The organism is Streptomyces sp. PH10-H1, from assembly GCF_030063355.1.
GTDB lineage: Bacteria > Actinomycetota > Actinomycetes > Streptomycetales > Streptomycetaceae > Actinacidiphila.
This window is the reverse complement of the sequence record NZ_JASISZ010000009.1, coordinates 1-57,337: the sequence shown is the minus strand read 5'-3', so window position 1 is coordinate 57,337 and position 57,337 is coordinate 1. Positions and strand designations below refer to the sequence as shown.

The 57,337-nt window shown below is 70.7% G+C and carries 51 protein-coding genes, 3 pseudogenes and 1 riboswitch (1 of these 55 cut by a window edge); of the genes and pseudogenes, 38 read left to right on the top strand and 16 right to left on the bottom strand.

The window, feature by feature from the left end; translation table 11 throughout:
• Positions 1-694, top strand: partial view of an RNA polymerase sigma factor gene (locus QMK24_RS08530; protein WP_283464691.1) — the final stretch only. Its footprint begins 860 nt before the window's first position; the window shows 694 of its 1,554 coding nt (coding positions 861-1,554); its start codon lies off the left edge, out of view; its stop codon occupies positions 692-694.
• 84 nt (positions 695-778) lie between these two features.
• The gene (locus tag QMK24_RS08525; RefSeq protein ID WP_283464690.1) at positions 779-1,612 is read left to right on the top strand and encodes a S1 family peptidase; all 834 of its coding nucleotides are present in this window, start codon (positions 779-781) and stop codon (positions 1,610-1,612) included.
• Between the two features lie 84 nt (positions 1,613-1,696).
• Here the strand turns inward: QMK24_RS08525 and QMK24_RS08520 are convergent, their stop codons facing one another.
• Positions 1,697-1,927 (bottom strand): DUF7455 domain-containing protein, encoded by a 231-nt coding sequence (locus tag QMK24_RS08520; protein ID WP_283464689.1) that lies wholly within the window; start codon positions 1,925-1,927, stop codon positions 1,697-1,699.
• Positions 1,928-2,333: 406 nt separating this feature from the next.
• Between QMK24_RS08520 and QMK24_RS08515 the strand changes: the two genes are divergently transcribed.
• From QMK24_RS08515 to QMK24_RS08505, 3 genes are all read left to right on the top strand, one after another.
• Complete coding sequence (locus tag QMK24_RS08515) at positions 2,334-4,457, top strand: DNA gyrase/topoisomerase IV subunit B (RefSeq protein ID WP_283464687.1); 2,124 nt, start codon at positions 2,334-2,336, stop codon at positions 4,455-4,457.
• A gap of 192 nt (positions 4,458-4,649) precedes the next feature.
• Positions 4,650-5,120, top strand: a complete 471-nt coding sequence (locus tag QMK24_RS08510; RefSeq protein ID WP_283464686.1) for a DUF485 domain-containing protein — start codon at positions 4,650-4,652, stop codon at positions 5,118-5,120.
• Positions 5,120-6,745: a monocarboxylic acid transporter gene (locus tag QMK24_RS08505; protein WP_283464685.1), complete on the top strand. Its 1,626-nt coding sequence runs from the start codon at positions 5,120-5,122 to the stop codon at positions 6,743-6,745. The genes QMK24_RS08510 and QMK24_RS08505 overlap by 1 nt, the downstream gene beginning before the upstream one ends.
• A gap of 7 nt (positions 6,746-6,752) precedes the next feature.
• Here the strand turns inward: QMK24_RS08505 and QMK24_RS08500 are convergent.
• The 3 genes and pseudogenes from QMK24_RS08500 to QMK24_RS08490 all read right to left on the bottom strand — a co-directional run.
• Positions 6,753-7,004: pseudogene (locus tag QMK24_RS08500) on the bottom strand (helix-turn-helix domain-containing protein); the annotation flags it as partial.
• A 38-nt stretch (positions 7,005-7,042) separates the two neighbouring features.
• Positions 7,043-7,957 carry a ferredoxin family protein gene (locus tag QMK24_RS08495; protein ID WP_283464684.1) on the bottom strand — a complete coding sequence of 305 codons (915 nt, stop codon included), beginning with the start codon at positions 7,955-7,957 and terminating at the stop codon, positions 7,043-7,045.
• A 216-nt stretch (positions 7,958-8,173) separates the two neighbouring features.
• Complete coding sequence (locus QMK24_RS08490) at positions 8,174-10,624, bottom strand: DNA gyrase/topoisomerase IV subunit A (RefSeq protein ID WP_283464682.1); 2,451 nt, start codon at positions 10,622-10,624, stop codon at positions 8,174-8,176.
• Between the two features lie 195 nt (positions 10,625-10,819).
• Between QMK24_RS08490 and QMK24_RS08485 the strand changes: the two genes are divergently transcribed.
• From QMK24_RS08485 to QMK24_RS08470, 4 genes are all read left to right on the top strand, one after another.
• Complete coding sequence (locus QMK24_RS08485; protein WP_283464681.1) at positions 10,820-12,178, top strand: M16 family metallopeptidase; 1,359 nt, start codon at positions 10,820-10,822, stop codon at positions 12,176-12,178.
• A complete protein-coding gene (locus QMK24_RS08480; protein WP_283464680.1) occupies positions 12,175-13,566 on the top strand; it encodes a M16 family metallopeptidase in 1,392 nt (463 codons plus the stop codon). Before QMK24_RS08485 ends, QMK24_RS08480 begins: the two co-directional genes overlap by 4 nt.
• 244 nt (positions 13,567-13,810) lie before the next feature.
• Positions 13,811-13,967, top strand: a riboswitch (cyclic di-AMP (ydaO/yuaA leader).
• 15 nt (positions 13,968-13,982) lie between these two features.
• Entirely contained in the window at positions 13,983-14,798 is an 816-nt protein-coding gene (locus QMK24_RS08475) for a M23 family metallopeptidase (RefSeq protein WP_283464679.1), read from the top strand.
• A gap of 171 nt (positions 14,799-14,969) precedes the next feature.
• Entirely contained in the window at positions 14,970-15,644 is a 675-nt protein-coding gene (locus QMK24_RS08470) for a GntR family transcriptional regulator (RefSeq protein ID WP_283464678.1), read from the top strand.
• Between the two features lie 122 nt (positions 15,645-15,766).
• Here QMK24_RS08470 and QMK24_RS08465 read toward each other — a convergent pair whose 3' ends face one another.
• On the bottom strand, positions 15,767-16,048 hold the full coding sequence (locus QMK24_RS08465; protein WP_283464677.1) for an HPr family phosphocarrier protein: 282 nt from the start codon (positions 16,046-16,048) through the stop codon (positions 15,767-15,769).
• Between the two features lie 142 nt (positions 16,049-16,190).
• Between QMK24_RS08465 and QMK24_RS08460 the strand changes: the two genes are divergently transcribed.
• From QMK24_RS08460 to QMK24_RS08445, 4 genes and pseudogenes are all read left to right on the top strand, one after another.
• Positions 16,191-18,974: a bifunctional acetate--CoA ligase family protein/GNAT family N-acetyltransferase gene (locus QMK24_RS08460; protein WP_283464676.1), complete on the top strand. Its 2,784-nt coding sequence runs from the start codon at positions 16,191-16,193 to the stop codon at positions 18,972-18,974.
• A 27-nt stretch (positions 18,975-19,001) separates the two neighbouring features.
• Complete coding sequence (locus QMK24_RS08455) at positions 19,002-19,586, top strand: DUF5998 family protein (RefSeq protein ID WP_283464675.1); 585 nt, start codon at positions 19,002-19,004, stop codon at positions 19,584-19,586.
• A complete protein-coding gene (locus QMK24_RS08450; RefSeq protein ID WP_283464674.1) occupies positions 19,586-20,782 on the top strand; it encodes an alkaline phosphatase family protein in 1,197 nt (398 codons plus the stop codon). The genes QMK24_RS08455 and QMK24_RS08450 overlap by 1 nt, the downstream gene beginning before the upstream one ends.
• Positions 20,783-20,841: 59 nt before the next feature.
• Positions 20,842-21,489: pseudogene (locus tag QMK24_RS08445) on the top strand (thymidine kinase); the annotation flags it as partial.
• Between the two features lie 82 nt (positions 21,490-21,571).
• Here the strand turns inward: QMK24_RS08445 and QMK24_RS08440 are convergent.
• Complete coding sequence (locus QMK24_RS08440; RefSeq protein WP_283464673.1) at positions 21,572-22,345, bottom strand: VOC family protein; 774 nt, start codon at positions 22,343-22,345, stop codon at positions 21,572-21,574.
• Between the two features lie 213 nt (positions 22,346-22,558).
• Here QMK24_RS08440 and QMK24_RS08435 point away from each other — a divergent pair, with 213 nt between their 5' ends.
• Positions 22,559-23,386, top strand: a complete 828-nt coding sequence (locus QMK24_RS08435) for a sulfurtransferase (protein ID WP_283464672.1) — start codon at positions 22,559-22,561, stop codon at positions 23,384-23,386.
• An 81-nt stretch (positions 23,387-23,467) separates the two neighbouring features.
• Here the strand turns inward: QMK24_RS08435 and sepH are convergent, their stop codons facing one another.
• Positions 23,468-24,535 (bottom strand): septation protein SepH, encoded by a 1,068-nt coding sequence (sepH, locus tag QMK24_RS08430; protein ID WP_283464671.1) that lies wholly within the window; start codon positions 24,533-24,535, stop codon positions 23,468-23,470.
• Positions 24,536-24,960: 425 nt separating this feature from the next.
• Here sepH and QMK24_RS08425 point away from each other — a divergent pair, with 425 nt between their 5' ends.
• Positions 24,961-25,824 carry a hypothetical protein gene (locus QMK24_RS08425; RefSeq protein WP_283464670.1) on the top strand — a complete coding sequence of 288 codons (864 nt, stop codon included), beginning with the start codon at positions 24,961-24,963 and terminating at the stop codon, positions 25,822-25,824.
• Positions 25,825-25,864: 40 nt separating this feature from the next.
• Here QMK24_RS08425 and QMK24_RS08420 read toward each other — a convergent pair whose 3' ends face one another.
• Both QMK24_RS08420 and QMK24_RS08415 read right to left on the bottom strand, forming a co-directional pair.
• Entirely contained in the window at positions 25,865-27,193 is a 1,329-nt protein-coding gene (locus tag QMK24_RS08420) for a D-arabinono-1,4-lactone oxidase (protein WP_283464669.1), read from the bottom strand.
• Positions 27,144-28,394, bottom strand: coding sequence for an MFS transporter (locus QMK24_RS08415; RefSeq protein ID WP_283464668.1), 1,251 nt, complete (start codon positions 28,392-28,394; stop codon positions 27,144-27,146). Before QMK24_RS08415 ends, QMK24_RS08420 begins: the two co-directional genes overlap by 50 nt.
• A 116-nt stretch (positions 28,395-28,510) precedes the next feature.
• Between QMK24_RS08415 and QMK24_RS08410 the strand changes: the two genes are divergently transcribed.
• Positions 28,511-29,626: a ferrochelatase gene (locus tag QMK24_RS08410; protein WP_283464666.1), complete on the top strand. Its 1,116-nt coding sequence runs from the start codon at positions 28,511-28,513 to the stop codon at positions 29,624-29,626.
• 8 nt (positions 29,627-29,634) lie between these two features.
• Positions 29,635-30,423 carry an inositol monophosphatase family protein gene (locus QMK24_RS08405; protein ID WP_502962541.1) on the top strand — a complete coding sequence of 263 codons (789 nt, stop codon included), beginning with the start codon at positions 29,635-29,637 and terminating at the stop codon, positions 30,421-30,423.
• A gap of 143 nt (positions 30,424-30,566) precedes the next feature.
• Here QMK24_RS08405 and QMK24_RS08400 read toward each other — a convergent pair whose 3' ends face one another.
• Entirely contained in the window at positions 30,567-30,740 is a 174-nt protein-coding gene (locus tag QMK24_RS08400; RefSeq protein WP_283464665.1) for a hypothetical protein, read from the bottom strand.
• A gap of 236 nt (positions 30,741-30,976) precedes the next feature.
• On the opposite strand from QMK24_RS08400, the gene QMK24_RS08395 reads away from it, so the two are divergent.
• The 4 genes from QMK24_RS08395 to QMK24_RS08380 all read left to right on the top strand — a co-directional run bounded on the left by QMK24_RS08395 (position 30,977) and on the right by QMK24_RS08380 (position 34,393).
• A complete protein-coding gene (locus QMK24_RS08395) occupies positions 30,977-31,630 on the top strand; it encodes a response regulator transcription factor (protein WP_283464664.1) in 654 nt (217 codons plus the stop codon).
• Positions 31,631-31,635: 5 nt separating this feature from the next.
• Complete coding sequence (locus QMK24_RS08390) at positions 31,636-32,889, top strand: sensor histidine kinase (RefSeq protein ID WP_283464663.1); 1,254 nt, start codon at positions 31,636-31,638, stop codon at positions 32,887-32,889.
• Between the two features lie 440 nt (positions 32,890-33,329).
• Positions 33,330-33,632, top strand: coding sequence for a DUF4193 domain-containing protein (locus QMK24_RS08385; protein WP_138356502.1), 303 nt, complete (start codon positions 33,330-33,332; stop codon positions 33,630-33,632).
• Positions 33,542-34,393 (top strand): hypothetical protein, encoded by an 852-nt coding sequence (locus QMK24_RS08380; protein ID WP_502962543.1) that lies wholly within the window; start codon positions 33,542-33,544, stop codon positions 34,391-34,393. Before QMK24_RS08385 ends, QMK24_RS08380 begins: the two co-directional genes overlap by 91 nt.
• Here QMK24_RS08380 and QMK24_RS08375 read toward each other — a convergent pair.
• Together QMK24_RS08375 and QMK24_RS08370 are read right to left on the bottom strand one after the other, a co-directional pair.
• Complete coding sequence (locus QMK24_RS08375; RefSeq protein WP_283464662.1) at positions 34,380-34,826, bottom strand: DUF3093 domain-containing protein; 447 nt, start codon at positions 34,824-34,826, stop codon at positions 34,380-34,382. The genes QMK24_RS08380 and QMK24_RS08375 overlap by 14 nt on opposite strands.
• A 117-nt stretch (positions 34,827-34,943) precedes the next feature.
• On the bottom strand, positions 34,944-35,828 hold the full coding sequence (locus QMK24_RS08370) for an SDR family oxidoreductase (RefSeq protein WP_283464661.1): 885 nt from the start codon (positions 35,826-35,828) through the stop codon (positions 34,944-34,946).
• A gap of 89 nt (positions 35,829-35,917) precedes the next feature.
• Here QMK24_RS08370 and QMK24_RS08365 point away from each other — a divergent pair, with 89 nt between their 5' ends.
• The 10 genes from QMK24_RS08365 to QMK24_RS08320 all read left to right on the top strand — a co-directional run bounded on the left by QMK24_RS08365 (position 35,918) and on the right by QMK24_RS08320 (position 45,064).
• Positions 35,918-36,523, top strand: a complete 606-nt coding sequence (locus tag QMK24_RS08365; RefSeq protein WP_283464659.1) for a PaaI family thioesterase — start codon at positions 35,918-35,920, stop codon at positions 36,521-36,523.
• A complete protein-coding gene (gene dut, locus QMK24_RS08360; RefSeq protein ID WP_283464658.1) occupies positions 36,520-37,053 on the top strand; it encodes a dUTP diphosphatase in 534 nt (177 codons plus the stop codon). Before QMK24_RS08365 ends, dut begins: the two co-directional genes overlap by 4 nt.
• 2 nt (positions 37,054-37,055) lie before the next feature.
• On the top strand, positions 37,056-37,835 hold the full coding sequence (locus QMK24_RS08355; RefSeq protein WP_283464657.1) for a DUF3710 domain-containing protein: 780 nt from the start codon (positions 37,056-37,058) through the stop codon (positions 37,833-37,835).
• 325 nt (positions 37,836-38,160) lie between these two features.
• Entirely contained in the window at positions 38,161-38,250 is a 90-nt protein-coding gene (kdpF, locus tag QMK24_RS08350; protein ID WP_283464656.1) for a K(+)-transporting ATPase subunit F, read from the top strand.
• A gap of 8 nt (positions 38,251-38,258) precedes the next feature.
• Positions 38,259-39,920 (top strand): potassium-transporting ATPase subunit KdpA, encoded by a 1,662-nt coding sequence (kdpA, locus tag QMK24_RS08345; protein ID WP_283464655.1) that lies wholly within the window; start codon positions 38,259-38,261, stop codon positions 39,918-39,920.
• Positions 39,917-42,016, top strand: a complete 2,100-nt coding sequence (gene kdpB, locus QMK24_RS08340) for a potassium-transporting ATPase subunit KdpB (protein WP_283464654.1) — start codon at positions 39,917-39,919, stop codon at positions 42,014-42,016. Before kdpA ends, kdpB begins: the two co-directional genes overlap by 4 nt.
• Positions 42,017-42,036: 20 nt before the next feature.
• Entirely contained in the window at positions 42,037-42,690 is a 654-nt protein-coding gene (kdpC, locus tag QMK24_RS08335; protein ID WP_283464653.1) for a potassium-transporting ATPase subunit KdpC, read from the top strand.
• Between the two features lie 275 nt (positions 42,691-42,965).
• Complete coding sequence (locus QMK24_RS08330; RefSeq protein ID WP_283464651.1) at positions 42,966-43,700, top strand: ABC transporter ATP-binding protein; 735 nt, start codon at positions 42,966-42,968, stop codon at positions 43,698-43,700.
• A gap of 84 nt (positions 43,701-43,784) precedes the next feature.
• A complete protein-coding gene (locus QMK24_RS08325) occupies positions 43,785-44,144 on the top strand; it encodes an effector-associated constant component EACC1 (RefSeq protein ID WP_283464649.1) in 360 nt (119 codons plus the stop codon).
• A complete protein-coding gene (locus QMK24_RS08320; RefSeq protein WP_283464648.1) occupies positions 44,144-45,064 on the top strand; it encodes a caspase, EACC1-associated type in 921 nt (306 codons plus the stop codon). The genes QMK24_RS08325 and QMK24_RS08320 overlap by 1 nt, the downstream gene beginning before the upstream one ends.
• Before the next feature lie 128 nt (positions 45,065-45,192).
• Here QMK24_RS08320 and QMK24_RS08315 read toward each other — a convergent pair whose 3' ends face one another.
• Together QMK24_RS08315 and QMK24_RS08310 are read right to left on the bottom strand one after the other, a co-directional pair.
• The gene (locus tag QMK24_RS08315) at positions 45,193-45,681 is read right to left on the bottom strand and encodes a hypothetical protein (protein ID WP_283464647.1); all 489 of its coding nucleotides are present in this window, start codon (positions 45,679-45,681) and stop codon (positions 45,193-45,195) included.
• Positions 45,682-45,687: 6 nt separating this feature from the next.
• Positions 45,688-45,930: a hypothetical protein gene (locus tag QMK24_RS08310; protein WP_283464646.1), complete on the bottom strand. Its 243-nt coding sequence runs from the start codon at positions 45,928-45,930 to the stop codon at positions 45,688-45,690.
• 475 nt (positions 45,931-46,405) lie between these two features.
• On the opposite strand from QMK24_RS08310, the gene QMK24_RS08305 reads away from it, so the two are divergent.
• From QMK24_RS08305 to QMK24_RS08290, 4 genes are all read left to right on the top strand, one after another.
• Positions 46,406-48,946, top strand: a complete 2,541-nt coding sequence (locus QMK24_RS08305) for a DUF4118 domain-containing protein (protein WP_283464645.1) — start codon at positions 46,406-46,408, stop codon at positions 48,944-48,946.
• Positions 48,947-49,071: 125 nt separating this feature from the next.
• Positions 49,072-49,755: a response regulator gene (locus QMK24_RS08300; protein ID WP_283464764.1), complete on the top strand. Its 684-nt coding sequence runs from the start codon at positions 49,072-49,074 to the stop codon at positions 49,753-49,755.
• Between the two features lie 97 nt (positions 49,756-49,852).
• Entirely contained in the window at positions 49,853-50,251 is a 399-nt protein-coding gene (locus QMK24_RS08295; protein WP_283464644.1) for an OB-fold nucleic acid binding domain-containing protein, read from the top strand.
• Between the two features lie 3 nt (positions 50,252-50,254).
• On the top strand, positions 50,255-50,983 hold the full coding sequence (locus QMK24_RS08290; RefSeq protein WP_502962542.1) for a DUF3159 domain-containing protein: 729 nt from the start codon (positions 50,255-50,257) through the stop codon (positions 50,981-50,983).
• A 98-nt stretch (positions 50,984-51,081) separates the two neighbouring features.
• Here QMK24_RS08290 and QMK24_RS08285 read toward each other — a convergent pair whose 3' ends face one another.
• Both QMK24_RS08285 and QMK24_RS08280 read right to left on the bottom strand, forming a co-directional pair.
• Positions 51,082-51,750 (bottom strand): potassium channel family protein, encoded by a 669-nt coding sequence (locus QMK24_RS08285; protein ID WP_283464643.1) that lies wholly within the window; start codon positions 51,748-51,750, stop codon positions 51,082-51,084.
• Entirely contained in the window at positions 51,750-52,415 is a 666-nt protein-coding gene (locus QMK24_RS08280; RefSeq protein ID WP_283464642.1) for a potassium channel family protein, read from the bottom strand. The genes QMK24_RS08285 and QMK24_RS08280 overlap by 1 nt, the downstream gene beginning before the upstream one ends.
• A gap of 181 nt (positions 52,416-52,596) precedes the next feature.
• Here QMK24_RS08280 and QMK24_RS08275 point away from each other — a divergent pair, with 181 nt between their 5' ends.
• From QMK24_RS08275 to QMK24_RS08260, 3 genes and pseudogenes are all read left to right on the top strand, one after another.
• Positions 52,597-54,648 carry an APC family permease gene (locus QMK24_RS08275; RefSeq protein ID WP_283464641.1) on the top strand — a complete coding sequence of 684 codons (2,052 nt, stop codon included), beginning with the start codon at positions 52,597-52,599 and terminating at the stop codon, positions 54,646-54,648.
• Between the two features lie 142 nt (positions 54,649-54,790).
• The gene (locus QMK24_RS08270) at positions 54,791-56,122 is read left to right on the top strand and encodes a class I SAM-dependent RNA methyltransferase (RefSeq protein WP_283464639.1); all 1,332 of its coding nucleotides are present in this window, start codon (positions 54,791-54,793) and stop codon (positions 56,120-56,122) included.
• A gap of 924 nt (positions 56,123-57,046) precedes the next feature.
• Positions 57,047-57,337: pseudogene (locus QMK24_RS08260) on the top strand (hypothetical protein); the annotation flags it as partial.

Below are 57,337 nucleotides of genomic sequence, written 5' to 3'. Positions count from 1 at the left end.
CAACCTCCGTCTCGTGGTCTCGCTGGCCAAGCGCTACACCGGCCGCGGCATGCTGTTCCTGGACCTGATCCAGGAGGGCAACCTGGGCCTGATCCGTGCGGTCGAGAAGTTCGACTACACCAAGGGCTTCAAGTTCTCCACGTACGCCACGTGGTGGATCCGCCAGGCGATCACCCGCGCGATGGCCGACCAGGCCCGCACCATCCGTATTCCGGTGCACATGGTCGAGGTCATCAACAAGCTGGCCCGTGTGCAGCGCCAGATGCTCCAGGACCTGGGCCGCGAGCCCACCCCGGAGGAGCTGGCCAAGGAACTCGACATGACCCCCGAAAAGGTCATCGAGGTCCAGAAGTACGGCCGCGAGCCGATCTCCCTCCACACCCCGCTGGGTGAGGACGGCGACAGCGAGTTCGGAGACCTCATCGAGGACTCCGAGGCGGTCGTACCGGCCGACGCGGTCAGCTTCACGCTCCTGCAGGAGCAGCTGCACTCGGTGCTGGACACCCTGTCCGAGCGGGAGGCGGGCGTGGTCTCCATGCGCTTCGGCCTCACGGACGGGCAGCCGAAGACGCTCGACGAGATCGGCAAGGTCTACGGGGTCACGCGCGAGCGGATCCGGCAGATCGAGTCGAAGACGATGTCGAAGCTTCGGCACCCGTCGCGCTCGCAGGTTCTGCGCGACTACCTGGACTGATCCTTCATCAGTCCTGCGGATGCGGCCTCCGGTCCTATGGATCACTCTGGGTTTCCAGAGTGCTCCACAGGGTCAGGAGGCCGTATGCGTTCCAGGTTCCGGATGCCGCTCAGCGGGCTGGCGGTGCTGCTGACCGCGCTGGTGGTGCCGCCCGGGGTCCCCGCTGCCACGGCGGACGTCAAGGGAGTGATCATCGGCGGCGATCCGGCCGCTGCCGGTGGGCAGCCGTGGGTGGTGGCGCTGGCGAGCCGAAACCGTTTCGGACAGTCGAGATCCGGCCAATTCTGCGGCGGGACCGTGGTGGCGGCCTCGACCGTGATCACGGCGGCGCACTGCTTCGGCCGGGGGGTGCTCGGAGCGGACTGGCGGGCGGTGGGGGATCTGCGCGTCATCGCCGACCGGATCGATCTCCGGAGCAACGACGGCCAGGAAGTGCGGTTGCGCCAGGTATGGGTCGATCCGGGGTACGACCCGGTGACGAACGCCGGGGATGTGGCGGTCATCACACTTGAGCACCCGCTCGCGGCGGGTTCGGCCATCGCCATGGCCGGCCCGGGCGACCCACAGGCCTATCAGGCGGGCTCTGGGGCCCGCGTGTACGGCTGGGGGGACACCATCGGCACCGGGGCGTACTCGCCGGTCCTGCGGTCGGCAGGGGTCACGCTGCTGGCCGACCAGGTCTGCGAGCAGGCCTACCCCGGCAACGCGGACGGTACGTATCTCCGCAGCGCCATGCTGTGCGCCGGCGAGCCGCTGGGCGGCAAGGACGCGTGCCAGGGCGACAGCGGCGGGCCGCTGGTCGTCGGCGACAGGCTCGTGGGGCTGGTCTCCTGGGGTACAGGCTGCGCCCAGGCCAGGTACCCCGGTGTGTACACCCGGGTGTCCGCCATCAGCGAACTGGTCGCGCAGCACACATGACGGGCCCGGAAGAGCCGACGGGCGGCCCGGCCCCTGAGAGGGTCCGGCCGCCCGTCGATCCGAGCTCGTCGCAGGTGCGATGTGTCAGTGCTCGTCCTCGACCGGTTGCGCCGGGGTGTCGGTGAGTCGGCCGGTTTCGTCCTGTATTTCCGCAGCGATCTTCTTGAGTTCGGGCTCGAACTTGCGCCCGTGGTGCGCGCAGAAGAGCAGTTCGCCGCCACTGATGAGGACGACGCGCAGGTATGCCTGGGCGCCGCAACGGTCGCAGCGGTCCGCCGCCGTCAGCGGGCTCGCGGGGGTCAGAACTGTAGTCACGTCGCCTCTTCTCTAGCTCGACGAGCTGTCGTACCAGGGTCAACATCCAACCAGGCCGAAAACGTTCCCGCTCGTGGCTTTTCCTCGAAATCTGACTTCGAAGTGACTGGATGCTACCTGTTGGTAGCGGATTGGCCTCTGATGCGGAAGTTGTCGCGTTTGGGGCGCTTGTCCGATTGTGTCCTCCGGCTGGGTTGCCGGCTGTTGGTGAGGACGTGCCCGGAGCCTAAATGGTTCATGCGTCATTGGGAACGTGACATGTGTATCACTCAAATGAGGTATCGAACACACGATCGATAAGGGGCTACTCTGGGGCCCGGATACCGGGTCGCGGCACAACTGGCGTACCTGGCCTCGGTACCCTCTCACCGATACGGCTGAAGAACTTCATCGAGGAGCTGCCCGCGTGACCGCCGAAACATCCGTGCCGTCCTCCGCGCTGCTGACGGGCGCAGATCGCGACGGTTCCAACTACACCGCGCGGCATCTGCTCGTCCTCGAGGGGCTGGAGGCCGTCCGCAAACGCCCCGGCATGTACATCGGCTCCACCGACAGCCGGGGCCTCATGCACTGCGTGTGGGAGATCATCGACAACTCGGTCGACGAAGCCCTCGGCGGTCACTGCGACCGCATCGAGGTATTCCTGCGCGACGACTCCTCGGTCGAGGTCCGCGACAACGGCCGCGGCATCCCGGTCGACCTGGAGCCCAAGACCGGCCTGTCGGGCATCGAGGTCGTGATGACCAAGCTGCACGCCGGCGGCAAGTTCGGCGGTGGCTCCTACGCGGCCTCCGGCGGCCTGCACGGCGTCGGCGCCTCGGTCGTCAACGCGCTGTCCGCCCGCCTCGACGTCGAGGTCGACAGGAGCGGCCACACCCACGCCATCAGCTTCCGGCGCGGCGTGCCCGGCGCCTTCGCCGGAGCCGGTCCCGACTCCTCCTTCGAGCCGGCGAGTGGTCTGAACAAGACGAAGAAGGTCGCCAGGGCGCGGACCGGCACCCGTGTGCGCTACTGGGCGGACCGGCAGATCTTCCTGAAGGACGCCAAGATCTCGCTGGAGAACCTCCACCAGCGCGCCCGCCAGACGGCCTTCCTGGTGCCGGGGCTGACCATCGTCGTCCGCGACGAGCGCGACCTGGAGGGCGACGGCAAGGTCGTCGAGGACGTCTTCCACTACGACGGCGGCATCAGCGAGTTCTGCGAGTACCTCTCCCAGGACAAGCCGATCTGTGACGTCCTGCGGCTGACCGGCACCGGCATCTTCAAGGAGACCGTCCCGGTGCTGGACGACCGCGGCCACATGACGGCGACCGAGGTCACCCGTGAGCTGGCCGTGGACATCGCGATGCGCTGGGGCACCGGGTACGACACCGTGGCGCGGTCGTTCGTCAACATCATCGCCACCCCCAAGGGCGGCACCCATGTCACGGGCTTCGAACGGGCGGTCACCAAGACCGTCAACGAGGTGCTGCGCTCCGCCAAGCTGCTGCGGGTCGCCGAGGACGACGTGGTCAAGGACGACGCGATGGAAGGTCTGACGGCCGTTGTCACCGTCCGGCTGGCCGAGCCGCAGTTCGAGGGCCAGACCAAGGAAGTACTGGGTACCTCGGCCGCCAACCGGATCGTGGCCAACGTCGTGGCCAAGGAGCTCAAGGAGTTCCTGACCTCCGCCAAGCGCGACACGAAGCTGCAGGCACGGGCGGTCCTGGAGAAGACCGTCGCCGCCGCGCGTACCCGTATCGCGGCCCGGCAGCACAAGGACGCGCAGCGCCGGAAGACCGCGCTGGAGACGTCCTCGCTGCCGGCGAAGCTCGCGGACTGCCGCAGCGACGACGTGGACCGTACCGAGCTGTTCATCGTCGAGGGCGACTCGGCGCTCGGCACGGCCAAGGTGGCCCGGAACTCGGAGTTCCAGGCGCTGCTGCCGATCCGCGGCAAGATCCTGAATGTCCAGAAGTCGTCGGTTTCGGACATGCTGAAGAACGCCGAGTGCGGCGCCATCATCCAGGTGATAGGAGCCGGGTCGGGCCGGACCTTTGACATCGACCAGGCGCGCTACGGGAAGGTGATCTTCCTCGCGGACGCCGATGTCGACGGCGCTCACATCCGCTGCCTGCTGCTCACGCTGTTCCAGCGCTACATGCGTCCGATGGTCGAGCAGGGCAGGGTCTTCTCGGCCGTGCCGCCGCTCCACCGCGTCGAGCTCGTCCAGCCCAAGAAGGGGCAGGACAAGTACATCTACACCTATTCGGACAACGAGCTGCGGCAGACGCTGCTCGACCTCCAGCGCCGGAACGTCCGTTACAAGGACGGCATTCAGCGCTACAAGGGTCTGGGTGAGATGGACGCGAACCAGCTCGCGGAGACCACGATGGATCCGCGGCACCGCACCCTGCGCCGGATCAACATCGGCGACCTCGACGCCGCCGAGCAGGCCTTCGACCTGCTGATGGGCAACGAGGTCGCGCCGCGCAAGGAATTCATCACCAACTCGGCGGCGACGCTCGACCGGTCCCGGATCGACGCCTAGCGGTTGCCGGCCGGTCCTCCGCCGCCCAGTGCTCCACCACCCCGGGTGGAGGTGCACTGGGCGGACCGTCGGATATGCCTACGCACGGCATCACCTGATGGAGTGAACGTTTCAGCTTGTTAGCACCGGATCTTCCCACTCTGTCCATGCTTGGGCGCACGGCCAATCGGCCTGTGAAGCGAGGAGAGTTCGGTGGACAAGCACGACGGGGTCGACCCGGGCGCGCTACGGGTGGACGACCCCTGGTACGACGCTCTGGCCGCCGGTCTCTGGGTACCGGACCCGACGACTCCGGCGCCGTCACCTGTGCCGGCGCCCCCCACGGCGCCCGTCGCGGGAACGGCGGAGGACCGGGCCGCGATCTACCTGGAGGTGCAGCGGAGCGCCGCGTTCCGGGAAGTGCGCGGCCAGTACCGCCGGTTCGCCTTTCCGGCGGCGGCGGCCTTTCTCTGCTGGTACCTGCTGTACGTGGTGGCGGCCACGGCGGCGCCCGGCCTGATGGCCCGCCCGGTGGCCGGTGAACTCAATGTCGCGATGGTCGCCGGGCTGGCGCAGTTCGCCTCCACTTTCCTGCTGACCTGGGCCTACTCACGGCACGCACGGCTGCGCAGGGACCGGGCCGCGCTCGACCTCCGCTGGGACACCCAGGAGCGGATGCGTTGATGGTCCGCTACCTGGCAGATCCGGCGAACGAGCATCAGGGGCTCGCCCTCGTCCTGTTCACGGTCTTCGTGTCCGTGACCCTGGCCATCACCGCCTGGGCCGGCCGGCGGCGCAGCTCGTCGGTCGAGTTCTTCGCCGGGGGCCGGCTCTTCTCCCCCATGGAGAACGGTTTCGCCATCGCCGGCGACTACATGTCGGCGGCGTCGTTCCTCGGCATCTCCGGCCTCATCGCGCTGTTCGGCTATGACGGGATGCTGTACTCGGTCGGCTTCCTGGTCGCCTGGCTCGTCGTCCTCATGCTGGTCGCGGAGCTGGTGCGCAACTGCGGCCGCTACACCCTCGCCGATGTGCTGTCCGCCCGTATGCGGCAGCGACCGGTCCGGATCGCGGCCGGCACCTCCTCGGTCATCGTCTCGGTGCTCTATCTGGTCGCGCAGATGGTCGGCGCGAGCAGCCTGGTGGCGCTGCTGCTCGGCGGCCAGAGCGGCGCGTCCCGTACCTGGACGGTGATCGGGGTCGGCGGTCTGATGGTCATCTACGTGTCCTTCGGCGGGATGCGCGCGACGACCTGGATCCAGATCGTCAAGACCGTGCTGCTGATGGGCGGCACCATCGCGCTGGTCGTGCTGGTTCTGATCCGCTTCCACGGTGATCTGAACGGCCTGCTGCGCTCCGCCGCGGCCGGCAGCGGTCACGGCAGCGCCTTCCTGTCCCCCGGCCTCAAGTACGGCGGGAGCTGGACCTCGAAACTGGACTTCATCAGCCTCGGGATCGCCCTGGTGCTCGGCACGGCGGGGCTGCCGCACATCCTGTCGCGGTTCTACACCGTGCCGACCGCCCGCTCGGCCCGCCGGTCGGTGGTGTGGGCGATCGGGCTGATCGGCTCCTTCTATCTGATGACGATCGTCCTCGGCTTCGGCGCAGCGGCGGTCGTGGGCTCGGACGCCGTGCGCACCTCCAACGCGGCCGGCAACACCGCCGTACCGCTGCTGGCCGAGGAGCTGGGCGGCGGAGCCGGTTCGACAGGCGGAACGGTTCTCTTCGCCGTCGTGGGGGCGGTGGCCTTCGCCACGATTCTCGCGGTGGTCGCCGGGATCACCCTGGCCTCGTCGGCGTCGGTCGCGCACGACCTGTACGCCACGCTGCGCCGCAGCGGGAAGCACGCCGGCCCGGCGACCGGGCACGAGGAGGTGCGGGTGGCGCGCTTCGCCGCGGTCGGGATCGGCGCGGTGGCGATCGCCCTGAGCCTGTTCGCCCAGGGCCAGAACATCGCCTTCCTGGTGGGTCTCGCCTTCGCGGTGGCCGCCTCGGCGAACCTGCCCGCGCTGCTGTACTCGCTGTTCTGGCCCCGGTTCACCACCCGGGGAACGGTCTGCGCCGTCTACGGGGGGCTGGTCCCCGCCCTGGTCCTCGTGGTGCTGTCGCCCGTGGTCTCCGGACGCCCCGACGCCCTCTTCCCCGGTGTGGACTTCCATCTCTTCCCGCTGGAGAACCCGGGGCTGGTCTCCATCCCGCTGGGTTTCCTGGCCGGCTGGCTGGGCACCGTGCTCTTCCCGGAACCGGAGGACGCGGGCAAGTACGCGGAGACGGAGGTGCGTTCCCTCACCGGCGCGGGAGCGGTGTGAGGGCGGCTCACAGCACAGTCCAAGGTCGGTCGGCCGCTGCCGCCGCCCACCCGTAACGGTGCTCGGGGCGGCCCGTGTCGCCGTACTTGAGGGTGAGGCCGATCCTCCCGGCCTGCTCCAGGTACTTCGGACAGCGCTGCGTGGTGGAGCGGCTCAGCCCGGTACGCTCGGCGACCTCGTGAGCGGAGAGCGGGTGTCCGGCCTCGCGCAGCACCCGTCGTATCAGCTCGGCGGTCGGCGCGGAGTGGCCCTTGTGCAGCGAAGCAGTCCGGCTGACCTGTCCCGGTGCGGCCCCGCTCAGCGGCCCCCGGCCACCGCCCTGATCCCGGTGACATCCATCCGGTCGGGTGAGCCGGGGGCCGCTCCGCAGCTCTCCGGGCGGGGCGGCAGTGCCGCGGACCGGGTGATGTCGACGTCCCAGGCCCGCCCGTCGGTATGCGCCACCCGCACCGTCCAGGCAGGCGCCGAGCCGTCCGTACGCGCCACCGTGAGCGCTGCCGCCCGGACTTCGCCGGTCAGGGCGCGCACCGCGAGGTCGGCGGCCTGGCCGGGCTTGTCCCAGGCGGAGGCGCCGCGGCAGCCGTCCAGCGCGACCCGGTCGTCGCGGGCCGACTTGAGGGCACTCCTCGCGAGGTCCGCGCCGACGCGCCCGTAGGCGTAGCCGGACGGCAGGACGAGCATGGTGGGGGCGAAGCGGTGGCCGCCGATATGGGTGATCTCCCAGACGTCGCTGCCGCCCTCGGCCGCCAGCCGCGCGGCGAGCGGCCGTCCGTAGAGCGCGCAGCAGCGGTCGCGTTTGCCGTTCGTGCAGACCAGCGCGACCGGCTCGCCCGAGTGCGGCTCACCGAATCCCTGGTGTCCGCCGGATCCCAGCGCCGCGAAGTCCAGTTCCAGCAGCTCCGCCGGATCGCCGATCTCGCCCCGGCGTACCCAGGAGCGGCCGGGAACGACATGGGCGACGAGCACCTCGTGCCGGGACGGGACATGGCAGTCCGCGTGGCGTCCCGGACGCCGGATCAGCGCGACCCGGACCCCGGTGCCGTCCGCGGCCTGCTCCAGGGCCCGGCCCACAGCCGGATCGAGATGGCTCGCGGTGAAGGCCTTCGCGCCCCAGGGACCGGACTGTTCCAGCAGGAGCCAGGTCTGTGCGGTGGCGGCGGTAGCGGCGAGCGGTTCGGCCAGCTCCGCCGAAGCGTTCGTACACGTACTCACGCGGGTCAGCGTAACCGGAACGCCGCACGGTGCCGCCCGGCGCCCGGCGCATCCACGGCGCGTCGGACCGGGACGGACGCGAATCCCGGCGCAACGCGACCGGACGTGCCAGGACGCGACCGGACGCGGCAGGGCGCGGCGCCATCAGCGCCGCGCCCTGTCGCGTATCCCGTCCGTGGTCCCGTCCGCAGACCGTTCCGCGGACCCGACCGGTCCCTAGACCGGCCCGGCGACCACGGTGATCGGTTTGGCCAGCGCCACCCCTGAACCGTCCCGGCGGGGGTCCTTCGGGGGAAGGTCGGCGGGCAGGCCCGTCGCCGTCGCGGCGCGTGCCGGTACGGCGCCCGCCCAGGCGAGGACCAGGCCGTCCTCACCGCGCAGGAAGCGCTGGCAGCGCACTCCGCCGGTCGCCCGCCCCTTGCGCGGGTACTGCTCGAACGGGGTGAGCTTGGCGGTGCCCTGCACCGCGCCCTCGAGGGTCCCCTCGGCGCGGGCCACGGTGAACACCACCGCGTCCACGGCCGGGTCGACGGCGGTGAAGGAGATCACCTTCGCCCCGTCGGTCAGCTTGACGCCGGCCATACCGCCCGCCGGGCGGCCCTGCGGGCGCACCTGGGAGGCCGGGTACCGCAGCAGCTGGGCGTCGTCGGTGATGAAGACCAGGTCCTCCTCACCGGTGCGCAGTTCCACGGCGCCCACCACCCGGTCACCGTCCCTGAGACCGATGACCTCCAGATCGTCCTTGTTCGCGGGGTAGTCGGGCACCACCCGCTTGACGATGCCCTGTTCGGTCCCCAGCGCGAGGCCCGGTGAGGACTCGTCGAGCGTGATCAGGCACAGCACCCGCTCGCCGGTCTCCAGGGACAGGAACTCCGAGACGGGCGCGCCGCCCGACAGGTTCGGCGCTCCCGCGGTGTCCGGCAGCACCGGCAGGTCGATCACCGTGAGCCGCAACAGCCGGCCGGCGGAGGTGACCGCGCCGACGTCGGCCCGCGCGGTGGTCGGCACCGCGGAGACGATCACATCGTGCTTGACCCGCTTGCCGTCGCCCTCGTCGAACTCCTCGCCGTTGGCGGTACGGGCCAGCAGCCCGGTGGAGGACATCAGCACCCGGCACGGGTCGTCGGCCACCTCCAGCGGAACGGACGAGACCGGGGCGCCCGCCGACTCCAGGAGCACGGTGCGGCGGTCGGTGCCGTACTGCTTCGCCACCGCCGCGAGCTCGTTGGAGACCAGCTTGCGCAGCTCGGCGTCCGAATCCAGGATCACCGTCAGCGCGTCGATCTCGGTGTTGAGCCGGTCGCGCTCGGACTCCAGCTCGATGCGGTCGAACCGTGTGAGGCGGCGCAGCGGGGTGTCGAGGATGTACTGGGTCTGGACCTCGGACAGCGAGAAGTGGGCGATCAGCCGTTCCTTGGCCTGCGCCGAATTGTCGCTCGACCGGATGATCGAGATGACCTCGTCGATGTCGATGAGGGCGACCAGCAGTCCGTCGACCAGGTGCAGCCGGTCACGGCGCTTCGTGCGGCGGAACTCGCTGCGCCGCCTGACCACCTCGAAGCGGTGGTCGACATAGACCTCCAGCAGCTCCTTGAGGCCCAGCGTGAGCGGCTGCCCGTCGACGAGCGCCACGTTGTTGATGCCGAAGGACTCCTCCATCGGCGTCAGCTTGTAGAGCTGCTCCAGCACGGCCTCGGGGTGGAAGCCGTTCTTCACCTCGATCACCAGGCGAAGGCCGTGCGAGCGGTCGGTGAGGTCCTTCACGTCGGCGATGCCCTGGAGCTTCTTCGCGCCGACCAGATCCTTGATCTTCGCGATGACCTTCTCCGGGCCGACCGTGAACGGCAGCTCGGTGACGACCAGGCCCTTGCGGCGCGGCGAGGTGTCCTCGACGGCCACGGTGGCGCGGATCTTGAAGGTGCCGCGGCCGCTCTCGTACGCGTCCCGCACACCGGCCAGGCCGACGATCCGGCCGCCGGTCGGCAGGTCGGGACCCGGTACGAACCGCATCAGGGTCTCGAGGTCCGCGCCCGGGTGCTTGATCAGGTGCCGGGCGGCGGCGATCACCTCGCCCAGGTTGTGCGGCGGCATGTTCGTCGCCATGCCGACCGCGATCCCGGACGAGCCGTTGACCAGCAGGTTCGGGTAGGCGGCCGGGAGAGCGACCGGCTCCTTTTCCTGGCCGTCGTAGTTCGGCGTGAAGTCGACGGTGTCCTCGTCGATGGACTCGACCATGAGCATGGCGGCCCCGGCCATCCGCGACTCGGTGTAACGCATCGCGGCGGGCGGGTCGTCGTTGCCGAGGGAGCCGAAGTTCCCGTGCCCGTCGACCAGCGGGAGGCGCATCGAGAACGGCTGGGCCATCCGCACCAGGGCGTCGTAGATGGAGGCGTCGCCGTGCGGATGCAGCTTGCCCATCACCTCGCCGACCACGCGGGCGCACTTGACATAGCTGCGGTCGGGGCGCAGCCCCATCTCGTTCATCTGGTAGACGATGCGCCGGTGCACGGGCTTGAGCCCGTCGCGGGCGTCGGGCAGGGCGCGCGAGTAGATGACCGAGTAGGCGTACTCGAGGAAGGAGCCCTGCATCTCATCGACGACGTCGATGTCGAGGATGCGCTCCTCGAAGTCGTCGGGAGGAGGGGTCTTCGTGGTGCGGCGGGCCATCGCGGCTGCTGCTCCTTTTCCTGGACCTGAGCGGGGACTGACGCCGACCATTGTGGACCGACCCGCTGACAGCGGTGACCACCGCCTGGCATAAGGGTGCCGTTAGCGGGAACTTCGCGTGGTGTCGGCACGCTTGCCTAGAGTGTCAGCACTCGACCAAGACAAATAGCACGCGACCGGAAGGACAGCTTGCCCATGGGTCTCACGGCCACGTCGGACGGCTCACAGCCGCAGGACTCCGACGGCCTGACAGCGACCGAACACCGCCTGGCGAACGGCCTGCGTGTGGTGCTCTCCCAGGACCACCTCACTCCGGTCGCCGCGGTGTGCCTCTGGTACGACGTCGGTTCCCGTCATGAGGTGAAGGGCCGCACCGGACTGGCCCACCTTTTCGAGCACTTGATGTTCCAGGGCTCGGCCAGCGTGAAGGGCAACGGCCACTTCGAACTGGTCCAGGGCGCGGGCGGTTCGCTCAACGGCACCACCAGCTTCGAACGCACCAACTACTTCGAGACGATGCCGACCCACCAGGTGGAGCTGGCGCTGTGGCTCGAGGCCGACCGGATGGGCAGCCTGCTCACCGCGCTCGACGACGAGAGCCTGGAGAACCAGCGCGATGTCGTCAAGAATGAGCGCCGCCAGCGGTACGACAACGTGCCGTACGGCACGGCCTTCGAGCGGCTGACCGCGCTGGCCTACCCCGAGGGCCACCCGTACCATCACACCCCGATCGGCTCGATGGCCGACCTGGACGCGGCCTCCCTGGAGGACGCGCGGGCCTTCTTCCGTACGTACTACGCGCCGAACAACGCGGTCCTGGCCGTGGTCGGCGACATCGACCCCGAGCAGACGCTGGCCTGGGTCGAGAAGTACTTCGGCACGATCCCCGGCCACGACGGCAAGCCCACCCCGCGCGACGGGTCGCTGCCGGACGTGATGGGCGGACAGCTGCGCGAGATCGTCGAGGAGGACGTGCCCTCGCGCGCCCTGATGGCCGCGTACCGGCTGCCGCACGACGGCACCCGGGAGTCCGACGCCGCGGATCTGGCGCTGACCGTGCTCGGCGGCGGTGAGTCCTCCCGGCTGCACAACCGGCTGGTCCGCCGCGACCGCAGCGCCGTGGCGGCCGGGTTCGGCCTGCTGCGGCTGGCCGGCGCGCCGTCGCTCGGCTGGCTGGACGTCAAGGCGTCCAGCGGTGTCGAACTGGCCGACATCGAGGCGGCCGTCGACGAGGAGCTGGCCCGCTTCGCCGTGGAGGGACCCACCGCGCAGGAGATGGAGCGGGCCCAGGCGCAGCTGGAACGCGAGTGGCTCGACCGGCTCGCGACGGTGGGCGGCCGGGCCGACGAGCTGTGCCGTTACGCGGTGCTCTACGGCGACCCGCAGCTGGCGCTCAGCGCCGTCCAGCGGGTGCTGGAGATCACTCCGGAGGACGTACGGGCCATCGCCGCGGCCAAGCTGCGCCCCGACAACCGAGCCGTCCTGGTCTACGAGCCGACCGGCTCGCCCGACGAGGCGGCCGACGAGACCGAGCAGGAAGGCGCGGACCAGTGACCGACGTCGCCGCGACCATGACGTTCCACCCCCAGCCGGAGCCGGGCACCGCCAAGCCGTGGGCCTTCCCTGCCCCCGATCGCGCCACCCTCGGCAACGGCCTGACCGTGCTCAGCAGCCACCGCCCCGGCCAGAAGGTCGTCGCGGTGGAGGTGCTGCTCTCCGCGCCGCTCGACGCCGAACCGGAGGGCCTGGACGGCGTGGCCACCATCATGGCCCGCGCGCTGTCCGAGGGCACCGACAAGCTCTCGGCCGAGGAGTTCGCCGCCGAGCTGGAGCGCTGCGGCGCGACGCTCGACGCGCACGCCGACCACCCGGGCGTCCGGGTCTCGCTGGAGGTCCCGGCCTCCCGCCTGGACAAGGCTCTCGGGCTGCTCGCGGACGCCCTGCGCGTACCCGCGTTCCCCGAGAGCGAGGTCGAGCGGCTGGTCGACAACCGGCTCGACGAGATCCCGCACGAGCTGGCCAACCCGGCCCGCCGCGCCTCCATGGCACTGTCCGCAGAGCTGTTCCCGGCACAACTGCGCTGCTCCCGCCCCCGCCAGGGCACCGAGGAGACCGTGGCGAGGATCGACGCCGAGGCCGTCCGGTCGTTCTACGAGGCGCATGTGCGTCCCGCGACCACCACGGCCGTCGTGGTCGGCGATCTGACCGGCATCGATCTGGCCGCGCTGCTGGACGAGACGCTCGGCCAGTGGACCGGTTCCACCGCCGAGCCCCGGCCGCTGCCCTCGATCGCTGCGGACGACTCCGCGCGCGTGGTGATCGTGGACCGGCCCGGGGCCGTGCAGACACAGCTGCTGATCGGCCGCACAGGTTCCGACCGGCACGACCCGGTGTGGGCGGCGCAGGTGCTCGGCACGTACTGCCTGGGCGGCACCCTGACCTCCCGTCTGGACCGGGTGCTGCGCGAGGAGAAGGGTTACACCTACGGCGTGCGGTCCTTCGGCCAGGTTCTGCTGTCAACCCCGGAGGGGACGGGCGCCTCGCTGCTCGCCATCAGCGGTTCGGTGGCCACCGAGGTCACCGGCCCCGCCCTCGCCGACGCGTGGCAGGTGATCCGCACCCTGGCGGCCGAGGGACTCACCGACGAAGAGCGCGATGTCGCGGTGCAGAACCTCGTCGGGGTGGCGCCGCTGCGCTACGAGACCGCGGCCGCCGTCGCCGGCACGCTCGCCGACCAGGTCGAGCAGTTCCTGCCGGACGACTTCCAGGCCCGGATGTACGCGCAGCTGGCGCGTACCGGCACCGTGGAGGCGACCGCCGCGGTGGTCAGCGCCTTCCCGCTGGACCGGCTGGTCGTCGTTCTGGTGGGCGACGCCTCGGTGATAGAGGAGCCGGTCAAGGAGCTCGGAATCGGCCCGGTGAAGGTCATCGCGGTCGGCTGAACCGGCGGTCCGCGGGCGGCCGGTCCCCTCCGGACCCTCCCCGCGGGCGGCCGGCCGGTTTCCCGGTGGAACCCTGGCGCACCCCTTGGGGCGCCGGGGTTCCGGGTGTTTTGGATCTTTATCCGCCCACTACGCCCCTGTGTGGGGAACCCAACAAATGCCCGGTTCTGTTTGCCGATCCCGACGGGGTCCCATTACCGTCCTGTCGGCTGCTCGTCACCATCCGCCGCGTCCAGCGGCAACCGGGCAGTGATCGCCGAGTCCCCGTCCGGCGCGAGCCTGGGGAGCCGGGGACCCATGTCCCTGGGGTGAATCGGGCCGTCCTCATCACGAGGCAGCCCGTAGGAGACCTTCCTGCTCCGAACCCGTCAGCTAACCCGGTAGGCGAGAAGGAAGGAAAGGATCTCGCCGCGCTCATGGCGTTCACAGTTCTGCCCGCGCCCAGCGGGAAGCACCGCCGTCCCCGTCGTGGCGTCCTCCGCACCGGGACCACCCTGGCCGGCGTCGCCGTGCTGACCGCCGCCGGCACCTTCGGCGCCACCGCCGCCAGCGCGCTGTCCACCCCGGGCCGGGCCGCAGCGCCCGTCGAGGACACCGCGTTCGCGCGGGCCATCGACGCCTCGGCCGGCCTCACCGACTCCCTCGCCGCCCAGGCCGCCGCCCAGCACCAGGCCGCCGACGCGACGAAGCAGAAGGCCGAAGCCGCCAAGCGCGCCGCCGAAGCGGCCGCGGCCGCCAAGCAGAAGGCCGAAGCCGAGGCGAAGATCAAGGCGGACCGCGAGGCGCAGGCCCGTGCCGCCCGCGCCGAGGAGGAGCGGAAGAAGCTCAACTCCTTCGTGCTGCCCGTCAACAGCGCCATCGGCACCGGGTACAAGGTCCCCGGCGCCATGTGGGCCTCCGGCTACCACACCGGCGTCGACTTCACCGCGTCCTCCGGTACCCCGATCGGCGCCGTCGGCGCCGGCACCGTCGTCACGGCGGGCTTCGACCCGGCGTACGGCAACAACGTCGTGATCCGGCACAACGACGGCATCTACACGCTGTACGCCCACATGTCCTCGCTCGGCGTGTCGGTCGGTCAGACCGTCACCACCGGCCAGCAGATCGGCCTGTCCGGCGCGACCGGCAACGTCACCGGACCGCACCTGCACTTCGAGGCCCGCACTACGCCCGACTACGGCTCGGACATCGACCCCGTGGCGTACCTCCGCTCGCACGGCGTCTCCATCTGACACCGCCGCACCCCCGTCCCCCTCGAAGGCCCCGGCTCCCCGCCGGGGCCTTCGTGCTGTCCAAAAATAATCCATGAATTCTGGACTGCGGTCGGAATCCTGGTTCTGCTGGAATAGGGTCGCAGAAGATAACGGGGAAAAGAATGGGAGACCGGCGATGCGGAATCGGATGTGAACGGGACGGACGGCACAGGGCGTCGTATCTCCGCACAGGTCGTGTGCACCGCGATCCGTGACGACATCGTCGGCGGTTACTTTCCGCCGGGCACCCGGCTGACGGAGGAGCTGCTGGCGCGGCGTTACGGCGTCTCCCGGGTCCCGGTGCGCGAGGCGCTGCGCACCCTGGAGTCGGAGGGGTTCGTCCGCACCCGCCGGCACGCGGGCGCCTCGGTGGCCGAGCCGACGGAGCGGGAGGCGGCCGACCTGCTGGAGCTGCGCGGCCTGCTGGAGCCGCTGGGGGCCGCGCGAGCGGCGCAGCGGCGCACAGAAGCCCATCTCAAGGTGTTGCGCGGCCTGGTGCGGCTCGGTCAGGAACGCTCCCAGCAGGGCCAGCTGTCCGATCTGCGGTCCCTGAACGGCTGGTTCCACGAGACCCTCGCCCAGGCCTCCGGAAGTCCCACCCTGGCCGCGCTGCTCACCCAGCTGCGGCACAAGATCGCCTGGGTATACGGGGAGGCGGCGCCCGACCAGGCGGTGGAGTCCTGGGACGAGCACGGCGCGATCGTCGACGCGGTGGCCCGCGGGGACGCGGAGCGGGCCCGCCGGATCGCGGCCGGACATGTGCAGCGGGCCGTCGCGGTGAGGACTCTGAAACACCCTGTATACGCCGCGCGCCGGAGGAATTAACAATGGCACCGTATACAAGTGGGCAGAATTATGGCGGCCCTGAATGAGAAAAGGCGGGGCCGTGTTATCCGTTGGGATAACGCGGCCCCGCCGAATTCCTGCGCGGGCATACGCCCAGGGGATCAGACGGCCTCGGGGAGTTCCTCGAGGCCCTCGGAGACCAGCTTGGCCAGCCGGTCGAGCGCGGCGTCGGCGCCATCGGCCTCCGACGCGAGCACGATGTTCTCGCCGCCCTGCGCGCCCAGGCCGAGCACGGCCAGCATCGACGCGGCGTTGACCGCGTTGCCGTCGGCCTTCGCGATCGTCACCGGGACGCCGGCGGCGGTCACCGCGCGGACGAAGAGAGAAGCGGGCCGGGCGTGCAGGCCCTCGGCCCAGCCGACGGTGACACGGCGCTCAACCATGGTGTAGCCCTTCAGGTCGTTCCTGTTGTCTAGACCAGTCTCGCACGGACGGAAGACTGCTCAGGCACGTCGACGCGCTGCGCCCAGCGTGCCTGCTCCCGTCCTCCTCCGCTAGCCGGGTGCCTGCGCATACGCTGGCCCCATGACGACTCCGGCCCCCCGCCCGTATCCGGTGCACTGGGAAGCGGACGTCGTCCTGCGCGACGGCGGCATCGCCCACATCCGGCCCATCGGCCCGTGGGACGCCCAGCGGCTGGTGGACTTCTACGAGCAGGTCTCCGACGAGTCGAAGTACTACCGCTTCTTCGCCCCGTACCCCCGGCTCTCGGACCGCGATGTGCACCGCTTCACCCATCACGACTACGACGACCGGGTGGGCCTGGCCGCCACCATCGGCGACGAGTTCATCGCCACCGTCCGCTACGACCGGATCGACGCGGACGGCCGGCCGGCCAGCGGCGACGCGTACCGGGCCGAAGTGGCCTTCCTCGTCCAGGACGCCCACCAGGGCCGCGGGGTGGCCTCCGCCCTGCTGGAACACATCGGGGCCGTCGCCCGCGAGCGCGGCATCCTGCGCTTCATCGCCGAAGTGCTGCCCGCCAACCGCAAGATGGTCAAGGTCTTCACCGACGCGGGCTACACCCAGCAGCGCAGTTTCACCGACGGCGTCGTCCATCTCGAACTCGACCTGGAGCCCACCGAGGCGTCCGTCCAGGTCATGCGCGCCCGCGAGCACCGCGCCGAGGCCCGCTCGGTGCAGCGGCTGCTCACCCCCCGGTCGGTGGCCGTGATCGGCGCGAGCCGCCGGCCCGGCGGCGTCGGACGCACGCTGCTGCGCAATCTGGTCGAGGGCGGCTTCACCGGCCGCGTCCACGCGGTCAACCGGTCGTTCCCCGAAGGGGAGACCACCCTCGACGGTGTCCGCGCGCACCGCACCGTCGCCGGGATCCCCGAGCCGGTCGACCTGGCGATCATCGCCGTGCCCGCCGACAGCGTCCCCGCCGCCGTCGCGGCCTGCGGAGAGCACGGCGTCCAGGGGCTCGTCGTGGTCACCGCGGGCTACGCCGAATCCGGTCCCGAGGGCAGGGCGCTCCAGCGCGAACTGGTGCGCCAGGCCCGCTCGTACGGGATGCGGGTCATCGGCCCCAACGCCTTCGGCATCATCAACACCGCGGCGGGCGTACGCCTCAACGCCTCGCTCTCGCCCGAAGTGCCGGCCACCGGGCGGCTCGGCCTCTTCACCCAGTCCGGAGCGATCGGCATCGCGCTGTTGTCCGGACTGCACCGGCGCGGCGCCGGGCTCTCCTCGTTCGTCTCGGCGGGCAACCGGGCCGATGTCTCCGGCAACGATCTGCTGCAGTACTGGCACAACGACCCGGACACCGACGCCGTCCTGATGTACCTCGAATCCTTCGGCAACCCCCGGAAGTTCACCCGGCTCGCGAAGCGGACGGCCGCCGCCAAGCCGGTCGTGGTCGTCAAGGGGGCGCTGCACTCCGGCACCACCCCCGCCGGCCACGCCGTGTCCTCGACCCGGATCCCGGACAGCACCGTGTCCGCGCTCTTCCGGCAGGCCGGAGTGATCCGTGTCGACACGGTCACCGAACTCCTTGACGTGGGCCTGCTGCTCTCCTTCCAGCCGATTCCCGGCGGCGGGCGGGTCGCGATCCTCGGCAACTCCGACTCCCTCGGCCTGCTCACCTACGACGCGGCGCTCACCGCGGAGCTCCAGCCCGCCGCGCCGCTCGACCTCACCACGGCGGCCACCCCGGACGACTTCCGTACGGCGCTCACCTCGGCCCTCGCCGACGACGCGGTCGACGCCGTCGTCGTCACCGCCATCCCCCGGGTCGGCTGCGAGGACGCCCCCGACCCCGAGTCCGGCGACGACCCGGCCCTCTCCCGCGCGCTGCGCGCGGCGGCGGCCGGCGCCCGCAAGCCCGTCGTCGTCGCCCATCTCGCCCTGGAGACCATGGCCGACCGGCTGGGCGTCCCGGTTCCGGGACCGGACGACGTACCGGAATCCGCACTGAGCCAAGCGCGGATTCCCGCGTATCCCGCCGCCGACCGCGCCGTGCGGGCGCTGGCCGAGGCGGTGGCGTACGCGCGGTGGCGGCGGGAGGCCGAGGCGCCCGGCCGGGTGCCGCAGTTCGCGGACATCGAGGAGAGCGCGGCGGCGGCCGACGTGGCACGGCTGCTGGACGCGGGGGAGGTCGCGGGGGAGAGCGGGGGCGAATCGGGCGTCCTGCTCGACGACGCGGCCGCCGCCGCCCTGCTCGGGCGGTACGGGATCGCCGTGCGGTCCGCGCTGCCCGCGCCGGGGATCGCCGCCGCACTCGACGCGGCCCGGCGGCTCGGCTACCCCGTGGCGCTCAAGACGACGGCGCCGCACCTGCGGCACCGGGCCGACCTCGGCGGCGTACGGCTCGACCTCGCCGACGAGGGCGACCTGCGGCGGGCGTACGAGGAGCTGACCGCGCGGCTCGGCAAGGCGGAGGAGCTGCTGCTGGTGGTGCAGGCGATGGCGCCGCGCGGCGTGGACACCGTCGTACGCGCCACCGTCGACCCGGCCGTCGGCGCCGTGCTGTCGTTCGGCCTTGCCGGAGCCCCGTCCGAGCTGTTGGGGGACACCGCGCACCGGCTGGTGCCGGCCACCGACCGGGACGCCGCCGAGCTGGTGCGCTCCATCAAGGCCGCCCCGATCCTCTTCGGCTGGCGCGGCAGCGAACCGGTGGACACCGGTGCCCTGGAGGAGTTGTTGCTGCGGGTCTCCCTGCTCGTCGACGACCTGCCGGAAGCGGTCGCCGTCGACCTGGAGCCGGTGGTCGTCGCCGCGCACGGGCTCACCGTGCTGGGAGCGTCCGTCCGCCTCGACCGGCCGCCCGCCCGAACGGATCTCGGACCTCGCGCACTGTCGTCCTTCTGAGCGGTACCCGCCCTTAAGATGGACCTTATGGCGAAGACCGGTATGACGACCCAGGGCCTGCGCACGGCCATCGAGCGCAGCGGCTACTACCCGGCCCTGGTGGCCGAGGCCGTCGAGGCCGCGGTGGGCGGCGAGCCGGTGGCGTCGTACCTGGTCCACCAGGAGACGACGTTCGACGCGAACGAGGTGCGCCGGCATGTCACGGTCCTGGTCATCACCGACCACCGCTTCATCGTCAGCCACACCGACGAGCAGGCCGCGGACGACACGTCCCCGACGCCGTACGCGACCACCTCCACCGAATCCGTGAAGATCGGCCGGATCTCGTCCGTGGTGGTCAGCCGGGTGGTGGCCAACCCCGAGTCGTACACCCCCGGCACGCTGCCCCGCGAGGTCGTGCTGACCATCGGCTGGGGCGCCGTCAGCCGGCTGGATCTGGAGCCCGCCGCCTGCGGCGACCCCAACTGCGACGCCGACCACGGCTACACCGGCTCCTCCACCGCCGACGACCTGTCGCTGCGGGTCAGCGAGGCGGGCGACGGGCCCGACGCGGTGCGCCAGGCCCTGGCCTTCGCGCAGGCCCTGTCCGAGGCCACGGCGGCCGACCACTGATGGTGCACGCCGTACCCGCCTACCCCGTGCCCCTGGACCCGCGTACCGCACCGGCCCCGCTCTACGGCACCGGTGCGCTCTGCGACCTCTTCCCCGCGGCCGCCGCCGGACTCGCCGTTCCCGGCATGCCCGCCACCGGCCTCGAACTGGCCCCCGCCGACCGTGTCTGCGTCTTCCTGGTCGACGGCATGGGCTGGGAGCTGCTGCGCGCGCACCCGGAGGAGGCGCCCTTTCTGGCCTCCCTGATGCACACCTCGCTCAGCGGCACCGGGCAGCCGATCACCGCGGGCTTCCCGTCCACCACCGCGACCTCGCTCGCCTCGGTCGGCACCGGTCTGCCGCCGGGTCGCCACGGGCTGGCCGGCTACACCGTCGTGGACCCGGCCTCCGGCCGGCTGATGAACCAGCTGCGCTGGCAGCCGTGGACCGATCCGCACATCTGGCAGCCGTATCCCACCGTCTTCCAGCTGGCCGACGCCGCCGGGATCGCGACCTGCCAGGTGTCCTCGCCGACCTTCCAGCACACCCCGCTGACGAAGATCGCGCTCAGCGGCGGCGCCTTCCACGGCCGGCTCACCGGCGACGAGCGGATGGATCTGGCGGCCGACCGGCTTGCCGCCGCCGACCGCACGCTCGTCTATACGTACTACAGCGAGCTGGACTCGATGGGCCACCGGCACGGTGTCGACTCCGACGCCTGGCGCGGCCAGTTGATGATGGTCGACCGGCTCGCGCAGCGGCTGGCCGAGCAGCTCCCGCCGCGCTCCGCGCTCTACATCACCGCCGACCACGGCATGATCGACATCCCCTTCGATCCCGACTCCCGGATCGACTTCGACGAGGACTGGGAGCTCAGCGCCGGCGTCGCCGTCCTCGGCGGCGAGGCCCGCGCCCGCCATGTCTACGCCGTGCCGGGGGCCGCCACCGACGTGTACACGGTGTGGAGCGAGGTGCTCGGGGAGCAGATGTGGGTCGCCACCCGGGACGAGGCCATCGCGGCCGGCTGGTTCGGCCGCCCCGGGGACGCCGTCGACGAGCGGGTGCTCGGCAGGATCGGCGATGTGATCGCCGTGGCCCGCGACGACATCGCGGTCATCGCCAGCCGCACCGAGCCGGGAGAGTCGTCCATGGTCGGTCTGCACGGCTCCATGACCCCGGGCGAGCAGCTCGTACCGCTGCTCGAAGTCCGCTCCTGACCCGCTGACCCGCTCACCCCGTACCCCGCACTCCGTCCTGAAAGGCCGTCGCCCTCCTCATGCCTGAGCTCGTGTTCTTCTCCGGAACGATGGACTGCGGGAAGAGTACTTTGGCGCTCCAGATCGGGCACAACCGGTCAGCGAGGGGCCTGCAAGGCGTGATCTTCACCCGCGACGACCGCGCGGGGGAGGGGAAGCTTTCGTCGCGCCTCGGCCTGGTGACGGAGGCGGTCGAGGCAACCCCGCGCATGGATCTGTACGGCTACCTGGTGGACCAGATGTCGAAGGGCGGCAAGGTCGACTACGTCATCGTGGACGAGGCGCAGTTCCTTGCGCCCGAGCAGATCGACCAGCTGGCTCGTGTCGTGGACGACCTGGATCTGGACGTCTTCGCCTTCGGCATCACCACGGACTTCCGTACCAAGCTCTTCCCGGGCTCGCAGCGGCTCGTCGAGATGGCCGACCGTATCGAGGTCCTCCAAGTGGAGGCGCTGTGCTGGTGCGGAGCCCGCGCCACCCACAACGCCCGCACCATAGACGGGCAGATGGTGGTCGAGGGAGCGCAGGTCGTCGTCGGTGACGTCAACCGCCCGGCCAGCGAGGTGGGTTACGAGGTGCTGTGCCGCCGTCACCACACCCGGCGGATGACGGCGGCGACGGCTCAGGCCGCGGCGCTGTCCCCGGACGTGCTGCCCGTGGACCAGGCCGTCGACCGGGGCGCGGACCGGAACCGCGGCGCGGACCGGAACCGCGGCGCGGAACGGAACGGTGGCGCGGAACGGGCGGGGCTCAGCGGGCCGCGTCGATGACGGTGAAGACGGCGCCCTCGGGGTCGGCCACCGTCGCAAGCCGGCCGTAGCCCGAATCGCGGGCCGGCTGCAGCACCCGGCCGCCCAGCTCGACGATGCGGCGGGCCGCCGCGTCGGTGTCCGCCACCGCGAAGTACGTCATCCAGTGCGCGCCCCGGTCGCGGGGCAGCGACTGGCCGACCCCGTGGATCCCGGCCACCGCACGGCCCTTCAGCCGCAGGGTGAGGTAGTCGAAGTTCGCCGACACCTCGGCCTCCGTCTCATAGCCGAAGACCGCCGTGTAGAACTTGCCGACCACCGTCGAATCCCGTGTCAGCAGTTCGTTCCAGGCCAGCGTGCCCGGCTCGCCCATCACATCGACGCCGGGGTGGCGTTGCGCCTGCCAGATCCCGAAGACCGCGCCCGACGGGTCGACGGCCACCGCCATCCGCCCCTCGTTGTCCGCGTCGAGAGGGCCGACGCCCACCGTGCCGCCGCACTCGCGGATCAGCTCGGCGGTGGCGTCCGCGTCGTCGCAGGCCAGCAGCGTGGTCCAGGAGACCGGCAGATGCCGGTCCTTGGGGCCGTCGCCGATGCCGGCGATCTGCTGTCCGCCCAGCTCGGCCCGGACATAGGGGCCGAGGTGCTGCGGTCCCTGATGGAACTCCCACCCGAACAGGGCGCCGTAGAACTCCTGCGCCGCGTCCAGATTGTGTGCCATCAAGCTGACCCAGCAGGGCGTGCCGGGGGGACGCCGGCTCGGTACCTCGGTCATTGAATTCTCTCCTCGGGGCCGGCGCGCGTGGCATACGGGGGAGTGCCGAAGTCGATGGTTCCACCACCGGGCTCGCCGCGCGCCCCGGCCGCGCCGCATCCCACCCCTAAGTGCTGAAGAATGCCCGGTTTGGTGCTTGGCTTCCGTTTCGCGACTGTGACCACGCGGTGACGATCAGTCGAACGTCCAACGCGTGAGGCCCACAATGGACGTATGGAATCCATCATCGCTGCAGCCGAACTCGCGAGCGAACTGAGCCGGACCACTGTCCTCGACGTCCGATGGCAGCTCGGCGGGCCGCCCGGCCGCCCGGCGTACGAGGCGGGTCATATCCCCGGTGCGGTGTACATCGACCTCGACACCGAGCTGGCCGGCACCCCCGGCCAGAGCGGGCGCCACCCGCTGCCCGACCCTGAGGTCTTCGGCGCGGCGATGCGCGCCGCGGGGGTCGGCATGGACCGTGACGTGGTCGTGTACGACGACTGGCAGGGCTGGGGCGCGGCACGCGCCTGGTGGATGCTGCGCTGGACCGGCCACCCCCGGGTCCGGGTCCTCGACGGCGGCCTGGCCGCCTGGACCGCCGCCGGGCAGCCGCTGGAGACCGGAACGGCCGATCCTGTCCAGGGGAACTTCACCCCCGCCGTCGGGTCGATGGCGCTGCTGACCGCGGACGACGCGGCGCTGCTCGCCAGGACCGGCGTGCTGTTCGATGCCCGGGCGGCGGAGCGCTACCGGGGCGATGTGGAGCCGATCGACCGCGTGGGAGGCCACATTCCCGGCGCGGTGAGCGCTCCGACCATGGAGAACGTTATGGCGGACGGCCGCTTCCTGCCGCCCGCGGAACTGCTGGCCCGCTTCGTGGACCTCGGTGTCAAGGAGTCCGCCGAGGTCGGTGCCTACTGCGGTTCCGGCGTCTCGGGGGCTCACGAAGTGCTCGCCCTGGCGGTCGCGGGCATCCCCGCCGCGCTGTACGTGGGCTCGTGGAGCGAATGGTCGGCGGACCCTGACCGGCCGGTCGCCACCGGCGACCAGCCGGGCTGAGCCACGACCGCTCCCATGCCCGACGAGTAAGCGGCGGTGCACCAAAGTGCACCGCCCCTTACCGTTCCGCACCGACGTCCGTCACTCCTGCTTTTTGCGGCGGCTGCCGAAGACGATCTCGTCCCAGCTCGGCACTGTCGCCCGGCGCCCCGGCCGGACGCCGTCCGCCTCGGCCTGCCGGTCCGTGGTGCCGACGAGCCGGTCGCGGTGTCCGGCGACGGCTCGCGGCATCAGGACATCCGCGTACGCGGAACCCGCGCCCGTGCTCGCCGCGGCGGGCGGCGCGGCCTCCTCGGCCGCCGGCTCCTCCGTCTGCTCCGGCGGAGCGGTCTCCGGCGGCGCGGGTGGTGACGGTACGACCATGTCGCCGCGGAAGCTCGGCACCGCCTCCAGCAGGCTGGTCAGCGAGTCCCGTTCCTCCTCGGCACGCTCGGCGCTGCGCTCCTGGGGCCGCTCGGGGCGTTCCAGCTGCCGGTCGAGCGCCCGGTCCAGCGGGCGGTCCCTGGGCAGCCGGGCGATCCGCGGCACGAAGGGGAAGCTCGGCTCCTTGGTGTCGCGCGCGCTCTGGGTGTCCGGGGCGTCCTGGGCGGTCTCGCCGATCAGGGCCCGTGCCTCGTCGTCCACGGCCTGTACGAGCCGCCGGGGCGGGTCGTAGGTCCAGCTCGCGGAGTGCGGCTCACCGACCACCCGGTAGACCAGCAGGACTTCCCAGGTGCCGTCGTCGCGCCGCCAGGAGTCCCAGAGGACGGTCTCCTTCTCGGCGCCGCGCAGCAGCAGCCGCTCCGCGACCGCCTCACCGAGCTGCGGCCCGGCGCTCTCGCCATGGCGCCGCACCGGGGTCTTCCTGGCCCGCTCGGCCATGAAGGCGCGCTCGGCGAGCACCGGTCCCTCGAAACGGCGGACCCGCTCGACCGCGATCCCGGCGGTCTGGGCCACCTCTTCCGCGGACGCTCCGGCTCGTATCCGGGCCTGGATGTCCCGCGGCCGCAGGTGGCTCTCGACTTCGATCTGCCCGAGGCGGGCACGGTCATTGCGTACCGCTGCCCGGAGTCGCTCGTCGATGGGGAGCGAATATTCCGTGCTGTCTGCAGCCTTGAGCACCAGTCGTGTGCCGTCGTTGCTGACGGCCACGACACGCAGTTCGGGCATGGGAACCTCCCGGGTGGTGCCTGCCGACGTCACGTGCGTCGCTGCTCCCGTTGGACGAGTGTGGCCTGCCGACGTGCGGCGTGCCACAACCTTGCAGGGTTACCCGGCGTGTCGGGCAGGTGCCGTGACTCGCCGTTATGGGACGGTGGCCAATTGGCCACTTAGAGTGACCAAACGCGGCACCCCGGGATGAGCACCGCCTTCGGGCTCCCCTCCCGTTGGTCCGGGCAACCGGACGGGAAGCCGGAGCCAGGATTCGCCACAGTACTCCATTCGGGCCACTGGGGTGGGTTGCCGCGCAGCCGAAGTTCTCTCGCGGCAAGGGAGTTGAGTGGCGAGGCTCACAGAATGTCCGCAAGTGGAACTACTGGCTTCGCCCATATGTCTCTTCTCTGTGCAAGGAGGATGGGAGCGGCTACCCAGGTATGGATATGGACGAAAAGGACGAGCAAGAGGAAACGTCGCGGCGGGGTCGGCTGGAGCTGAGCGTCCCCCAAGTGGCGGGCAGCGCGCTCGCGGCGGTCACCGCGGCGCTGCTGGCGTCCAAGCTGGGCGTGTACGGGACGATCATCGGCGCCGGCGTGGTCAGCATCGTGGCCACCGCGGGCGGCACGGTCTTCCAGCACTTCTTCCGCCGCACCGGCGAGCAGATCCGCACGGTGTCCACCCGGCACCTGCCGGTCTCCGTGCCGGGGACGGATCCGGGCAGGGAAGCGGGGGCGGCCCCGGGGACGGACCCGGAGACGGGGCCCGGCTCCACCCGGCTGCTGAAGGAGCTTCCGCCGCCCGGAGAGGGCGACGGGGAGTACGGCGAGGCGACCGTGCACGGCACGACCAAGCGCGGCTGGCGCAAGTCGGCCATCGGCGCAGTCGTCGTCTTCGTGCTGGCGATGGGCACCGTCACCTCGATCGAGCTGGCCACCGGGTCGGAGCCGTCGGTCAAGGCGGTCTTCGACGGCGGCGGCTCGCACTCCAAGCCGTCCGGCGAGCAGCAGCGGACGCCGGGTGCCGATCCGTCCATTCCGTCCACTCCGTCCGGGCACTCGGGGGACACGCCCGCACCGGGGTCCTCGACGAGCCCGTCGCAGTCCTCCTCCCCGACACCGTCGCCCTCGGGCAGCGGCTCGCCCTCGCCGGACCCGAGCGGCTCCCCGTCGCCGAGCGGCAGCCCGAGCCCCAGCACCTCGCCGACCCCGGATCCCAGCCGGTCTCCGGGCACGGGCGGCTCCGGCGGCACGGCGTCGCCGGGCGCCCAGGGAGCCGCCGCGGGCGCCGGGACCCTGGGCTGAGCGCGCCGGGCCCGTCGTCCGGTCCCGCTCGGTCCTGTTCCTACGCGCCGAGGACCCGCCGCAGATAGTCGTTGGCGAACAGCCGCTCGGGGTCCAGCCGGTCGCGCAGCGCGGTGAACTCTCCGAAGCGCGGATAGACCCCGGCGAAGTACTCCGCGTCGCGGGTGTGGATCTTGCCCCAGTGGGGGCGTCCCGCGTGCGCGGTCATGATCTTCTCGGCCGCGGTGAAGTACTCCTGGTACCGGCTGCCCCGGTACATGTGCACGGCGATGTACGCGCTGTCGCGGCCCGAGGCCGTGGACAGGGTGATGTCGTCGGCGGGCGCGATCCGCACCTCCACCGGGAAGCTGATCCGCAGGCCGGAGGAGTCGACCATCGCCTTGAGCTCGCGGATCGCCCCGACCGCCGCCTCGCGCGGCACGCAGTATTCCATCTCCACGAACCGCACCCGGCGCGGGCTGGTGAAGACCTTGTACGCGATGTCGGTGTAGGTGCGTGCCGACAGCGCGCGGCTGGAGACCTTGGCGATGCCGGGGATGGTCGCGGGGGCGGCCCTGCCGAGCGAGCAGACGGCCTGGAACAGGCCGTTGGACAGCAGCTCGTCGTCGATCCAGCCCTTGACGGCGGGGAGCGGGGCTGCGGGGCCCTGGCTGCGGTTGTTGCGCTTGGTGTTGCAGCTGTCGGTGTGCGGGAACCAGTAGAACTCGAAGTGCTCGTTCTCGGTCGTCAGCTGGTCGAACTCCGCCATGACGCGGTCGAAACCCATCGGCTCCTCGCGTGCGGTGAGCAGGAAGAGCGGCTCGACCGCGAAGGTGATCGCGCTGATCACCCCGAGGGCGCCGAGCCCGAGCCGGGCCGCCGCGAAGACATCGGGATTCTCCCGCGCCGAGCAGGTCAGCACCGAGCCGTCGGCGAGGACCAGTTCCAGGCCCTTGATCTGTGCGGAGATCGATCCCGAATCACGGCCGGTGCCGTGGGTGCCGGTGCTGGTGGCGCCGGCCACCGTCTGCTCCATGATGTCGCCCATGTTGGTCAGCGACAGGCCCGCGGCGGCCAGTGCCGCGTTCAGCTGGTGGAGCGGTACACCCGCCTCCACGGTGATCGTGCCGGCTTCGCGGTCGATCTCCCGGATGGCCGCCAGCCGGTCCGGGCGGATGAGGACCCCGCCGGTGGCGGCCGCGGCGGTGAAGGAGTGGCCGGTGCCGACGGCCTTCGCCGTCAGCCCGTCCTCGGCGGCCTTGCGGAGGACGGCGGCCAGCTCGTCCACCGAGGACGGCGACGCGCTGCGCCGCGGCTGCGCGGAGACATTGCCCGCCCAGTTATGCCACGCCTTCTCGGCTGTGCCGTTCATCGTGCTCGTCGTGCTCATGCCTACGCGGCCCCTCCTGCTCCGGCGCCGGCCGCAGCCGGCGGAACCCCAGGAACGCCACCACCACGGCGAGTGCCCCGGCGGCGGCCGGTACCGCGAACGCCGCCTTCGCCCCCGACGAGTCGATCACCCACCCGGACAGCGAGGCTCCGAGAGCCACACCGACCGTGATGCCTGTGCTCACCCACGTCATGCCCTCGGTCAGCTTCGAACGCGGTACCAGCTGTTCGACGAGAGCCATGGTGGTGACCATCGTCGGTGCGATGGTCAGGCCCGCGAGGAACAGCGCTACGGCCAGGAACCACAAGTTTCCGACCAGTAGGAGCGGGATCATACTCACAGCCATCACACACACGCCCACCAGGAAGCTGCGGGAAGCCGACCCCTTCGGCCGGAACAGTCCGAAGACCAGTCCCGCGAGGCACGATCCGAGCGCGTACACGGCGAGTACGAGGCTCGCCGCGCCCTTGTGGCCCTGCTCGTCGGCGAAGGCCACCGTCGTGACCTCCACCGAGCCGAAGATCGCGCCTGTCGCGAAGAAGGTGATCACCATCACCTGGAGGCCGCGGGAGCGCAGCGCCGAGCCGCCCGTGTGCGAGGAAGTGGGATGCGGGACCGGCTCCGTGGAGCGCTGCGCGGTCAGCAGGAACGTTCCGACCGCGAGGAAGACCGCCGCGAGCAGCGGTCCGGCCTCGGGGAACCAGACCGTGCTCAGCCCGATGGACAGGATCGGGCCGACGATGAAGCAGACCTCGTCGACCACCGACTCGAAGGAGTACGCGGTGTGCATCTCCGGGGTGCCGTGGTGGATCACGGCCCAGCGGGCCCGCACCATCGCGCCGAGGCTCGGGGTGGCGCCCGCCGGCACCGCGAAGACGAACAGCGTCCAGTCCGGCGCGCCCCACACCACGCACAGCAGCAGACCCGTCACCGCCAGCACCGTGATCGCGGCCGCGGGACGCAGCACCCGGCGCTGCCCGAACCGGTCCACCAGCCGGGACACCTGCGGGCCCATCACGGCGCCGGACATCGCGAGCGTCGCGGAGAGCGCGCCCGCCAGGCCGTAGCGGCCGGTGACCTGGGAGATCATCGTGACGATGCCGATGCCCAGCATCGACAGCGGCAGTCGGCCGATGAAGCCCGCGGCCGAGAATCCCTTGGTGCCTGGTGCTGCGAATATCGCGCGATACGGGCTGGACACGGGCACTCCACGGCGACTTCGCCGGCGTCGGTAAGGCTTGTGACTGGTCTCCAGAGGCTACGTGCCGTGGCAATCGCTTTTCCTGGACGCCAGGGAGCAGTGGCAGGATCGGACCCATGTCCGATCACAACGAGGCTGTTCCCTATGACGCGCTGCTCCTGCTGTCCTTCGGCGGACCGGAAGGACCCGACGACGTCGTCCCGTTCCTGGAGAACGTCACGCGCGGCCGCGGCATCCCGCGCGAGCGGCTGAAGGAGGTCGGGCAGCACTACTTCCTCTTCGGCGGGGTCAGCCCGATCAACGCGCAGAACCGTGAGCTGCTCGACGCGCTGCGCAAGGACTTCAGCGAGCACGGACTCGGCCTGCCGGTCTACTGGGGCAACCGCAACTGGGCGCCGTACCTCGTCGACACGCTGCGGGAGATGACCGACGACGGCCACCGCCGCATCCTGGTGCTCGCCACCAGCGCCTACGCCTCGTACTCCGGCTGCCGGCAATACCGCGAGAACCTGGCCGGCGCCCTCGCCGAGCTGGCGGCCGAGGGCCGGCCGGTGCCGCGGGTCGACAAGCTCAGGCACTACTTCAACCACCGCGGTTTCGTGGAGCCCATGACCGACGCGGTGCTCACCGCGCTCGGCGAACTGCCCGCGGACGTCCGGGACGGCGCCCACCTGGCGTTCACCACCCACTCCATCCCGACCACCGCCGCCGACACCTCCGGCCCGGTGGAGGGCCACGGGGACGGCGGGGCCTACGTGGCACAACACCTGGACACCGCGCGGGTGATCGCCGACGCGGTGCGGGAGGCGACCGGCGCCGACCACCCGTGGAAGCTCGTCTACCAGTCGCGCAGCGGATCCCCGCAGATCCCGTGGCTGGAGCCGGACATCTGCGACCACCTCGCGGAGCTGCACGCCGACGGCGCGCCCGGCGTCGTCATGGTGCCGATCGGCTTCGTCTCCGACCACATGGAGGTCACGTACGACCTCGACACCGAGGCGGCCGCCAGGGCCGCCGAGCTGGGGCTGCCGGCCACCCGCGCGGCCACCGTGGGAGCCGACCCCCGGTTCGCCGCGGCCGTGCGCGATCTGGTGCTGGAGCGGGCGGCGAGCGAGCGGGGCCTGGCGCCGCGGCCCTGCGCGCTGGGCGCGCTCGGCCCGAGCCACGACGTCTGCCCGGCGGGCTGCTGCCCGTCCCGGAGCCCCAAGCCCGCCGTCGCGGGCATCGACTGAGGAGAGCCGTGAGCACCGAACTGCTGGAGATCGCGCTGGAGGCCGCCCGCCGGGCGGGCGAACTGCTGCGCACCGGCCGGCCCGCCGACCTCGGGGTGGCGGCCACCAAGAGCAGCCCGATCGATGTCGTCACCGAGATGGACATCGCCGCCGAGAAGCTGATCACCGAACTGATCGCGGAACACCGCCCCCACGACGGCTTTCTGGGCGAGGAGGGCACCGAGAGCGCGGGCACCAGCGGCGTGCGCTGGGTCATCGACCCGCTCGACGGCACCGTCAACTATCTGTACGGGCTGCCCTCCTGGGCGGTGAGCATCGCGGCCGAGCAGGACGGCGAGACAATGGTCGGGGTCGTGGCGGCCCCGATGCGCGGCGAGACCTACCGCGCCGTGCGCGGACAGGGCGCCTACGTCAACGACACCCCGGCCCGGCCGCGCCCCGTGCCCGAATTCGCGCACGCCCTGGTCGGCACGGGGTTCGGCTACCTCACCGAGCGCCGGGTGGCCCAGGCCGAGGTGCTGCGCACCCTGCTGCCGAAGGTGCGCGACATTCGGCGCGGGGGATCGGCCGCGATCGACCTGTGCGATGTGGGCTGCGGACGCCTGGACGCCTACTACGAGCGCGGCCTGAATCCATGGGACTTCGCGGCCGGCGCCCTCTTCGCCCGCGAGGCGGGCGTCCTCACCGGCGGACGCCCGGGGCAGGCCCCGTCGAACGAGCTGACCGTCGCCGCCGGACCCGGCCTCTTCGAGCCGCTCCAGGACCTGCTGGAGAGCCTGGGCGCCTGGCACGACTGACCGGTCCCCGCAGGATCGCCCGCGTGCGGCGGGCGGACACGGAGGCGCCCCGGCACCAGGGAGGTGTCCGGGGCGGGCCGACGGCCGGTGCGCTGCCGTTCTGGGTCGGGGGTCAGGTTGGGCGGCCTGGCCTGGCGTGCTGGTCAGGCGACCTTGGACTGGATGTTCACGCCATGTTCGGCGGCCAGTCGGCGCAGATCGTCGAGTTCGCCCTGTTCGACCTCGGCGAGAAACTCGTCGCCGGCCTCACGGGCGTGGTGGAGGTCGGATTCAGTGCTGTGTATCCGCTGCAGGATTCCGGTGGTGAATGCGTCCATCAGCTGGCGCCCCCTCGTCGTCGTCGTTGACACGGGGTGTGTCAAAGCCCCGTACGGCGCGGCTGGAAGCGCGTCAGGGCCTGGTTGGTGGGTGTACGACGGGTCCTCCCCGGGCCCGGCGGAGGAGAAACCTCAACCGGACGACGAATTCCGGTCCGGTCGGCACTTACATCCGATTTACGGCCGTCCGGTGCAGGATGGGGGCACATTCGTACTGCTCACGGAAGGACAGCGCCTTGCGCGTACTGGTCGTCGAGGACGAGCAGCTGCTCGCCGATGCGGTTGCCACCGGACTTCGCCGCGAGGCCATGGCCGTCGACGTCGTCTATGACGGCGGCGCCGCCCTGGAGCGGATCGGGGTGAACGACTACGACGTCGTGGTCCTGGACCGCGACCTTCCGGTCGTCCATGGCGACGACGTCTGCCGGCAGATCGTCGAACTGGGGATGCCGACCCGGGTGCTCATGCTGACCGCCTCGGGCGATGTCAGCGACCGGGTCGAGGGGCTGGAGCTGGGTGCCGACGACTATCTCCCCAAGCCCTTCGCGTTCAGCGAGCTGACCGCGCGGGTCCGCGCGCTGGGCCGCCGTACGACCGCGGCCCTGCCGCCGGTCCTGGAGCGGTCCGGCATCAAGCTGGACCCGAACCGCCGCGAGGTCTTCCGGGACGGCGCGGAGGTCCATCTGGCGCCGAAGGAGTTCGCGGTGCTGGAGGTGCTGATGCGCAGCGAGGGTTCGGTGGTCTCCGCCGAGCAGCTCCTGGAGAAGGCGTGGGACGAGAACACCGACCCGTTCACGAACGTGGTGCGGGTGACCGTCATGACCCTGCGCCGCAAGCTCGGCGAGCCCCCGGTGATCGTCACCGTGCCGGGCTCCGGATACCGGATCTGACCGGCGTGGCCACCACCGACGCGTCCCCGCCGCATCCCCCGCCAGCCCCCTCCAAGCCCGGCTGGGACCCGATTCCGGTGGAGAGCGCGCCGCCGTGGCTGCGGCCGACCATCCGGATACGGCTGACGGTCCTGTACGGCGGGATGTTCCTGATCGCCGGCGTCCTGCTGCTGTGGATCATCTATCTGCTGGCCGCGCAGGCCCTGCACACGGGCAGCGAGCCCGTCTTCAAACTCGTCGAGGGCAGCCGGGTGCAGCTCACCAGCAATGCCTGTCCCGGCCTGTCCGGCAGCAGCTCGCCCGACCAGTTCAACCTGACCTTCACCCAGTGCATGCAGCAGCAGCGCGAGCTGGCCCTCAACACGCTGCTCAGACGCTCCCTGATGGCCCTGATAGGGCTGACCGTGGTCGCCTTCGCCTTCGGCTACGTCATGGCCGGGCGGGTGCTCTCCCCGCTGGGCCGGATCACCCGCACCGCACGCGGCGTGGTCGGCTCCGACCTCAAGCGCCGGATCGAGCTCGACGGCCCGGACGACGAGCTCAAGGAGCTCGCCGACACCTTCGATGACATGCTCGACCGGCTGGAGCGCTCCTTCGACGCGCAGCGACGCTTCGTCTCCAACGCCTCGCACGAGCTCCGTACGCCGCTGGCGATCAACCGCACGCTCCTGGAGGTGCAGCTGGCGGACCCGGAGGCGTCGGCGGACCTCCAGCAGCTCGGGAAGACCCTGCTGTCCACCAACGAGCGCAGTGAGCAGCTCGTGGAGGGCCTGCTGCTGCTCGCCCGCAGCGACAACGAGATCGTGCACCGCAAGCCGGTGGACGTCGCGGAGGCGGCCTCCCATGCCCTGGACCAGACGCGCGTGGAGGCGCAGGCCAAGGGCGTGGAGCTGCGCAGCACGCTGGGGGTCGCGGTGGTGCAGGGCAACGGCGTGCTCCTGGAGCGCATCGCGCTGAACCTGGTGCAGAACGCCGTCCGGTACAACGCGGCCGACGGCTGGGTCGAGGTGACGACCGGCACGGAGGCCGGCCAGGCCCTGCTGATCGTGACGAACACCGGCCCGGTGGTCCCCGCCTACGAGGTCGACAACCTCTTCGAGCCATTCCGCCGGCTGCGTACGGAGCGGACCGGCAGCGACAAGGGCGTCGGGCTCGGCCTGTCCATCGCGCGCTCCGTGGCGCGCGCCCACGGCGGCTACATCTCGGCGGAGCCGAGGGAGGGTGGTGGGCTGGTCATGCGGGTCGTCATTCCGATCTGATCCCGGTCCGGTCACGTCCGGCCGCGGCCCTTCCGGAGTCTTCGGAACCCCTCGGGAGGGTCGGATCGTGTTCGCTTTGCGAGTAATTTCTCGGTCTGCGAATCGCCGGACGGCGGTGTGATTGATCACACCCGGGATTCCGGCCTCGCCTACACTGTGTGATCACTACGCGGCGAAAAAAGACCGGAAAATACATGTTTCCGCTGGTCATGATCACGGGAAGTACACGTGTTGGCGCGAGTGATGTGCGACTTTCGGACCGGAACAGGTCCTGATCGGCCACCGCCGCGATCGCCTCTTCGGGGGTGACGTTGGGTGTCGATTGAGTAACAGGCCTTGAGGTGAGGCAAAATCTCCGCCTCAGGTCGGGCACAAGTCCGGCCTCCCGCGCGTTACGTGCGCTGAGACACCAGCAGACACCCATAGGGGGAGAGCGACACATGGCTACGGATTACGACACACCACGCAAGACTGACGATGACGTCAATGAGGACAGCATCGAGGAGCTCAAGGCTCGCCGGAACGAGAAGTCCACGTCCGCGGTGGACGTCGACGAGTTCGATCAGGCCGAGTCCCTCGAGCTGCCCGGCGCCGATCTCTCCAATGAGGAGCTCTCGGTCCGGGTGCTGCCCCGGCAGGCCGACGAGTTCACCTGCATGACCTGCTTCCTCGTGCACCACCGCAGCCAGCTGGCGGGCGAGGCCAAGAACGGCGACCCCATCTGCCGCGACTGCGCGGCCTGAGGCAGCGGGCAGCCGTGAAGGGCTCGCCGGAGGGCCGGGAGGACGACGAGCGGGGCCGCGCGGCCTCGCTCGCGGCCGCCATAGGCCGCGGGGTGAAGAGCGGGGCCAGGAAGGGCGGCAATGGCGCGAGGGCCGGTATCGGCTCGCTCGCCGAGCGGCTCATCGAGGCGGCCCCGCGCATCCCCGTGCGTGACCTGGAGACACTGCGCAAGCAGTTCCCGGGTCTGGGTCCCGAGGACATCGCGGACAAGCTCATCGCCGGTGCCGTCAAGGGCACCATGACCGTCGGCGCAGGTGTGGGCGCGGCAGCGATGCTGCCGACCCCGCCCGCGATGCCGGCAGAACTGGCCGCCGAGACGTTCGGCGTCGCGGCGGTCGAGTACAAGCTCATCGCCGAGCTGCACGAGGTCTACGGGCTCCGTGCGGCCGGCACCGTACGGGAGCGTGCGACCGCCTATCTGTGGTCGTGGACCGAGCAGCGCGGCATCGACGTGCTCAAGCTGTCCTCGGTCAATGTCGCGCTCGGCGGCAGAATGAAGAAGGAGCTGCGCCAGCAGCTCGTCAAACGCACGGTGCGCCACCTGCCGACCCTGACCCCGTTCATGGTCGGCGCGGCCGTCGGCGCCGTGATGAACCGGCGCGACACCAGAAAACTCGCGGAACGGGTCCGCAGGGACCTGCGCGCCGCCCAGATCCCCTGGGAGGCGCTGCCACTGCCCGAGCTGCCGGGGAGCCCCCGGCCTCCGGCTATCGAGCCCTGAGGGCCTCCAGGGCCTGTGCCAGGCGCTCCGGGGAGCGAGTCGACAGATAGACATACGGAGTCGGGTCGGCCGGATCCGTGATCTCGATCTTGAGCGCGGTCGGCACATAGCTGCGCAGCAGCATGAAGGCGCGCGGATTTGCCTTGTGGGTGCGCCAGGCGACCGTCTCGGCCGGGTCGAGCACCGTGGCCTCGCCCAGTGCCCCGACCGGGATCCTCGCCTCGCCCGCGACCAGCGAACCGGCCACCACGCGGATACGCGCCGAGCCGTACGAACTGATGCCCATCGCTGCCAGCGCGACCCCGCCGACCAGGCCCGCCAGCATCGCCGGCGCGCCGAACGGGAACAGGATCAGCGCGAGCGAGAAACCGGCCCCGACGGCCAGGAGCCACCAGGAGCGCGGGACGGTGAGGCGTTCGTCGTAGGGCTGCATGGCATCCAGCTTGGCAGACGCCCGCCCTTCCCCTGCCTTCGGCGGGGGCCTCGTGCCGGCCGCCACCCTTCAGAGCATCACGCCTCGCGCGGGCCCGCCCGTTCCGGCGGCTTCCCGCTACTTCCCGCGCAGCCGCTCCACCGCCCGCGCGACGCGGGGCGGGGCCGTGCGCAGGCCGGTCGCGAGCTGCTTGGCCCAGTCCGCCGCGGCGGTCGGGGCCACCGCGTCCAGGGCCGCCGTCGAGCGGGCGGAGCCGCCCACCAGGTAGCGCGGCAGGGGACGGCGGGCGCTCAGCGCCTTGAGGACGGCCAGGGCCACCGGACGCGGCCCCGGCAGCTGGCGGGCACCGCGCACCACCTGGTCGGCGGAGGCGTACTGGTCGCGGTAGGCCGAGGTCCGGTCACCGGGGAGCAGCCCCGCGCTGTGCTCCCAGATCCCGGTGCGGTGCGAGCCGGGCTCGATCAGCACGACCTTCACGCCGAACGGCGCGGTCTCCATGCGCAGCGCGTCGGTCAGCGACTCCAGGCCCTGCTTGCTGGCGCAGTACCAGCCGAGCATCGGCAGCGAGACCCGGCCGGCGATCGACGAGATGTTGATGATCCGGCCCTCGCGGCGCTCCCGCATCGCGGGCAGCACCAGACGGGCGATGCGCGCGGGGGCGACCAGGTTCGTCTCCAGCTGGCGCCGCACCTGCTCGTCGTCCACGTCCTCGACGGCGCCGGGCTGGGCGAAACCCGCGTTGTTGACCACCGCCCACGGGCCGCCGTCCGTCAGCATCGCGATCTCGGTGAACGCCTGGACGCAGGAGGTCGCGTCCGCCACGTCCAGCAGCACGGTGCGCACCGCCGCCCCGGTGCGTTCCACCACCGCTCGCAGCGCCCCGGCCCTCTCCGGCGTACGTACCGTGCCGATCACATCGAATCCGGCGTGCGCGAGTTCGAGGGTGATGGCGAGGCCGATGCCTCGGCCGGCTCCGGTGACGACGACGGACTGAGGACTCATGTGCGCTCCGGTCAAGGTGGTGTGGAAGCCGATACGGGTCAACGGACGACCGACGGGAAAGGATCCCGCAGGAGGGTAGGGTCTCGGGCGTGAGTGGAGCTACCGCATCCGAGAGCCCTGGCCGGCCGGGCCTGAAGCCGCCGCCAGACGCCGCCCTGCCCGTTCGGCATCCCGGTGCGCCCGCGCCCGGTGAGCTGCTCGGGGCGCACTACGACCAGTGTTTCGGCTGCGGCGAGGGCCTGCCGCACGGACTGCACCTGGAATCCCGTGCGGGTGACGGCGTGAGCGTCACCGCCGAGTTCACCGTACAGACCGCCCACCAGGGCGCGCCGGGCCTCGCGCACGGCGGCGTACTGGCCTCGGCGCTGGACGAGACGCTCGGCTCGCTGAACTGGCTGCTGCAGGTCATCGCGGTGACCGGCCGGCTGGAGACGGACTTCGTCCGCCCGGTGCCGGTCGGCACCACGCTGCACCTGCGGGCGCACTGCCGCGCGGTCGCCGGACGGAAGATCTACAGCACCGCCGAGGGCCGGATCGGCGGCCCCGACGGCCCGGTCGCGGTCCGCGCGGAAGCGCTCTTCCTCGAGGTGAAGCTCAACCACTTCACCGACAACGGCCGTCGCCAGGAGATCCAGGCCGCGATGGCCGACCCGGACCAGGTCAAGGTCGCCCGCGCCTTCGAGGTGAACCCATGAGTGAAGCAGTACGACGTCCCGTGGACGTTCTCATCCGCCGTCTCGACGACTCGGTGCCCATCCCGGCGTACGCGCACCCGGGCGACGCGGGAGCCGACCTGGTGACCACCCGGGCCGCGGAACTCGCGCCCGGTGAGCGCACCGTGCTCCCCACCGGGGTGTCCATCGCGCTCCCGGACGGGTATGCGGCCTTCGTGCACCCCCGGTCGGGCCTCGCGGCCCGGTGCGGGGTGACCCTCGTGAATGCCCCGGGAACCGTGGATGCCGGGTACCGTGGGGAGATCAAGGTGATCGTGGTCAACCTGGACCCGCGCGAGAGCGTGCGGTTCGAACGGGGAGACCGGATCGCCCAACTGGTCGTCCAGCAGGTCGAACGGGTCCGCTTCCATGAGGTCGCGGAACTTCCCGGTTCTGCCAGGGCCGCGGGAGGCTTCGGCTCCTCTGGGGGGCATGCCGCCGCAGGTGGCGCCTCCGACGGCCAGACCAGTAATGGATTCGCTTCGGTCGTTGCAGACCGGGAAGGACAGTGACCGTGTTCCGTCGTCGTCGCAAGGAGCGCGAAGACGCCCTCGACGAGCTCGAGGGCGCGAGCCCGGACGAGCTGGCCGAAGACGCCGAAGACGCCGGGGAGTCCGACGACTCCGGCGCATCGGGTCGGTACAACCTTCCGCCCGCCGCCAGGCCCGACGGGCCCTGGGACCTGCGCGAGGTCACGGAGCCCGGCGAGGGCCGGGTCGACCTCGGCGGACTGTTCGTCCCCGGTGTCGAGGGCATGGAGCTGCGGGTGGAGGTGGCCGGCGAGTCGATCGTCGCCGCGACCGTGGTGCTGAACGACAGCGCTGTCCAGCTCCAGGCGTTCGCCGCCCCGAAGTCCGAGGGCATCTGGGGTGAGGTGCGCGACGAGATCGCGTCCGGCATCACCAAGCAGGGCGGCATCGTTGATGAGATCGAGGGCTCGCTGGGCTGGGAGCTGCGGGCGCAGGTGCCCGTACAGCTGCCGGACGGTACGAACGGCGTGCAGCTGGTCCGCTTCATCGGCTGTGACGGTCCGCGCTGGTTCCTGCGCGGGGTCATCTCCGGCCAGGGCGCGGTGCAGCCGCAGGCCGCCGGACTGCTGGAGCAGGTCTTCCGCGACACCGTGGTCGTGCGGGGCGATACCCCGATGGCGCCGCGCGACCCGATCGTGCTGAAGCTGCCGAACGACGCTCAGATGGTGCCCGAGGGCATCACGCAGGAAGAGTCCGAGGGGCCGAAGTTCGGCGACGGGCTCGACCCGATGCGCCGCGGGCCGGAGATCACCCAGATCCACTGACACTCGCGTCGGAACACCGACCGCCCGGCTGAGGGCCGGACCCATGAACATGGGTCCGGCCCTTCGTCGTTTCCGGTTGTTTCCGGCTGCTTCCGTTTGTTTCCGCAGGTCAGTGCGGGTTACGTCAAGGACTCGTCAATGCGGCGGCGCCAGCCGTATGAGAGCTGTCAAGGGATCGCTCAGCCGCTCGGATCGGCTGTTACCTGAGGGAGTCCGCAGTTCCGATCCTGATCTAGGAGCACACGATGGCCGACGTGGCCTTCGTCGTCACCACAATCGCGGTTTTCGCGCTGGTGGCAATCATCGCCAAGGGGGTGGCAAAGCTGTGAGCGCCGAGAACATCGTCGGTCTCGTGGTGGCCGTCGCCCTACTGGGTTATCTGGTCGTCGCCCTCCTGTTCCCCGAGAGGTTCTGACACCGTCCATGAGCCCGATACTTGCGCAACTGCTCCAGGTCGTGGCGCTGGTCGCCGCACTGGCCCTGGTGTACCGCCCGCTCGGCGACTACATGGCCGCCGTGTACAGCTCCAAGAAGCACCTGCGCGCGGAGCGGTGGATCTACCGCTGCTTCGGCGCGAACCCCGACGCCGAGATGCGCTGGCCGTCCTATCTGAGGGCGGTGCTGGCCTTCTCCGCGGTGGGGGTGCTCTTCCTCTATCTGCTGCTGCGGATGCAGAACCACCTGCCGATGTCGCTCGGCTTCAAGGCGGTCGCACCCGACCAGGCCTTCAACACCGCGGCCTCGTTCGTGTCGAACACGAACTGGCAGTCGTACATGGGCGAGACGACCATGGGTCATCTCTCCCAGACGACCGGCCTCGCCGTGCAGAACTTCGTCTCGGCGGCGGTCGGCCTGGCCGTGGCCGTGGCCCTGGTGCGCGGCTTCTCCCGCTCCAGGACCGGTGACCTCGGCAACTTCTGGTCCGACATGGTGCGCGGCACCGTACGGATCCTGCTGCCGATCGCCTTCATCGCGGCGATCGTGCTGGTCGGCTTCGGCGCGATCCAGAACTTCGCCGGCTGGCACGAGGTGACCACGCTCTCGGGCGGCCACCAGACGATCACCGGTGGCGCGGTCGCCTCGCAGGAGGCGATCAAGGAACTGGGCACGAACGGCGGCGGCTTCTACAACGCCAACTCGGCCCACCCGTTCGAGAACCCGGGCGCCTTCACCAACCTCTTCGAGATCTTCCTGATCCTCGTCATCCCGTTCTCGCTGACCCGCACCTTCGGCCGGATGGTCGGCAGCGTCAAGCAGGGCTACGCGATCCTCGCCACCATGGGCATCATCTGGCTCGGCTTCACCGTGCTGATGAGCTGGGCCGAGTTCGCCCACCCGGGCTCCGCGTCGCAGCTCGCGGGCGGCGCGATGGAGGGCAAGGAGCAGCGCTTCGGAGTGGGGGGCTCCGCGCTCTTCGCGACCAGTACGACCCTGACGTCGACCGGCGCGGTCAATTCGTTCCACTCCTCGTACAGCGGGCTGGGCGGCGGCATCGCGCTGCTGGGCATGATGCTCGGCGAGATCGCGCCCGGCGGTACGGGTTCCGGCCTGTACGGCATGCTGATCATGGCGATCATCGCGGTGTTCATCGCCGGGCTGATGGTGGGACGCACCCCCGAGTACCTGGGCAAGAAGATCGGCACCCGCGAGATCAAGTTCGCCGCGTGCTACATCCTCATCACCCCGGCGCTGGCGCTCTGCTTCACGGCGGCGGCCATGGCGCTGCCCGCCCCGCCGACGTCGATGCTGAACAGCGGGCCGCACGGTTTCTCCGAGGTGCTGTACGCGTACACCTCGGGTGCCAACAACAACGGCTCCGCCTTCGCCGGCCTGAACGCCAACACGCAGTGGTACAACACCACGATCGGACTGGCCATGCTCCTCGGCCGCTTCCTGCCGATGGTGTTCGTGCTGGCGCTGGCCGGCTCGCTCGGCGAGCAGAAGCCGGTCCCGGCCACCGCGGGCACCCTGCGCACCGAGAAGCCGCTGTTCACGGGCCTGCTCGTCGGCGCCATCCTGATCATCACCGGCCTTACCTACTTCCCGGCGCTGGCCCTCGGCCCGCTCGCTGAGGGGCTGTCATGAGCACCGTTACTCCTGTACGACCCGCGTCCGAGGACGAACGTCCCGCGGCGCAGGACCACCAAGGCCGGGTGTCGGGCGGCCTGTTCGACCCGGCCCAGCTGCTGCGGTCGCTGCCCGACGCGCTGCGCAAGCTAGACCCGCGCGTGATGGTCAAGTCGCCCGTCATGTTCGTGGTTCTGATCGGCTCGGTGCTCACCACCGTGCTCGCGGCCACCAACCCCGGCTCGGGCTTCGGCTGGGCGATCACCGGCTGGCTGTGGCTGACGGTCGTCTTCGCGAACCTCGCGGAGGCCGTCGCCGAGGGCCGCGGCAAGGCGCAGGCCGATACGCTGCGCAAGGCCAAGACCGACACCGTCGCGCGCCGGCTGAACGGCCGCGCAGAGGAGAGCGTCCCGGGCGCCGAACTGCGCGTGGGCGATCTGGTGGTCTGCGAGGCCGGCGACATCATCCCCGGTGACGGTGACGTCGTAGAGGGCGTCGCGAGCGTCGACGAGTCGGCCATCACCGGCGAATCGGCCCCGGTCATCCGGGAGTCCGGCGGCGATCGCTGTGCGGTCACCGGTGGCACCAAGGTGCTCTCCGACCGCATCGTCATCAAGATCACGACAAAGCCGGGCGAGACGTTCATCGACCGGATGATCGCCCTCGTCGAGGGCGCCTCACGGCAGAAGACGCCGAACGAGATCGCGCTGAACATCCTGCTTGCCTCGCTCACCGTCGTCTTCCTGCTCGCGGTCGTCACCCTGCAGCCGTTCGCGGTCTACGCGGGCGCCGAGCAGTCGATGATCGTGCTGGTCGCGCTGCTGGTCTGCCTCATCCCGACCACCATCGGGGCGCTGCTGTCGGCGATCGGCATCGCGGGGATGGATCGGCTGGTGCAGCGCAATGTGCTGGCGATGTCAGGGCGTGCCGTCGAGGCCGCCGGAGACGTCTCCACGCTGCTGCTGGACAAGACCGGCACCATCACGCTCGGCAACCGCCAGGCGTCCGAGTTCGTGGCCGTCGCCGGAGCGTCCGAGGCAGAACTGGCGGACGCCGCGCAACTGTCGTCGCTGGCCGACGAGACACCCGAGGGCCGCTCCATCGTCGTGCTGGCGAAGGAGCGGTACGGACTGCGGGCCCGCCACGAAGGCGAACTGAGCCATGCCGAGTTCGTGCCCTTCACCGCCCAGACCCGTATGTCGGGTGTGGACGTGGACGGCCGCAAGGTCCGCAAGGGCGCGGCCTCAGCGGTCACCGCCTGGGTCACCGAGCGCGGCGGCCGGGTGGACGGGGACGCGCAGCGGGCCGTCGACGGCATCTCGTCGGCCGGCGGTACGCCGCTGCTCGTCGCCGTCGAGGACACCGAGGGCGCGCGGGTCCTGGGCGTCATCCACCTCAAGGACGTGGTCAAGGAGGGCATGCGGGAGCGGTTCGACGAGCTGCGCCGGATGGGCATCAAGACCATCATGATCACGGGTGACAACCCGCTGACGGCGAAGGCGATCGCCGAGGAGGCGGGCGTCGACGACTTCCTCGCCGAGGCCACGCCCGAGGACAAGATGGCGCTGATCAAGCGGGAGCAGGCGGGCGGCAAGCTCGTCGCGATGACCGGCGACGGCACCAACGACGCTCCCGCGCTGGCCCAGGCGGACGTCGGTGTCGCCATGAACACCGGCACCTCGGCCGCCAAGGAGGCCGGGAACATGGTGGACCTGGACTCCAACCCGACCAAGCTGATCGAGATCGTGGAGATCGGCAAGCAACTGCTGATCACCCGTGGCGCGCTGACGACGTTCTCCATCGCCAACGACGTCGCGAAGTACTTCGCGATCATCCCGGCCATGTTCGCGGTGGCCTACCCGGGCCTGGACAAGCTCAACATCATGCACCTGGCCACGCCCGAGTCCGCGATCCTGTCCGCCGTCATCTTCAACGCGCTGATCATCATCGCGCTGGTGCCGCTGGCCCTCAAGGGCGTGCGGTACCGGCCGATGGGCGCCGACCGGATGCTCCGCCGCAACCTGGGCGTCTACGGACTGGGCGGCCTCATCGCCCCGTTCATCGGCATCAAGATCATTGACCTGCTCATCTCCCAGATCCCCGGCCTGAGCTGAATCGAAGGCGTGCCGACATCATGAACACTTCCGTACGCAGCACCGCCCGGCTGATGTGGGGCGCCTTCCGCGCCCTGCTGGTCCTCAGCGTCATCTGCGGCGTGCTCTACCCGCTCGCCGTCACCGGTATCGCGCAGGCGGCCTTCAACAACCAGGCCAACGGCTCGCAGGTGAAGGCCGACGGCAGGGTCGTCGGCTCCACGGTCCTCGGCCAGACCTTCGACCTGCCGAAGAAGAATCCGGCCGACGCGGCCGAGTCGGTGGCTCCCGACCCCAAGTGGTTCCAGCCCCGCCCCTCGGCGGCCGACGCGGGCGCCGGCGCGGGGGCCTACGACCCGACGTACAGCGGTGCGTCCAACCTCGCGGTCACCGGCAAGGCGCTCACCGATCTGGTGCGGCAGCGCAAGAAGGACGTCGCGGCGTTCAACGGGGTCACCACCGGGCAGGTCCCGGCGGACGCGGTCACCGCGTCCGCCTCGGGCCTCGACCCGGACATCTCCCCGGACTACGCCAGGATCCAGATCGCCCGGGTCGCCAGGGCCAACCACCTGACCGACGGCCAGGTGCTGGCGCTCGTCAAGAACCACACCGACGGGCGGCCGCTCGGCATCCTGGGGGAGGCCAAGGTCAACGTCCTGGAGCTCAACATCGCCCTGCACAAGCTGGCCGGCTGACGGGCCGCGGCGCCGACGCGCCGAGCGGTGCGGCACGCCGAAACCTTTGCGGGACCCACCCGGTGGCCGGATACTGTTCCGGCCACCGGGTGAGCCGTACCACCGGGTGATCCGTAAGGTTCTTGACCGGGTGGATAGGCTCCGGCTGCCACCCGGGTACCCGCAGCGGTACGGCCTGAGCGACGGGGTGCGGCTGACGGCCAGGGGTGGCGGACGGCCGCGAGTGGCCACAACGGGGTGTGGCCCGGCGATCCGGGCCAGGAGGGGGACAACGCATGAGCGAGCAGTCGACCGGGCACGCGGGGACGGCCGTGGCGGACGGCCCGGCGTCCGGCGAGATGGTCGTCGTCGAGAATCTGCGCCGTACCTACGGCAGCGGGGAGACGGCCGTGCACGCGCTGCGCGGCGTCTCCTTCAGCGTTCCGCGCGGTGAGCTGGTGGCTCTCAAGGGCCGTTCCGGATCCGGCAAGACCACCATCCTCAACCTGGTGGGCGGCCTGGACTCGCCGGACGCCGGCCGGATCACCCTGGACGGCACCGACCTAGCGGAACTCGGGGACAACGGCCTGCTGGCGCTGCGCCGCGACCGTATCGGCTTCGTCTTCCAGTCCTTCGGACTGATCCCGATCCTCACCGCCGCCGAGAACGTCGGCGTCCCGATGCGGCTGCGCAAGGTCCCGCCGCGCGAGCGCGAGGAGCGCGTGGAGCTCCTCCTGTCGCTCGTCGGCCTCGCCGCCCACGCCGCCCAGCGCCCCGGCGAGCTGTCCGGCGGCCAGCAGCAGCGCGTCGCCATCGCCCGCGCGCTGGCCAACCGGCCCGTCCTGATCATCGCGGACGAGCCGACCGGCCAGCTCGACGCCGAGACCGGTCTCGCTGTCATGGAATTGCTGCGCGCCGTCGTCCGCGGCGAGGGCGTCACCGCCCTGGTCGCCACCCACGACGAGCAGTTGCTGGCACTCGCCGACCGGGTGCTGGAACTGCGCGACGGCCAGATCGTCGATGAGGGCTGATCCCTCCACCGTCGGTGCCGGATGCCACTACAATCGGCGTCCGATCCGTGCCGTCGGCATGGGTCCGGTTGGGGGGAGAACGCCGTGGAAGCACGGATCTCGGTGGTCAGCGGAAGCGCGGTCGCTGACCTGGAATCACTCGACGGCTGGCTGCGCGGGGAGCCCGAATTAGCCGGTCGGATACGGGTCGAGGGCGGTGAACCCGTTCCCACCGAACTCGGCACGCTGCCGGATGTGCTGACAGTGGCGCTCGGCACGGGCGGCAGTATCACGGTGCTCGCCGCGTCGCTGCGCGCCTGGATCTCCCAGCCCCGGCGGTCCGATGTGAAACTGACGATCAATCAAGAAGGCGGTCGGTCCGTCGAGATCGACGCCAAGCGGGTGAAGGGCGAGGATCTGGGGGCCCTGCTCCAGCAGGTGCTGGACGCCGACCGGCCGGCGTAGTGGCCGTCCGCCTGCCGGATCCGCGCCGCTCCCGGATCGTGCTGATCGGCGCAAGTACGTACACGGCCCCGGAACTTCCCGACCTGCCGTCCGTGCACCGCACCATCCAGGACCTGGCCGCGCTCTTCACCGACCAGCACTACGGCGTCGTGCCGGAAGAGCACTGCACGGTCCTGCTCGACGAAGGAGACCTCCGCACCATAGGCCAGCGGCTGCGCGCGACGATCCGCGAGGCCGATGATCTGCTGCTGGTGTACTACGCGGGACACGGACTCGTCAGCGGCCGGCGGCATGAGCTGTATCTCGCGCTGCCGGACAGCGACTGGGGCGACCCGGAGTTCAACTCCCTGGAGTACGAGAAGCTGCGCAGTGCGGTGCTCGACAGCCCCGCCGCCACCAAGGTCGTCATCCTGGACTGCTCCGGTCGTGTCGTCACCGACACCATGGCCGGCGGGGAAGCCGCGGAGCTCGGCCAGATCCGAAGTGGCGGGCACCTATGTCCTCACCTCGGCACAACGGGACCAGGTCGCCCTCTCCCTGCCGGGCGAGGACCAAACGGCGTTCTCCGGGCGGCTGATGCGGCTGCTGGCCGAAGGCGTCGTCGGCGGGCCCGAACTCCTCACCATCGACGACCTCTACCAGCGGCTCAAGGCGACCATGCAGCCGAGGGGCTGTCCACCCCCCTCAACCGGGGCACCCAGACCGCGAACCACATCGGACTCGGCGTGAACCGGGCCTTTGCCGCGACCATCGGACCGAAACTGCGCCAGCAGCACATCGCCGCCGTCGAGCAGGGGAAGAGCGGCGACTGGCCCGGGGCATCCGTGATCCCCCGGCGAAGCCGGCGCGACCGGCGGCGCCGGTGGGGCCAGTGGGGCGACAGCCGAGACCGGCGAAATGGTGGGCGCGGAAGGCGTTGACGGCCTCCCGCCCGGCGGCGTCGCGCGCCGCTGCCCTGCCTGTCGCGTCCATGCCTCGATTGTGTGGAGCCCGGGACCGTCCGGCAATGACTAGCGACACCGTGGAAGAAACCCCGCCACCATTCCGGCTACGCCGACCGGGCCGTACGCAGCTCCATCGGCCGCCGGTAGACCGCGTCGAGTACCACGGCGCCGGCCGCGACCGCGAGCACCTGCTGCCCGAAACTCGCGGGGACCACGGCCCGTTCGGGATCGGCGCACAGATGGGAGTGGGCGGCGACCTCCTCGTGCAGATCGGGCAGCAGCTCGGGGAAGTGCACCGCCGCCGCCTCCGCGACGACCAGCACCTCCGGGTTGATGAGGTCGAGCAGCAGGGCCGCCGCCCGGGAACGCCGAGCGGCAGATGCGCGACATCGCCCGCGCCCGACCGGCGGCCGCGCAGGACGCCGCCGCCCGTCGCGATGGCCGCGTCCACCACGTTGCCGACGAGGAGCTGCACCAGCTCCTCGCGCCCACCCTGCGCCGAACATCAGCTCCGCCAGCGCCAGCGCCCGCGCGTGCCCGTCCACATGCACCGGCAGCCGGGTCGCGGCGGCCAGCACCCGTCGTACGGGCACGTCCCGTCAGCCCAGCGGGGCGTGCTCGACGACGACGCCCTGCCCGCTGTTCACCCAGCCGCCGGTCACCACCCCGAGCCCGAGCACGGAACGCCCCGCGGCGTGCCGGTGCAGAAATCCGGGCAGATGGCCGCGGATACCGCCCAGGACGCTGTCCACCGAGCCGTCGTGCGGCAGCCGTTCATGGGCCGTCACCCGACCGCGCAGGTCCACCACGGCGAAGGTGGTGTGCGGCAGCGCGATGTGCACCCCGCAGGACGGCCCCGGTTCCGCCGCCCTCCCCTGCCCGGCCGCCCGACGGAGCGGACAGGGACGGCAGGGCGACCAGCCAGGGCGGCCGCACGGCGGAGTGCGGCGGCGGTATGTCGGAGATGGTGGTCATCGGCTCCCTCGCTCGGTCGTCTCAGGGTCGGCGGCGGGGCTCCGTACACAGGAGCCGGTGCGTGGGGGAAGCCATGCGCCGATGCTCGCTGGCGGCGTGCGACGGGTCAACGCTCCGGCGTTACGTCCGTATGGCAGTCCTGCGAACGGGGCCCGCCGGCGGACGCGGCGCAGGTTGGCGGCGGCGCTTGACCGGCCGGGTACGGGAGCCCGGGGTTAAGGCGCCGTCAAGGTAGCCCCGCTCGGCCACCCCGGTCCTATTTATCCGGTTCGCTCGTTCTAAGGTCGTATCGAGCGCACACGCGTCCGGGCGAAAGGCGCATCCGAGCAGAACAATGGGGCCATGGCACGCGGCAAACTGCGCATCTACCTCGGGGCGGCCCCGGGCGTGGGCAAGACCTACGCCATGCTCTCCGAAGCGCACCGGCGCACCGAGCGGGGCACCGACATCGTCGTGGCCTTCGTCGAGCACCACAGGCGCCCGCGCACCGAGGTGATGCTGCACGGCCTGGAGCAGATCCCGCGCCGGGAGCTGGAGTACCGCGACGCCACGTTCACCGAGATGGACGTGGACGCGGTCCTCGCGCGGCACCCGGCGGTCGCGCTCGTGGACGAACTCGCCCACACCAATGTGCCCGGCTCCCGCAACGCCAAGCGCTGGCAGGACGTCGATGAGCTGCTCCAGGCCGGCATAAACGTCGTCTCGACGGTCAACATCCAGCACCTGGAGTCGCTGGGGGACGTGGTCGAGTCCATCACCGGCGTCCGGCAGCGCGAGACCGTGCCCGACGAAGTGGTGCGCCGCGCCGACCAGATAGAGCTGGTCGACATGTCGCCACAGGCGCTGCGGCGCCGGATGGCGCACGGCAACATCTACGCCCCGGACAAGGTCGACGCGGCGCTGTCCAACTACTTCCGGCCCGGCAACCTCACCGCGCTGCGCGAGCTGGCCCTGCTCTGGGTCGCCGACCGGGTCGACGAATACCTTCAGGAGTACCGCGCCGACCACCGGATCTCCGCCGCCTGGCAGGCCCGCGAGCGCATCGTCGTCGGCCTCACCGGCGGTCCCGAGGGCCGCACCCTGATCCGCCGGGCCGCCCGGATGGCCGCCAAGGGCTCGGGCAGCGAGATCCTCGCCGTCCACATCGTCCGCAGCGACGGGCTCGCCTCCGGCTCCACCGAGGAGCTGGCCGCCCAGCGGACCCTCGTGGAGGATCTCGGCGGATCGTTCCACCACGTCGTCGGGGACGACATCCCCGATGCCATGCTGGACTTCGCCCGCGGGGTCAACGCCACCCAGATCGTGCTCGGCACCAGCCGCCGCAAGGCCTGGCAGTACGTGCTGGGCCCCGGCGTCGGTTCCACCGTCGCCCGCGAATCCGGCGACATCGACGTCCACATCGTCACCCATGAACACGCCGCCAAGGGCCGCGGCCTGCCCTCCGCCCGCGGCGCCAGCCTCGGCCGCTCCCGGGTCGTGGCCGGCTGGTTCACCGGACTCGCGGGCCCGGTCCTGATATGCCTGCTGCTGACCAACTGGCACCCGGGCATGAGCCAGGCCACGGAGATGCTGCTCTTCCTGACCCTCACCGTCGCGGCGGCTCTGGTCGGCGGACTGCTTCCCGCGCTGGCCTCGGCGTTGGCCGGCTCGCTGTTGCTCAACTACTACTTCACACCGCCCACCCACTCCTTCACCATCGCCGAGCCCGAGAACATCATCGCGATCGTGATCTTCATCGTGGTGGGGGTCGCGGTGGCCTCCGTGGTGGACCTCGCCGCCCGCCGCACCCAGCAGGCCGCCCGGCTGCGCTCGGAGGCCGAGATCCTGTCCTACCTGGCAGGCAGCGTGCTGCGCGGCGAGAGCTCCCTCGACGCGCTGCTGGAGCGGGTCCGGGAGACGTTCGGCATGGACTCGGTGGTGCTGCTGGAACGCGACAGCGAACACGGCGCGTGGACCCGTGCGGCCAGCGTCGGCGAGCGCCCGTGCCTGCGTCCTGAGGACGCCGACGTCGAGGTGCCGGTCAGCGACCGGCTCTCGCTGGCGCTCACCGGGCGGGTACTGCCCGCCTCCGACCGCCGGGTGCTGTCCGCGTTCGCCGCGCAGGCCGCCGTCGTGATCGACCGGCAGCGGCTCGAGGGCGAGGCCGAGCAGGCTCGGGAGCTGGCTGAGGGCAACCGCATCCGCACCGCGCTGCTCGCCGCCGTCTCCCACGACCTGCGCACCCCGCTGGCCGCCATCAAGGCGTCGGTGAGCTCGCTGCGCGCCGACGACGTCGCCTGGTCCGACGAGGACGAGGCCGAGCTGCTGGCCGGCATCGAGGACGGCGCCGACCGGCTCGACCACCTGGTGGGCAATCTCCTCGACATGTCCCGCCTGCAGACCGGCACCGTCACCCCGCTGATCCGGGAGATCGACCTCGACGAGGTGGTGCCGATGGCCCTCGGCGGCGTCCCCGAGGACAGCGTCGTCCTCGACATCCCGGAGAGCCTGCCGATGGTCGCCGTCGACCCGGGACTGCTGGAGCGCGCCGTCGCCAACGTCGTCGAGAACGCCGTGAAGTACAGCGCCGCGGGTTCCAAGGTGGTCGTGGCCGCCAGCGCGCTCGGCGACCGCGTGGAACTGCGGGTCGTCGACCGCGGCCCCGGGGTGCCGGAAACCGCAAGGGACCGGATATTCGAGCCCTTCCAGCGCTACGGCGACGCCCCGCGCGGCAACGGCGTGGGCCTCGGGCTGGCCGTCGCCCGCGGCTTCGCCGAGTCCATGGGCGGCACGCTGGTCGCCGAGGACACCCCCGGCGGCGGCCTGACCATGGTCCTCACCCTCCAGGCCGTCCATGGCGGCCGGCCTGCCCGGCCGGACCTGCCGGCCGAGGCCACGTCGTGAGGGCGAACGTGAATCCGAGCGCGGATGTGAGCGCCGATCCGAGCGCGAATCCGCGCGTGAACAGCGTGAACCACAACGGGGCCGCGACCGTGACCGTGACCGACGTGACCGAGAAGAGGAACTCCATGTACCGGGTGCTCGTGGTGGACGACGAGCCGCAGATCGTGCGCGCTCTCGTGATCAATCTGCGGGCCCGCAAGTACGAGGTCGACGCCGCCCACGACGGTGCCACCGCGCTGCAGCTGGCCGCCGCCCGTCACCCCGACGTGATCGTCCTCGACCTCGGCCTGCCCGACATGGACGGCGTCGAGGTCATCCGGGGGCTGCGCGGCTGGACCCGGGTCCCGATCATCGTCCTGTCGGCCCGCCAGACCTCGGACGAAAAGGTCGAGGCGCTCGACGCCGGCGCGGACGACTACGTCACCAAGCCGTTCGGCATGGACGAGCTGCTGGCCCGGCTGCGTGCCGCCGTCCGCCGGGCGGCGCCCAGCGGGCCCGACGACGACGCCGCGACCGTCGAGACCGAGACCTTCACCGTCGACCTGGCGGCGAAGAAGGTGCACCGGGGCGGCGCCGACGTCCGGCTGACCCCGACCGAGTGGCATCTGCTGGAGGTCCTCGTCCGCAACACCGGGCGGCTGGTCAGCCAGAAGCAGCTCCTGCAGGAGGTGTGGGGGCCTTCGTACGGCACCGAGACGAACTACCTGCGGGTCTACATGGCGCAGCTGCGCCGCAAGCTGGAGGCGGATCCCGCGCATCCGCGGCATTTCATCACCGAGCCGGGCATGGGCTACCGCTTCGAACACTGATCCGGATCCCATCGCGCTGCCATGATCCGGATGTGTCGCCCGATCGGACACCCGGCTCAAAGGCCGTCTTGTCGGCGCGGCCCGGTAGGCTTCTTGCATGAGTGGTGCCACCCGTTCGGACCGACCCACCGGTCGCTTCCGCCGCATGATCGAGCGCCTGTCGTCCTCCCAGGAGGAGCTGCACTCCGAGGAGCTGCAGCAGGACGCCCTGTCGGTCGGCTGCACGCGGATCTGCGACTGCGGAGATCGGCAGATAGTCACGGTGACCGGTAGTCTGCGCACGGTCACGCTGCGGCCGCGGGCCGGAGTGCCCGCGCTGGAGGCCGAGCTGTTCGACGGTTCCGCCGCGCTCGACGTGGTGTGGCTGGGCCGCCGCAGTATCAACGGCATAGAGCCCGGCCGGAAGATCATCGCTTCGGGACGGATCTCGATGAACCACGGCCGTCCCGTCCTGTTCAATCCCAAGTACGAACTGCGTCCGGTCGGACAGGAGTAGTCGGTGGCGTCGATCGACAAGCAGACAGAGGCCCCTCCGCGGATCGGGGAGGAGGCCGAGGGCGATTCCAAGGCCATCACCGAGGCCGCGCTCTTCGAGGCGTTCGGCGGCGTCCGCGGCATGGTGGAGACCACCGTGCCCGGCCTGGTCTTCGTCCTGATCTACACGATCAACAGAGACATCCATATCGCGGCCATCGCCGCCCTCAGCCTGTCCGTGCTGCTCGGTGTCGCCCGGCTGGTCCGCAAGGACACCCTCAAGCACGCCTTCAGCGGTGTGTTCGGTGTGGCCTTCGGCGCGGTCTTCGCGATGATGTCCGGCGACGCCAAGAACTTCTACCTGCCGGGGATGCTCTACACCCTCGGCCTGGCCGTCGCGTACATCGCCACCGCCATCGCGGGCGTCCCGCTGCTGGGTCTGATCCTGGGCCCGGTCTTCAAGGAGAACCTCTCCTGGCGCAAGCGCAACCCCGGTCGGCTGCGCGCCTACACCAAGGCCAGCTGGGCCTGGGGGCTGATCCTGCTCGCCAAGTCGGCGATCCTCTTCCCGCTGTACTGGTGGGGGGACGCCACGCAGCTCGGCTGGGTGAAGGTGGCGCTGGGCATCCCACCCATGCTGCTGTCCGTCTACCTGACCTGGATCTTCCTGTCGAAGGCTCCGCCGCCGATCAATGTGATCGCCGAGATGGAGGCCGAGGACGCGGCGAAGAAGGCCGCCACCTCCTCGTCATGACGTTCTGACGTTCTGGCGTTTTCAGCAACGACACGACGGGCGCCCCGGACCTATTCGGCCCGGGGCGCCCGTCGTGTCTGTCGTTCTGACCGGCCCTGTCAGGCCTCCCGCTGGACCGACAGCAGGTCCTCCAGCTCCTCCTCACGGTGCGGTGCCGCGACGAACAGCAGCTCGTCACCGGCCTCCAGTGCGTCGTCCTTGGACGGCGTGAGCACCCGGTTGCCCCGGATGATCGTCACCAGCGAGGTGTCCTGCGGCCACTCCACGTCGCCGACACGGGTGCCGACCAGGGCGGCCTCCGGCGGCAGGGTGAGCTCCACCAGGTTCGCGTCGCCCTGGCTGAAGCGCATCAGCCGCACGAGGTCGCCGACGCTCACGGCCTCCTCGACCAGCGCGGACATCAGCCGCGGTGTCGAGACGGCCACATCGACGCCCCAGGACTCGTTGAAGAGCCACTCGTTCTTGGGGTTGTTGACCCGGGCGACGACCCGGGGCACCCCGTACTCGGTCTTGGCGAGCAGCGAGACGACAAGGTTGACCTTGTCGTCACCGGTCGCGGCGATGACCACATTGCAGCGCTGCAGCGCCGCCTCGTCCAGCGAGGTGATCTCGCAGGCGTCGGCGAGCAGCCACTCGGCCTGCGGTACCCGTTCCACCGAGATGGAGGTGGGGTTCTTGTCGACGAGCAGGACCTCGTGCCCGTTCTCCAGCAGCTCGGCCGCGATGGAGCGGCCGACGGCTCCGGCTCCGGCGATGGCGACTCTCATCAGTGCGCCTCCTCGGGACCCTTGGCGAACGTGGCCTCGACCTCGGTGACACCGTCGGTGCGCATCATCACGTGCACCAGGTCGCCTTCCTGCAGCACCGTCTGGGAGGTCGGCAGCATCGCCTCGCCCAGCCGGGTGAGGAATGCCACACGTACTCCGGTCTCGTCCTGCAATTTGCTGATCTTGTGACCGACCCAGGACGGCGAGGTGTGCACCTCGGCGAGCTGCACACCGCCGCTCGGGTCCCGCCACAGCGGCTCGGCGCCGGAAGGCAGCAACCGGCGCAGCATCTGGTCCGCGGTCCACCGCACGGTGGCCACGGTGGGGATGCCGAGCCGCTGGTAGACCTCGGCGCGGCGGGGGTCGTAGATCCGGGCGGCCACGTTCTCGATACCGAACATCTCCCGGGCCACCCGGGCCGCGATGATGTTGGAGTTGTCGCCGCTGCTGACCGCCGCGAAGGCGCCTGCCTCCTCGATTCCGGCCTCGCGCAGCGTGTCCTGGTCGAACCCGACTCCGGTCACCCGGCGCCCGCCGAACCCCGACCCGAGACGGCGGAAAGCCGTCGGGTCCTGGTCCACCACAGCGACCGTATGACCTTGCTGTTCGAAGGATTGCGCAAGAGTGGAACCCACCCTTCCGCAGCCCATAATCACGACGTGCACGCCCGTCCTTCCGGCTGTCAACATTTTTGGCCGATACTCGATAAGCGTCTCAGACCGCGGCCAAAGCTACACACGCTTGAACCCCAGCGGGAGGTTGCGGGCGGCCCGGGAGGGACTTTGCCTTCTCTTAGGAGAGGTGGCGGTCGCATCCACGTATGGCCTAGCGCTTACCATCCTCTCCGTGCCCAAACTGACTGACCTGCCGAAACGGATCTTGATCGGCCGCGCGCTGCGCAGCGACAAGTTGGGAGAAACTCTTCTCCCCAAGAGGCTCGCCCTCCCGGTGTTCGCCTCCGACCCGCTGTCTTCCGTCGCGTACGCGCCCGGCGAGGTGCTGCTGGTCCTTTCCATCGCGGGTGTGTCCGCCTACCACTTCAGCCCCTGGATCGCGGTCGCGGTCGTCGTGCTGATGTTCACGGTGGTCGCCTCTTACCGGCAGAACGTCCACGCCTACCCGTCCGGCGGTGGTGACTACGAGGTCGCCACCACCAACCTCGGGCCCAAGGCCGGGCTCACCGTCGCGAGCGCGCTGCTCGTCGACTATGTGCTGACTGTCGCCGTATCCGTCGCCTCCGGCGTCGAGAACCTCGGCTCCGCCGTGCCGTTCTTCGCCACCCACAAGGTGCTGGGCGCGGTCGGCATGATCTTCCTGCTGATGGTCATGAACCTGCGGGGTGTGCGCGAGTCCGGCTCGATCTTCGCGGTCCCGACCTACGCGTTCGTCGCCGGAGTCTTCTGCATGATCGCCTGGGGCTGCTTCAAGATCGCCACCGGCGACACGATGGAAGCACCCACCGCGCACTTCACGATCCACGCCGAGACCACCGGCATCGGCGGCTTCGCCCTCGTCTTCCTGCTGCTGCGCGCCTTCTCCTCCGGCTGCGCCGCGCTCACCGGCGTCGAGGCGATCAGCAACGGCGTCCCCGCCTTCCGCAAGCCGAAGTCGAAGAACGCCGCCACCACGCTTGCCGCCATGGGCGTGCTCGCCGTCACCATGTTCTGCGGCATCATCGCGCTGGCCATGTACACCAAGGTCCGGATGGCCGAGAACCCGGCAACCGACCTGCTCTCCAACGGAAAGCCGCTCGGCGCGGGCTACACCCAGGACCCGGTCATCGCGCAGGTCGCGGAGGCCGTCTTCGGGCACAACTCGATCCCGTTCATCTTCCTGGCCGCCGTCACCGCGCTCGTCCTGTTCCTGGCGGCCAACACCGCGTACAACGGCTTCCCGGTGCTCGGCTCGATCCTCGCCCAGGATCGCTATCTGCCGCGCCAGCTGCACACCCGCGGCGACCGGCTCGCGTTCTCCAACGGCATCGTGCTGCTGGCCGGCTTCGCCGCCGTCCTGGTCTACCTCTACGGCGCCGACTCGACCCGGCTGATCCAGCTCTACATCGTCGGCGTCTTCGTCTCGTTCACCCTCAGCCAGACCGGCATGGTCCGGCACTGGAACCGGCACCTGCTCAGCGAGACCGAGCCCGCCAAGCGCCGTCACATGTTCCGCTCCCGGGCGATCAACGCCTTCGGTGCCTTCTTCACCGGCACCGTGCTCATCGTCGTCCTGCTGACCAAGTTCACCCACGGCGCCTGGGTCGCCGTCGTCGGCATGGTGCTCTTCTACGCGCTGATGACCGCGATCCGGCGCCACTACGACCGGGTGTCGGACGAGATCGCCGCGGCCGACGAGCCGACCGACGAGGAGGTGCGCCCGTCCCGGGTGCACTCGATCATCCTGGTCTCCAAGGTCCACAAGCCGACGCTGCGCGCGCTGGCCTACGCCAAGCTGATGCGCTCCGACACCCTCGAGGCGCTCAGCATCAACGTCGACCCGGCCGAGACCAAGGCCCTGCAGGCCGAATGGTCCCGGCGCGGCATCGACGTACCGCTGAAGGTGCTGGACTCGCCGTACCGCGAGATCACCCGGCCGATCATCGAGTACGTCAAGGGCCTGCGGCGCGCCAGCCCGCGCGACGTGGTCAGCGTCTACATCCCCGAGTACGTCGTCGGCCACTGGTACGAGCACCTGTTGCACAACCAGAGCGCCCTGCGGCTCAAGGGCCGGCTGCTCTTCACCCCCGGTGTCATGGTCACCTCGGTGCCGTGGCAGTTGGACTCCTCCGAGCGGGCCAAGGTCCGGGCGCGCAAGCGCGCCGACTGGAGCGCGCCCGGGGCGATCCGGCGTGGCCCGGTCGGCCCGCCGAAGCGCGACAAGGAGCACACCGGCCAGAAGTAGGCCTCAACGACCTGCCCCGCGGTAGGGAGCGGGCTCCCTACCGCGGGGCAGGTCGTCAGGCGGGGGGTGCGGCGGGACGTAGACTGGTGAGCTGCCGTCCTACCGCCCCACCGCCCCACCATCTCGCAGGAGCCTGTTCATCATGCAGAACCGTACGAAGGAACAGGCCGACGAGCTGGTCGGAGAACGCTACGAGGTCGAGGTCGGTCCGGTAGCCCACGGCGGTCACTGCATCGCCCGTCACGAAGGACGGGTTCTCTTCGTCCGGCACGCGCTGCCCGGCGAGCGCGTCGTCGTCAAGGTCACCGAGGGCGGACCGGACTCCAAGTTCCTGCGTGCCGACGCCGTGGAGATCCTCCAGGCATCCGCTGACCGAGTGCCGGCGCCCTGCCCGTACTCCGGCCCCGGCGCCTGCGGTGGCTGCGACTGGCAGCATGTCGCCCCCGGCGCCCAGCGCGGGCTGAAGGCCGCCGTCATCACCGAGCAGCTCAGCCGCCTCGCCGGCCTCACCCCGCAGGACGCGGGCTGGGACGGCACCGTGGAACCCGCGCCCGGCGACAAGGGCGTCGAGGGCGAAGTGCCCGCCTGGCGCACCCGCGTGCAGTTCGCCGTCGACGCCGAGGGCTACGCGGGACTGCGCCGCCACCGCTCGCACGAGATCGAGCGGATCGACCAGTGCCTCATCGCCGCGCCCGGCGTCACCGAGCTGGGCATCGAGACCCGCGAGTGGCCGGACACCGCGTCAGTGGAGGCCATCGCGGCGACCGGCTCCAACGACCGCCAGGTCATCGTCACCCCCACGCCGGACGGCCGGCTGCCGATCGTCGAACTGGACCGGCCGGTCTCGGTCGCCCGTGTCGACGAGCAGGGCGGCGTCCACAAGGTGCACGGCCGCGGCTTCGTCCGCGAGCGGGCCGTCGGCCGCACCTGGCGGGTCGGCTCCGGCGGATTCTGGCAGGTCCACCCGCAGGCTCCCGACCTGCTGGCCGAGGCGGTACTGGCGGGTCTCCAGCCGCGTGACGGCGACACCGCCCTCGACCTCTACTGCGGCGTCGGCCTGTTCGCCGGCGCACTGGCCGAGAAGGTCGGCGAGACCGGCGCGGTGCTCGGCATCGAGTCCGGCAAGCGTGCCGTGGAGGACGCCCGGCACAACCTGGCGGACCTGGAACGCGTGCGGATCGAGCACGGCAAGGTCGAGACCGTCCTGCCGCGCACCAAGATCACCGAGGCCGACCTCATCGTCCTCGATCCGCCGCGGGTCGGTGCCGGCAAGTCCACCGTCAAGCACCTGGCCTCGCTCGGCCCGCGCCGCATCGCCTACGTGGCCTGCGACCCGGCGGCGCTCGCGCGCGACCTGGCGTACTTCGCGGAGGCGGGCTACAAGCCGGTGTCGCTGCGCGCCTTCGACCTCTTCCCGCTCACGCACCACGTGGAGTGCGTCGCGATCCTCGAACCTGCCGTGAAGGGCTCCTGACCTGCGGTTTTGCGTGTGCGCATTATGTGCGGTGTGGGCGTTACGGGCGATATCTTGACGCTGAAATGACGCTCGTGACGCTCATTTGATGCTCGTTGATCTTGCTGGCTGACAGGATGTCAGATCCCTTGGTCCACAGGTCAGGACTCCGCTGAGACTCGTATCGGTGCGGGACTTGTCGAGGATTTCGGGGAACCTGTCGTCTGCGGTTGGCAGAGCTGAGGCGTCCCCATGGCCAAGTCGTCAGGCAAACGAGCCCGGCACAGTAGGGAGTGCGCGTCGTCAGGGAGGGCGTGAGCTAACCTGTGCCGCTCGAAAAGCCATCGCTGCAGGTGGGGTGATGTCCCCGCGGCTGGTGGTGGCACGATGACCGGATGCTCATCTCCCTGCTGTACCGAGCGGCCCGGAAGCTGCTGTCCGCACCAGCGGTGCTTCTGCAGCGGGACACCGCGAAGGATGCGGAACTGCTTGTGCTGCGGCACGAGAACGCGGTCCTGCGCCGACAACTCGCAGGCCCGGTGCGCTACGAACCCGCGGACCGGTTCTGGCTGGCGGCCCTGTCCTCACTGGTACCCCGCCACCGCTGGTCCTCGACGTTCCCGATCACTCCGGGAACTCTGCTCTCCTGGCACCGCCGGCTGATCGCCAAGAAGTGGGACTACTCCGACCGCCGCAGCAACACCGGACGCCCACCAACCGCGTCGGCTGACAAGAGACTTGTGCTACGCCTGGCGTGGTCCAGCGAGATCGCCCCAGTGGCGATCACAACACCGGCGGCCGGGACCGCGACGATTGCCTCCGGCCAGCCCCATGGGCGCACTATGGCGCAGGCGAGCATGACCAGGAGCAGGCGACCAACAGGACCTCCGCAAAAGATGTGTTCAGGATCCAATGCCGTTAGGTTAACCTGCTCCTTCATCGTGTATGACGGATGTTCAGGGGCGGTTGTGGGGCCTGAGTGCGTTGTGGCAAAGGGAGTCCCTGTTCGATGAGCGGGGGCTTCTTCGTGTGCGGGGCATGATCGTGGAGGGGTGGGGGCAGGCAGCGGACGGCTTGTTGTTGATCGAGGAGGGTGCGATGCCGTCGGTGCTGGGGTTGATGGAACGGCGTGAGGCGCGGGCGAGGCAGGATCTGGAGTCCTGGACGGAGGTCTTGGAGCAGGCTCAGGTGGAGGTGGATGCGGCGCGGGAGCGTGTCGATCGGGCTCGGGTGGGG

Bases quoted from the DNA above. Each gene is read 5' to 3' on its own strand.
- QMK24_RS08485 (WP_283464681.1), top strand. From the start codon at position 10,820: ATGGGTCTCACGGCCACGTCGGACGGCTCACAGCCGCAGGACTCCGAC.
- QMK24_RS08460 (WP_283464676.1), top strand. From the start codon at position 16,191: ATGACGACTCCGGCCCCCCGCCCGTATCCGGTGCACTGGGAAGCGGAC.
- QMK24_RS08435 (WP_283464672.1), top strand. From the start codon at position 22,559: ATGGAATCCATCATCGCTGCAGCCGAACTCGCGAGCGAACTGAGCCGG.
- QMK24_RS08490 (WP_283464682.1), bottom strand. From the start codon at position 10,624: ATGGCCCGCCGCACCACGAAGACCCCTCCTCCCGACGACTTCGAGGAG.
- dut (WP_283464658.1), top strand. From the start codon at position 36,520: ATGAGTGAAGCAGTACGACGTCCCGTGGACGTTCTCATCCGCCGTCTC.
- QMK24_RS08410 (WP_283464666.1), top strand. From the start codon at position 28,511: ATGTCCGATCACAACGAGGCTGTTCCCTATGACGCGCTGCTCCTGCTG.
- QMK24_RS08300 (WP_283464764.1), top strand. From the start codon at position 49,072: ATGTACCGGGTGCTCGTGGTGGACGACGAGCCGCAGATCGTGCGCGCT.
- QMK24_RS08400 (WP_283464665.1), bottom strand. From the start codon at position 30,740: ATGGACGCATTCACCACCGGAATCCTGCAGCGGATACACAGCACTGAA.
- QMK24_RS08465 (WP_283464677.1), bottom strand. From the start codon at position 16,048: ATGGTTGAGCGCCGTGTCACCGTCGGCTGGGCCGAGGGCCTGCACGCC.
- kdpC (WP_283464653.1), top strand. From the start codon at position 42,037: ATGAACACTTCCGTACGCAGCACCGCCCGGCTGATGTGGGGCGCCTTC.
- QMK24_RS08270 (WP_283464639.1), top strand. From the start codon at position 54,791: ATGCAGAACCGTACGAAGGAACAGGCCGACGAGCTGGTCGGAGAACGC.
- QMK24_RS08330 (WP_283464651.1), top strand. From the start codon at position 42,966: ATGAGCGAGCAGTCGACCGGGCACGCGGGGACGGCCGTGGCGGACGGC.
- kdpB (WP_283464654.1), top strand. From the start codon at position 39,917: ATGAGCACCGTTACTCCTGTACGACCCGCGTCCGAGGACGAACGTCCC.
- sepH (WP_283464671.1), bottom strand. From the start codon at position 24,535: ATGCCCGAACTGCGTGTCGTGGCCGTCAGCAACGACGGCACACGACTG.
- QMK24_RS08440 (WP_283464673.1), bottom strand. From the start codon at position 22,345: ATGACCGAGGTACCGAGCCGGCGTCCCCCCGGCACGCCCTGCTGGGTC.
- QMK24_RS08375 (WP_283464662.1), bottom strand. From the start codon at position 34,826: ATGCAGCCCTACGACGAACGCCTCACCGTCCCGCGCTCCTGGTGGCTC.
- QMK24_RS08425 (WP_283464670.1), top strand. From the start codon at position 24,961: ATGGATATGGACGAAAAGGACGAGCAAGAGGAAACGTCGCGGCGGGGT.
- QMK24_RS08370 (WP_283464661.1), bottom strand. From the start codon at position 35,828: ATGAGTCCTCAGTCCGTCGTCGTCACCGGAGCCGGCCGAGGCATCGGC.
- QMK24_RS08285 (WP_283464643.1), bottom strand. From the start codon at position 51,750: ATGAGAGTCGCCATCGCCGGAGCCGGAGCCGTCGGCCGCTCCATCGCG.
- QMK24_RS08305 (WP_283464645.1), top strand. From the start codon at position 46,406: ATGGCACGCGGCAAACTGCGCATCTACCTCGGGGCGGCCCCGGGCGTG.
- QMK24_RS08505 (WP_283464685.1), top strand. From the start codon at position 5,120: ATGGTCCGCTACCTGGCAGATCCGGCGAACGAGCATCAGGGGCTCGCC.
- QMK24_RS08295 (WP_283464644.1), top strand. From the start codon at position 49,853: ATGAGTGGTGCCACCCGTTCGGACCGACCCACCGGTCGCTTCCGCCGC.
- QMK24_RS08450 (WP_283464674.1), top strand. From the start codon at position 19,586: ATGGTGCACGCCGTACCCGCCTACCCCGTGCCCCTGGACCCGCGTACC.
- QMK24_RS08420 (WP_283464669.1), bottom strand. From the start codon at position 27,193: ATGAGCACGACGAGCACGATGAACGGCACAGCCGAGAAGGCGTGGCAT.
- kdpA (WP_283464655.1), top strand. From the start codon at position 38,259: ATGAGCCCGATACTTGCGCAACTGCTCCAGGTCGTGGCGCTGGTCGCC.
- QMK24_RS08455 (WP_283464675.1), top strand. From the start codon at position 19,002: ATGGCGAAGACCGGTATGACGACCCAGGGCCTGCGCACGGCCATCGAG.
- QMK24_RS08385 (WP_138356502.1), top strand. From the start codon at position 33,330: ATGGCTACGGATTACGACACACCACGCAAGACTGACGATGACGTCAAT.
- QMK24_RS08475 (WP_283464679.1), top strand. From the start codon at position 13,983: ATGGCGTTCACAGTTCTGCCCGCGCCCAGCGGGAAGCACCGCCGTCCC.
- QMK24_RS08525 (WP_283464690.1), top strand. From the start codon at position 779: ATGCGTTCCAGGTTCCGGATGCCGCTCAGCGGGCTGGCGGTGCTGCTG.